A 57,671-nucleotide genomic window follows, 5' to 3' on the forward strand; every position below is an offset into this window, starting at 1 on the left:
GGAATAGTCCTTTTGGGTGCGCTTCTGGTAACCCGAATTTATAATAATTGTCATAACGATTTATTTTTGTATCGCTATTTCAGGACTAGACAAGGATATAAAAAAAGAAAGCTTCCAAGGTTGTACCAGGGAAGCTTCTTTTAGTTTAGGTTGTTTAGTTTATGTTGATTATGAATAAGTCTCTTAAATTTTGTAAAAAAAGCGCCGTTGCCAGCGCTTTTTTTAAACCAAATATATAATAATAATTAACGAGCATCACAAAAGTACTAAAAAAATCTATTTAAGCAACAAATATTTACAAAAAAGATATAAATATTTATAAAAATCTATAAAACACATCATTTAACTACAATTTCTATTGTATAAATATCAATAAAATCGGTTAGTTATAAATTTTAGAAATAAAAATCCATTTTTTTAAATACAAAACCATACTTTAAAGAAATATTTAAGTCAAATGATAGAAAATTTTATAAAAAATTACTTAAATCACCCAAAAACTTATGATGAAATGTTTCTTGATGGTGAAAGCTATAGAAACCACTATCAAAATTTCATCAAAAATTTCTCAAGAGAGTCTCTTGAAAACTTAAATAAAAAGGAAGAGTTGGCAAAAAAACTCTTTATGAGCCAGGGTATTACCTTTACTGTTTACGATAGCGGTGAGGGCATCGAAAAAATCTTTCCCTTTGATATTATTCCACGCATTATCACCTCAAGCGAATGGGCGTTTATAGAAAAAGGAATCAAGCAAAGACTTAAAGCTTTAAATCTCTTTTTGAAAGACATTTACAGCAATCAGTTTATCCTTAAAGATCAGATCGTACCCATCAACGTGATTTACTCTTGTCCTCATTTTTTACGAGAAATGCATCACGTAAACGTACTGCACGACATCTACATTCACATCGCCGGCATTGACCTGATTCGTGATCATGATGGTACTTTTTACGTACTGGAAGATAATCTCCGAACGCCATCCGGCGTAAGTTATATGCTGGAGAATCGGGAAATCACCAAGAGATTGTTTCCTGATTTAATTCCGCAATGCGGCGTAAGGAGCGTAACTGAATATCCTGCCATATTATATAAAAACCTGATGGCGCTATCGCCTAGAGCCGTTTCTAATCCTACTATAGTGCTCCTTAGTCCCGGCATGTACAATTCGGCTTATTATGAACATACCACTTTAGCCCGCCTAATGGGCGTTGAATTGGTTGAGGGACGGGATTTGGTGGTTCAAAATCATAAAGTTTTTATGAAGACCACTATTGGCTTACAACAAGTTGATGTAATTTATCGCCGTGTTGATGATGATTATATTGATCCACTGGTATTTAACCCTAATAGTGTTTTAGGCGTTGCAGGTTTAATGGGCGCCTACCGAAAAGGAAATGTGGCCATTGTAAATGCAGTAGGAAATGGTGTTGCCGATGATAAAGCAGTTTATACCTACGTTCCAGATATGATTAAGTATTACCTGAACGAAGAACCGATCTTAAAAAATGTTCCAACTTATCAATTAAGTAATCGTGATGAACTTGATTACGTTTTCTCAAACATCAATACCATGGTGGTTAAAAAAACCAATGGAAGTGGTGGCTATGGGATGTTAATGGGACATGCGGCATCAGAACAGGAGACTGAAGCATATAAAATGGAAATCTTAAAAGATCCAAGAAATTTTATTGCTCAGCCTACCATTAGCCTTTCTTCGGCACCATGTTTTATTAACGGAAAACTGGCACCCCGAAGAATCGACCTCAGGCCTTTTGCTTTAAACGGACCGGATGGTATCTCAATTGTACCTGGCGGATTAACCCGCGTGGCCTTAAAAGAGGGATCCCTTGTGGTGAACAGTTCGCAGGGCGGAGGCAGTAAAGATACCTGGGTTTTAACTTCTTAAAATAACCATATGTTAAGTAGAGTAGCATCTAGCCTGTATTGGCTAAGCAGATATGTAGAACGTAGTGATGGTATGCTTCGCATGTTAAAAATAAATTATGCCTCATCGCAAGATACCATCCAGGAATTTACCTGGAAACCGGTGATCAGAATTTTTTCTTCTGATGATGAAAATGAACTCTTAAATATTCAGCATGACAGCAGAGCGGTAATTGAATATTTGCTGTTAAATAAAGATAATCCCAATTCAATTTTAAATATCGTAACCCTGGCCAGGGAAAATGCCCGGAGTGTACAGGAACATATTCCAAAAGATTTGTGGCAATGCCTGAATGAGTATTATCACACCGTTAAAGATGAAAAACTATTGTGGTACGTGCAGGAAGATGACCCCATTACCGCTTTAGATATTTTAATCAAACAGGTAATGCTCTATCATGGAACGGCAGATAGCGCTATGGAACGTGGGGAAAGCAGAAGCTTTATGAAAATTGGTAAACATTTGGAACGGAGTATTCAATCGATAGATATTTTAGATATCAAATTTAGTTCCATAAGCACTAATCCTGATTTGCTTACCGATATCGCCTACTGGAAACACCTGTTGCTCTCTTTAGGTGGCTACGAACTTTACCTCAAAACTTACAGACAAGGTTTTGACGCCAAAAATATTATCGAACTGGTGATGTTAAATAACGATTTTCCAAGATCTGCACTATATTCTATGAATAATATAGAACGTTATTTTAGTCGGTTAAAAAGTGAAAGTAATATTGAAGATTACAACAATCTTTCCTTTAAAATTGGAAGGTTAAAAAGCATGATTACCTACAGTTCGGTAAATACAATGGAAGAAGATCAGCTTCATCATTATTTAACAGAGATAAAAACTGAGCTTTTTGGCATTGGTAACCTGCTTAATGAATATTATTTTGCAAATTCATAATACTTTAAAATTGACTAACAACCCACCTAATCAGCCATAAAATGCCAATTTTTAAAATAAAACACATTACCAATTACAAATATGAATCGCCGATCAGGGATAGTGCAAACCAGATTATTCTATTCCCGATAAAAGATGATTTCCAGAAAGTGGTACAACATGATTTAAATATTTCCGGAAGTCCGGATATTGAAATTTTTATAGATTATTATGGAAATGAGGTGGGTACATTTACCCAAAATGAACCGCATACGCAGTTAAAGATTTTCTCTAAAGTAAGTGTAGAAACCTTTCCAAAACCACTTCCACAGGATGATATGTTTAGCCGCGAGCAATGGAATAGTTTAGATGCGATAAAATATGAAGTAAACTATATTGATTACCTCAGGCAGGAATCTTTCGAAGGCATGATGCAATTAAAAGAAACTGCACTGGCCATAAAAACCATTGAGGATACCCCTTATCAAACATCAATAAAATATTGTGCGCACGTTTTCAATAATTATGAATACATTAAAGGAATAACGGCTGTTGATACCACCATTGATGAGATTTTAAAGCTGAAAGCAGGTGTTTGTCAGGATTTTGCACATGTACTTACAGCCATGTTACGCCTAACGGGGATTCCGGCCAGATACGTAAGCGGCTACATCTGCCCCAATCAAGATGGCATGCGTGGTGAAGGCGCAACCCATGCCTGGGCAGAAGCTTATTTACCTGAATATGGATGGCTGGGCCTGGATCCTACCAACAACTGTATTGCTAATGAAAAGCATGTGCGTTTAGCCGTAGGCAGAAACTTCGCCGATTGCTCTCCTGTTAAGGGCGTTTATAAAGGTGGTTTTGAACACCTGATGGAAGTAAACGTTTCCGTGGGCTACAATGATGAGGATTTTAATGATCATGAAAATTATTTCCAGCCAAAAGAGGTCAACTATACAAAACCTTCAGGTATCGCGACCGCAAATATTAGAAAGCAGAATAGTTATCAACAGTATATGGAAGCAATGCAACAGCAGCAACAGCAGTAGGCAGTTTACAGTTCACAGTTTTCAGTTTGCAGTTTTTTAGTTTGCCTCAACTCGTCGGATGAATATTGGCATATAGGCTATATTCATCCGATGACTTAGAAAATTTCTCTACTTTCTAAAATCTCGGTAATCTTTTCGTTTTCAATAATCCACATCCCTATTCTTTCGGCGGTAATTCCATCCATAAGTTTATAAGTAAACACAGGCCTATTATTAGTCATTTTCGTTGAGAGATATTTAAATATTATATTTTCATTTTGCTCTAAATTTTCGGCTACCTCTATAATATGAGTTGATATGACAAAGCAACAATCAGCGATTTTGGAGAACGACTTCGTAATAGATAATGAGCCATCGAAGGCATCTTTCACATTTGTTCCACGGAAAAGTTCGTCGAAAATAACGAAGATATTTTTTTTGTTTTTAATCACCTGTGCCACCTGTTTAACCCTCAATACCTCATTGTAAAAATGGCTGTAACCTGCGTTCAAATTGTCGGGTAGGTTGATAGTAGAAACCAGCCCCTGCCAGATTCCCGTCTTCATCGATTTCACCGGAACCGGAAGTCCCAGATGTGCTAAATAGATTGCAACACCTATTGATTTTAAAAAAGTAGATTTTCCGGCCATATTGCTGCCGGTAAGGAAACAAACGTTTCTCCCCTCGCCAAAGGATAAATCGTTAGCAACCGGAGCTTCCAGAAAAGGATGAAAGATACCCTCAATTGTAAAATCCCTATGTGCTGTTATCACTGGCATCTTTAGGTTATGTTTTCTTGCTGCAAGAACAACCGAATAAAATGCATCAATCTTATACGTAATACTTAACAGTTTTTTAATTGTGGAGAATGCTTTTCCACGAAAAATAATGTCAAATCTCTCCAGCTCAAATATGGTTAATTTCCTGTATGGTTGTTTCATCAACTCCCCAAACATCTTATACTTAGACAACTCGAGTATAACGTCATCAAACTCGATAATGAGTTCAGGCCGGGTAATACCTGGGCTGGCAAAAACACCAATTAATTCCCTGCATAAATTAACTATTGATCCTATTCCTTTCTGCTTAAGATAATAGACCTGATTAGGCGTAAAAAAATAACTTAGTGAAGATTTCAATGCCCTGATGGGAGAAAAATATTTCACTTTTGTGTTTAAACATAAATATCCTTCAACAAAATCAATATTCGTTCGATCGAAAGCTATATTTCCTTTGTAATCAGAAAGGTATTTGATTAGCTCCTGCCGATGATTAATAAGTGTAATATCTGTAGTGGGTGATTGAAAAAGCTGCATTAACTCTTCATTCCCCTTAAGTGTACCCGTAAAATTAAATAAAGAAAAAACACTTTTATTTGATCCATGAGAATCGAAAATATTAAGATCGTTTAAAGTTTGTTTATCGATATCAAATTTATACATGAGCAGTCAGATCAAAAGCGTTTACCATTATGGAATATAAAGCAATTTAAAACTGTATTTTGATATTATCTCTTATATCGAAGGAAATTTTAATCGTAGATTATTTGAATAGAAGAATTTCAAAAATATAAATCTAAATCCTTATTTTTGCGGCTTTTACAAATATCAATATGATTAAGAGACAGCAAATTAAAGATTTATTAAAATCGACTGCATTTGGCACAGAAGTAACGGTTATGGGATGGGTAAGAACTTTCCGCAATAATCAGTTTATCGCTTTAAATGATGGAAGTTGCATGAGCAATATCCAGGTAGTGATCGATTTTAATAATTTACCAGATGAGCTGTTAAAAAGAATCACCACGGGCGCTGCCATTTCTGCAACCGGAAGTCTAGTAGAATCGTTAGGAAAAGGCCAAACGGTAGAAATTAAAGCAACTTCAGTAGAAATTTTAGGTGATAGCGATCCCGAAAAATTCCCTTTACAACCTAAGAAACATAGCTTGGAATTTTTACGTGAAATTGCGCACCTGCGTTTCCGCACCAATACTTTTAATGCGGTTTTCAAGGTTCGCCATGCATTGGCTTTCGCCATCCACCAGTTTTATAACGAGCGTGGTTTCGTGTACATGCATACACCGGTTATTACGGCGAGTGATGCCGAAGGTGCCGGTGAGATGTTTAAAGTAACTACTTTAGATTTTGACAATACACCACGTACTGAAGATGGAAAAGTTGATTTTTCACAAGATTTCTTCGCACGTGCAACCAACTTAACCGTTTCCGGACAGTTAGAAGGCGAATTGGCCGCTATGGCTTTTGGTAAGATTTATACTTTTGGTCCGACATTCAGGGCTGAAAACTCCAATACTACCCGTCACCTTGCCGAATTCTGGATGGTTGAACCAGAATTTGCCTTTGCTGATTTAGAGGATAACATGCAGCTGGCAGAAGACATGATGAAGTATGTAATTAAATATGCTTTAGACAACTGTAAAGATGAGTTGGAATTCTTAAATACACGCTTAGCTGAAGAAGACAAACAGAAACCTCAGAATGAGCGCAGCGAGTTCACTTTATTAGAAAAATTAGATTTCTGCTTAGCCAATGATTTTGAACGCTTAACCTATACCGAGGCGATCAGAATTTTAAAATCATCCAAGCCAAACCAGAAAAAACAATTTAAATATTTGATTGATGAGTGGGGAGCAGATTTACAAAGCGAACACGAACGTTTCTTAGTAGAAAAGCATTTCAAAAAGCCTGTAATTTTAACTGATTATCCGGCAGATATTAAATCATTTTACATGCGCCAGAATGAACCAGATGCTGAAGGCAGACAAACTGTTGCCGCAATGGATATTTTGTTCCCGGGCATTGGCGAAATGATTGGTGGTTCTCAACGTGAAGAACGCCTGGATCGTTTAACTAAAAGAATGGAAGATTTAAATATTCCTCAGGATGAACTTTGGTGGTATTTAGATACCCGCCGTTTCGGAACAGCACCACATGCGGGCTTCGGTTTAGGCTTCGAACGTTTGGTATTGTTCGTTACCGGAATGACAAACATCCGCGATGTAATTGCTTTCCCTAGATTCCCTAAAAACGCAGAGTTTTAAGAAGGGTTTAGGGTTTAGGGTTTAGGGTTTAGGGTTTAGGGTTTAGGCAAAACAAACGGCTAAACTAAAGGGTCAGGTTTTTGAAACCTGATCCTTTTTTTTTTTTATAAGTAGCTTAACAATAATTTGTTATATCTCGGCATAATAGAATAGGATTGCTACGAATATTACAAATGAAGGATCGGAGCATATTCTCGTAAAGACGTTCATGGAGCAGAGAAATGAATGTACTAAACTAACACACTCTTCATTTCGAGGTATAAAAAAGCCCTGTAAATGTTTCACTTACAGGGCTTTCTTATTATTAAAATAGTTTAAATTCCGTCATCATGCATGGTATCACTATATGGATTGGCATGTTGATAATCAACTGCAGAAACCTTATAATCTGTTGGCGCAAAGGTTGTTGCCGTACTCAAAGCCATCCCTAATTCAAAACGGGTTGGATACGGTGTTTGCAATAAACTTCCGGCAGGGATATAAGGGAAACTCTCCAGGTAAGATTGCATTACGCTAGAGCTTACTCTCCTGTTAATATAGGCCCTGCTTAATTGATGGGGTTCACGTAAACCCGCAGCCCCCAACAGTTCCACAGCACTTGCAACAGTCAGGTTATGGAAATTTTTCACCCGGACCGTTTTATCCTCCACCACTAAACCTTTCATTAAACTTTGATCTTGGGTGGCTACACCTGTTGGGCAAGTATTGCTATTACATTCCAACGCCTGAATACAACCTAAGGCGAACATCATCCCGCGGGCTGCATTACATAAATCAGCTCCCAAAGCAATATTTTTCACTAAATCGAAGCCCGTTGCTACCTTACCAGAAGCAATGATTTTGATGTGCTTTTTTAAATCAAAACCGTTTAATACATCGTAAACAAAGGCAACACCTTCACGCAATGGCATACCCACAGAATTAGAAAACTCTTGTGGTGCTGCACCCGTTCCACCTTCTCCCCCATCTACCGTGATGAAATCAGGATATATACCCGTTTCAATCATCGCTTTGCAAATGGCATAAAATTCACTTTTTCTACCAATACATAATTTAAACCCGACTGGCTTTCCGCCGGATAAATCACGTAATTTTTTCACAAACTCCAACAAACCAATTGGCGTATTAAATGCCGAATGCGCTGGCGGAGACAATACATCTTTTCCTTCTGGCACTAAACGGATTCGCGCTACTTCTGCAGTAACTTTTTTGGCAGGCAACATTCCACCATGGCCAGGTTTAGCACCTTGAGATAATTTAATCTCGATCATTTTCACCTGATCTGAATGTGCACGTTCACTGTAAGCATCGTAATTAAATGTGCCATCATTATTCCGGCAACCGAAATATCCCGTTCCAATCTGCCAGATTAAATCGCCGCCTGGTTTCCGGTGGTAATCGCTAATACCACCTTCGCCGGTGTTATGTGCGAAGTTGCCCATTTTAGCGCCACCATTTAAAGCTAGAATTGCATTCTGACTCAAAGATCCAAAACTCATTGCAGAGATATTATAAATACTGGCAGAATAAGGTTTTGTACAATCCGGACCACCGATAATTACACGGGGGTCTAAATTTAGTTCGTGGTGAGAAATGGCCGCAATACTGTGGCTCAACCATTCATAACCATTTTCGTATACATTTAACTGGGTTCCAAACGGAATGGTATCGTTATCTGTTTTAGCTCTTTGATAAATTAAGGAACGATTTAGTCTGCTATATGGCGTACCATTGGTATCACTTTCTACAAAATACTGGTACACTTTTGGCCTCAATTCTTCCATAAAATAACGCAGTCGCCCGAAAACCGGGTAGTTTCGTACGATACTGTGTTTTGGCTGATATAAATCGTAAACGCCAAGGATTACAAAAGGGCCTGTAAAAAGGAATGTCCACCATAAAAAAGGATGGTATAGACCTAGCATAATGGTTAGGGCAATTAAAAATGCGGCGATTGCCACGAAAGCTTTTCTCATAATAATAGATTAGCGTATGTTTTGTGATGCAAAGATTAAGAATATTAAACAACCTACACCATTAAATTGTTATTTTTACGCTATGCTTATTAAAATCTATCCGGAGAACCCTAACGAAAAAGCCATTCAACAGGTGGTAGAAGTATTAAAGAAAGGTGGAATAATTATCTACCCTACTGATACCATTTATGGACTAGGTTGCGACATTACCAACCCAAAAGCTATTGAAAAAATTGCCCGCATTCGTGGCATCAAGCCAGAGAAAGCTAACTTTTCATTTATCTGTCATGATTTAAAGCATATTTCAGATTATATAAAGCCTATTGATAATACCACTTTCAGGGTATTAAAGAAAGCATTACCCGGGCCTTTCACCTTTATCTTCGATGCCAACAATAATGTTCCAAAATTATTAAGTTCGAATAAAAAAACGGTAGGTATTCGTGTACCTGATAATAATATCGCCAGGTGTATTGTAAAAGAATTGGGCAACCCTATCTTATCTACTTCTATTAAAGATGATGATGACGTAATTGAATATTCAACTGATCCGGAATTAATTCACGAAAAATATGAAAACCTAGTTGATTTAGTAATTGATGGCGGCTTTGGAGACAACGAAGCATCAACCGTTATTGATTGTACCAGCGGGGAATTCGAAGTGATTCGTGAAGGGAAAGGAAATATTGAAGATTTTCTTTAAGCAACCAATCAGTTAACCCAATCATCGATTCAATAACTCAATCATTCTCTAATTCAATTATTTATAAATTACTAAACTTACCAACATCCCTCTTTAATATTCTTATAATTAACTAAATTTAATTCATCAATGGCTAACTATCATTGATTGCCAAACACAACTAATTTTACATCCCCCAATATCAAATATCTGAACCCTATTTTCATATCCTAAACATCCCATATGCAACAAAATCTACTTCAATAAGCTGTTTTTCCAGCTAAATTGTTTCGCTATGCGATTCAATTCTTCACTTATTCAGGCAAAATGATCAACCTTTTAGTGGGATTTATCTTGCTGTGGATATTTGAATGATCCAACAATCACCCTTAACGCTATTAATCGGTAAGTTTTACACGCGTAAATAAAAATCACGACTTAAAGATTTTATTGCCCCGTCATTTCTTCTTGTCTGCAAGAGGAAGACCTTTTATCATCCCTATAAAACTGTATGAAAAAACTTCTACTTTTATCCCTGTTGTTCCTGATTGCGGGCAGATTATTCGCTCAGGTCACACTTACCACCTCTCCCTATCTCGAAAATTTTGACGGAATCGGTACTGCACTTCCATCTGGTTTCTCCGTAAGATTAAATGCAACAGCCACTGCATTAGGAACACCAGCAGCATTTACCACCGCAGCTACTGCATGGAACAATGTAACAGGCGCATTTAAAAATCTGGCTTCAGCAACAGCCGGGGCCACCGCAACTACGACAGCGCAAAGTTCAGCTACAGATCGTGCTTTGGGCTTAAGGCAAACCGGGAGTATAGGAGATCCTAACGGGGCTTTTGTGTTTCAACTGGCCAATACTACAGGCAAAACGGACATAAAACTAAGTTTCAACTTACAATCTTTAGATGCCGGATCGCCAAGACAAGCCACCTGGCGGGTAGATTATGGCTTCGGTGTTGTCCCAACTACCTTTACCGCAGCAACTACTACCGGGACAGTAACCACCGGGAATACTTCATTTTCCAATAATACGGTTAATGTAGATTTTGGAACTGCCTTAGATAACAATGCAAACACGGTTTGGATTAGAATCGTAACCATTACGAATACCACAGGCGCCGGGAATCGCCCTTCTACGGGTATAGATAATTTTAATTTATCCTTCACCTCGGGTGGAGGTACTGCAACTCCCACCTTAACCGCATCAACAGCAAGTTTATCCTTCGGGAACCAAACTATTGCCACCAGTTCTGCTTCGCAAAGTTTTACAGTAAAAGGCACCAATACTACCGCAAACACCAATATCAGTACTTCATTACCGTTCTCCGTATCAAAAGACAATAGCATTTTTACTAATGCTATAGCTTTTACCCCTGCAGAAATTTCGTTAACGCCAACAGTTTATCTTCGGTATAACCCTACAGTAGTCGGCGCATCATCAGGCAATGTAACCGTATCTAGCACAGGGGCAACTTCGGCTGTTATTGGGTTAACGGGAACAGGTGTAGCCGGAGATGTAACCCCGCCCGTTACTACCGCCAGTTATCCGAAAACCAGTAACGCCACACTCACTACCATAAATTTAGTAAATAACATCAGTGAGGCCGGAACAAGTTACTACGTTTTACTTGCTTCGGGTGCAACAACTCCAACAGCCGCTCAGGTAAAAGCTGGCTTGGATGCCACCGGAGTTGCAGCCTTCAAATCAGGTTCATTTGCAAATACCGCAAATGTAGATGCTTCAGCTACCATAACAGGTCTAACGGCCGGAACAACTTATACTTTCTATGCAGTGGCGCAAGATGTTGCCGGTAATTTACAAACCACCGTTGCAGCTATAGATGGAACAACAGCAAATCCACCTTTAGTAAGTGCGCCAATCATTATCAGTCAATATTATGAAGGCACGTCTGTGAATAAATGGATTGAGTTAACCAACTTGAGTAATACGCCCATTAATACCGCCTCACCACAATTAAAATTGGCTTTATATAATATTTCTGGCGATGCCGGAACAATAAACATTGCAGGAGCACCCTCTCAAATTGTCAATTTAAACTTTACAATTCCTGCACGTGGTTCGGTGTTGTTGGGCAACACCGGGAATAGCAATACAGAAATTCCTTATTTAACCCCTGCCAGCGCCATACTCAACAGTAATACGGTAATTAATTTTAATGGAAATGATGGTGTAGCCTTGCTAGATGCAAACAATAATATTATCGATGCTTTTGGTCAAGGCGTTAACGCGAAGGACGTATCTTATGTAAGAAGTTTAAATGTAACGGCACCCAGCCCTACTTATACTGATGAAGACTGGACCAGAACAACAATGGCTTTGGTTCAAAATGCGATAGATGATGATGATGCAAACCGTTTAGGCGTTCATTTCCCACCAAATTTACCTGTTTGTGCAGCGCCATCCACACCAGCAACTGCCTTAACATTTAACAGTGTAACCACCAACAGCATTTCTGCAGGTTTCACCAGATCTACAGATGCTAATGAATACCTGATTATCAGAAGCTTAAATAACACTTTATCGGCAACGCCAACAGATGGAACCGTTTACAACGTTGGTACGCCTTTTGGCGGAGGAATTGTGGCGAATAGAATTGTAACGAATGTATTTACCGATAATGGATTGGCAGATGCAACCAGCTATACTTATTTTATTATCCCGCTAAATAACATTTCCTGTACTGGAGGACCGAAATACCTAACAACAAGCATCCTGAGTGCCAGCCAGGCCACTAAAGCCTTATTACCCTGTGCCACTCCTGCTGCTCAGCCAACAAACTTTATCATCACCTCATCTAACTACAATTTTATTCAAGGTGCTTTTACCCCTGCAAATGGTGCAGATGAATACCTGGTGGTGATGAGTACCAGCAATGCCTTAACAGCTTCGCCAGTTAATCAAAACACCTATAACATTGGCGACCAATTGGGCGGCGGTATTGTAGTGAAGAGCGGAACCGGTGGTACTTTTATTAGAAATGGTTTATCACAAAATACCAATTATTACTTCTTTATTTATTCGGTAAACAGCGCTTGTAGCGGCGGTCCATTGTACCTCACTACGCAACCCCTTTTAGGCAATCTGAAAACCGGAGTATTAGACGTAAACAAACTTAATTTCTATTATGGAAATTTACATAGTCACAGTAGCTATTCAGACGGAAATAAAGATGATTTAACCAAAAAACCGGAAGATGATTATGCATTTGCAAAAAATTCGATGAATTTAGATTTCCTGGGTATATCAGAACACAACCATACACAGGCCGGAATGTCATTAGCCAGCTGGCAACCTGGAATAGATGCTGCAAAAAAAGCAACAACATCTACTTTCGTAGCCCTGCACGGCATGGAATGGGGTGTAATAAGTGGTGGTGGACACGTAATTGTTTACGGAATAGATTCATTAATAGGTTGGGAACCCGGCGAAAATCAAATTTATGTTCCGAAGAGTGTTTATACGGGTACTACCGGATTATTCAGAATCATCAACAGGCATGGCTTAAACGCAGTAGCCACGCTGGCACACCCCAATACAACCGATTACAATAACATTTTGGCTAATTATGATTTAAGTGCGGATAGTGCCATTGTGGGTACGGCTTTAGAAAGTGGCCCCGCATTTTCAACCAATACCACCTATTCAGATCCGGCCAGTTCCATGAGTTATCTCAGTTATTATAACAGGATGTTGGCCAGGGGTTATCACCTGGGTGCCAGTATAGATCATGATAACCACAATCTAACTTTCGGCCGGCATACCCGGGCCAGGTTGGTGGTGATGGCTCCTGCCCTTACCGAAAATGACTTGCTTGATGCGATTAAGAAAATGCGTTTTTACGCTTCTCAAGATTCAGCCGCTAAAATCGTTTTCACTATTAATAAACAACCTGTTGGCAGCGACTTTAAAACTGCAGGTGCACCACTAATTGAATTAAACTCGATTACAACAAGTCCGGTAACCAGTATTAAAATTCTTTACGGCACGCCAGGCAACGGCGTTAATCCGGTTGAATTAACCACAAGTACTACGGCCAGTTTAACCTATACAGATAATGCCTTGGCCAACTTAGCCACTGGTTATTATTATGCAGATCTTGTGGAAGCAGATGGAAGTAGAATTATAACTTCTCCAATCTGGTACAGCAGAGATGATGCAACCGTAAAAAGCAATCAAACCATCACCCTTGCGCCTACCAAAACCGTTACCTATGGCGATCCTGATTTTCCTATTGGCGCAACCAGCGATAACACCAATATCAACATCACTTATACCAGTAGCGATACCAACATTGCAACCATAAGCAATAATGATGTGCATATTGTAAAAGCAGGTACGGTAACCATCACCGCGAACCAGGCAGGAGATACATTTTTTAATCCTGCCGTTGCGAAACAACAAGTCTTAACCATTGCACCGAAAACGATTACAGTAACTGCCGATGCCAAAACAAAAGTAGAAGCTACGGTAGATCCAACCTTAACCTATACAGCTGTGCCCGCACTGTTCGGAGCTGACATTTTCACCGGTGCATTAACCAGAAATCCTGGAGAAACCGCTGGCGATTATTCCATTACTCAAGGAACATTAGCTTTAAACACCAATTACGCCATCAACTACAAACCAGCAAACCTGCGTATTTATGCCATGCCAGTAGCTGTTGCTAGTGCGAATGTTTCACTGCCTTTAAATGCAACTGCACCAGTGATTACTTTTTCCGCATCGGCAGGTACAGCACCTTTTACCTTTACCTATAACATTAATGGTGGCGCAACACTAACTGCAACATCAAATACCAATGCAGTAAATTTAACTGCGCCAACCAATACAGTTGGCACATTTGTATATACGGTAACCTCTATAACAGATGCCTATAGCACGCAAACACAAAACGTGGCAACAACTGTAAAAGTGAACCCAATTCCTGTGGCCACCATATCTGGCACTACCGCATTATGTTTAAATGGCACGGCACCCACAATAACATTTACAGGTGGAAACGGTACGGGGCCTTATATTTTCACTTACAATATTAACGGTGGAACAAGCCAAATCCTAACTACTACCGGTACAAATACTACTGCTACCCTCACTGCACCAGCAAACACCGCTGGAACATTTAACTACAATTTATTGCGGGTTTCTGATGCCAATGCTGCACAAAATCAAACTGGTACGGCAACTGTAACCATTAGAACCCTGGCCACAGCCACCATTGCAGGTACTTCGGCTGTGCCACAAAACGCTACCGCACCAATGGTTACTTTCACCGGTGTAAACGGAACAGCACCATACACTTTCACCTATAATATTAATGGAGGCACAAACAGAACCGTTACTTCTACCGAAAATACAGCAACTGTTACCGCGCCAACAGCTACTGTAGGTAACTTCGTGTATAATTTAGTCAATGTAGCTGATGTAAATTGCGGTCAGGCGCAAGCAGGCGCTGCAACGGTAACTGTTCGTCCATTACCAATAGCTACCATTGCAGGTACTACTGCTGTTTGTAATTTCAGTAACTCACCACAAATTACTTTTACAGGTTCAGCAGGAACAGCCCCTTATACCTTTACTTATCGTATTAATGGTGGAAGCAACAGAACAATAATAACCAATGCTACAACAGCAACGGTAACGGCTCCAAGCAATACAACAGGAACCTTTGTTTATACTTTGGTGAGCGTAACAGATGCTTTCGCAACACAAGCACAAACTGGAAATGCTACTGTTACCATCAATCCACTACCAGTTATTAACATCAGCAGCAATAAAGGTTTATCCATTTCGAAAGGTGATGCAGTAATTTTAATTGCAACGGGTGGATCACAATACAGCTGGACAGGCGCCGAAATAAGCAGTGGACAGTTAACATCATCTGCCACCATCAGGCCAAAACAAAGTGGAACTTACCAGGTTACCGTAACCAATGCCAGCGGATGTTCAAGTAATCAAACGATTTTCATCACAGTGGTTGATGATTATAAACTAGAAGCGAGCACAGTAGTAACGCCAAATGGCGATGGTTATAACGATAAGTTTATTGTTAAAAACATCGATTACTATCCAAATAACACCTTGAGAATTTTCGATAAGGCCGGACGGATTTTATACACCACAAAAGGTTATACCAACGATTGGGATGGAACTGTTAACGGAAGTCCGCTTGCTGAAGGGACCTATTACTACATCATTGATTTAGGAACAGGAATTAAAACATTTAAAGGATACATTAATATCATCAGAGACTAATTACAAACATGAAAGTAATTACAAAAAACATAAAGCAAATAAGTTGCGTAACGTTTCTATTTGCCACAAGCATTTTATTATCGACTACTATCAAGGCGCAAATTTTGCCTTTAAATGCCCAGTATTTCCAAAACAAATACCTGGTTAATCCATCAATGGCAGGTATTAACGAAGGTTTAAATATTAACGGTAGCTTCCGTAAACAATGGTCTAACATTCCCGGCGCCCCCATTACGCAAAGTGTAACGCTAGATCAGCAGGTAAATAAAGTAGGTTGGGGCGTAAATGTTTACAACGAAAAAGCGGGTGGCCTGCAGCGCACTAAAGCTGTCGGAACCTTTGCCTATCATTTACCGTTAAACAGCAACAAACAGCAGTTAAATTTCGGGGTATCTTTTGGTGCAAGTCAGGATAAATTAGATTTAAGTAGTGTGTACAATAGCGATATTAATGATCCATCTATTGCACGGTTTAACGATCGGGGTTATTATCTGGATGGCGATTTTGGTGTTTCCTACACCTCTAATGCATTAACTGTGGAAGGTGCTATTCCAAACATGCGTTCGGTATTCCGAAATGAAGATCTGAATTTTGCTAATAAACCCACTTTCTATTCGGCAGTAAGCTATAAGTTTAATTTTGGATCTGGCATTAATGCTGTAAGCCTAGAACCCAAAGGTGTTTTCCGGGGCATTAAAAATTATGATAATCTTTGGGATGCTGGCGTAAATGCCAATTTTATTGGTGATAAATTATTTGCGATGGCTATGTATCACAACACGCAAAATATTACGGTTGGTTTCGGCATGAACTATAAATCATCGCTATATTTCATGGCGTATTACAACACGGCTACCTCTGCAATAAGTGGTTATACCGATGGCGATTTTGAAGTTAATATCCGGGTGAATATTGGCAAGAAACCTTAACCCCGTATCCGCCTGGCAGCACCTTTCCTCGCGAGAGGAAAGGGCGTATAATAAGAACTTTTTCATGGTAAGCAATCAAACAGTTCAAAAACCACCCCGCCCTGCGGGCACCCCTCCAATGGAGGGGAATTGCAAACGCTGCCTAGCGACCGCAACCCTGCTATAGCCACATGCTATTGCCACCTCGCTATCCGGCCTAGGAGATGATGGAAGGAGAAGCCGTTGAAATTTTTGCTCTGATGTTCAAATACCTCCAACCCAAGGTAGCGCGAACGGCTCCTAAAACGAATCATTATTATAAAACGAATCGAGCCCTTGCGCTACCGCCATCAAAATTTCGACGCGCTAATCCGACATCAGATCCAAGCCTTGGACTTTTGTTACTTTTGGGCCAAGCCAAAAGTAAAAGCCCTTCGGCGGCTAGCCGAGGCAAGGCTGCGCAGCAGGAAACAGCAAAGTTTAAAAACCACCCCGCCCTGTGGGCACCCCTCCAATGGAGGGGAATTGCAAACGCCCCCAGCGATCGCCACCCTGCTACCCGGCCTAGGAGCTGATGGAAGGAGAAGCCGTTGAAATTTTTGCACGAACGTTCAAATACCTCCAACCCAAGGTTGCGCGAACGGCTCCTAAAACGAATCATTATTACAAAACGAATCGAGCCCTTGCGCTACCGCCATCAAAATTTCGACGCGCTAATCCGACATCAGATCCAAGCCTTGATTTTTTTGTTACTTTTTTGATCAAGCAAAAAAGTAAGAGCCCTTCGGCGGCCAGCCGAGGCAAGCAAAGCGCAGCGGAAAAACAGCCAGTTCAAAAACCACCCCGCCCTGCGGGCACCACTCCAATGGAAAAAATAAATAATATATATCAAATTCAGTACGCCAGCTTCGACCTACCAAAACCATTCGAATGGCACCTTATAAAAACCTAACTTCCTTCAGAGATTCTTTTCAATGCATTTGGCACCTGCAATAAGTGATAGTGATGATTGTAGACCAGGTATTTCTTTTTCCATGAAGGGAAGAACTTCTCTTTATATTTCCGTAGGCCTTTAAATTGAGCAAATGCTTTTAAATTATCATATGCATATTTAATGGTTCTCTGCGTAAAATCATGTCCATCTATCCCAGATAGCGGTGCTAAACCCATATTTACGCTATTAAACCCTTCCTCTTTTAAGTAGATAAACGTCTTGGCCAGCAACATATCCAATACTCCATTTGGCGCATCAGTTTCTTTTCGGATTAAATCATAGGTTGCTTCGCCTGGTGCATAATCCGGCACGATATTTAAAAAGGCATAGATCTTCTCCTCATGGTCTTCTATGGTGAGAATGGTTTGATTTTTTAAGATTGATTTATCAAAAACCCCCTGTGTAAAGGCAACTTCCTTCTGATTTAAATCACGCAACCAATTGTCTGATACGGTTTGGAGTTTCTGTAATAATCCTTCCTTTTGGGGGCCGTGATACACTTTAAAAAGGAAGCCCTCACCTGTTAATCTATTAATCGCACTCCTAGTGGTTTTCATCTTTCCCCCATCAAGCGTAAAAGTGCGAAGATCTAAAACTGCTTCTTCCCCTATCGGAATAAACTTTTTACCAATAGATTTATAGAAACTTAAAGACTCTTCCGGCACACGGTAGTAGGCGGCGATAAAACCACTTTCTTCGCACCTATCTTCAAATTTTTTAATCATTGCCAATTTTTCTTCCACACTATCTGCAACAGGATCTTCTAATACCAATGCAAAATGTCGGGTGATTTTAAAACTGATAAATGCTGTTCTATCCTCATTAAAAAAGATAAATTTATCAGGATAAGTCTTAAAATAATCTAAGGCCGAAGTACCCTTTGCACTTAACAGTACATTGGCAACATCAAAATCTTCTTTAGTATTATACGGTTTAGAAAAGTAGGGTTTAAGTAAACTGAAGATGATAAATAAAATGACCAGACCACTCACCGCATAGATAGATTCTTCGAACCGGGTTCCAAACGGGGTGAGTGGATGCAGTGCGTTGTCATCGATAAAGAAGATTACTTTTAATACCGCTTGTATTGAATCCGCCAAGGTGAAATCTATTCCAAAATGCCTTTTATCCATAAAATAAAAGCCAAGTACGCCATAGGCAAAAACAGCAATTAAAGCATAAACAAAAGCGAGGTAACTGATTTTTATAAATTTAGAATGGGGCTTTAACCTGTAATTAGCACGGGTATAAAACAGAACCGACCCAGCTATAAAAGCCAGCAATGCTTCTTCATAATCTGCAGCTTTAACCAAATGGCCAATGATAGAAAATAAAGTCAGGGATATGGCGACCTGCCAGGCTCGTTTCGAACCTTGAAGTAAGAAAACACTTACCATGATTAATATTAAACCGAAAATAAGTACCAATGCATTACTGGTAACAATGAGGTTTTCAGGTAAAAGATCTCTCACCAAACTTAACCTTGTTGGTATAGATGGCGTAATTGCCGAAACAATATTTACAACACCTAATATAAGAATGATAAAGGCTGGAAGTACCCGCAACACAATGCTGTCTTTTTTAAGAATGAAACTGATAATTCCGCCAATTAGCGGCAACCAGAATTCGAAAAACCGAAACATAAGGGTAATGGTAGCTGCGGCAATTAATGGAAATCCAAATTGACCGAGTATAAAAGTTAGTGAGACTTCAATGGTACCTAATCCCCTCAAAAAGGGGGAGGCGATTAGCAAAATAACCATTACAATATATCCTACAATTGCAGCGGGAATACTTGCATTAAACCCAAGTGCGAGCATGCAAACGTAAAGGTGCAAAATGCCAATAAACTCAATCCCGATAGAAACTATCAATGTAAGCCAAAACTGCTTTCTATTGATATGCTCGTCAATCATATCATCAAAAACAGTGGATAACGATGGCCTGATTCTCGAAAGGTATTGATACGCCCATCCTTTTTTAGAAATGGAGTAAATGGCTAGAAAAAGAAAGGCGGTAAGAATCAGTAAAAACCCGAAACTAAGCAATTCTTCCTCACCAAACCTGGTAGAAAGTAATGCGATGCCTAATACAGGAATGGCAACTAAAACAACAGATAGGATGCCACAAAAGGCAAACAAAGTAGAGGAAAGGTGAATTTTGGATTTAGAAATCCCCTCCTCTTCAATTTCTTTGGTGAAAAATATAAGAGAAGAAAATCCACCTGCCGGAAGAAAGATGCTGATTAAGTTACGTTTTAGAAAAAGCTTAATGGCGTTACCCAAAGTGATATTAACATTCAAAGCTTTAAAACTATGCACATACATTTGTCCCTGTGCAATAATGTAAAGCCCGGTGAGCAAAACCCCGATTCCAATATATAAGGGCACTGACGTATTTAGTTGTGCCTTAATCTGAATCACTTCTACATGTTGTGCGCGGATGAAATAAACAGCCATTCCGAGCATAAAGGCGGCAAGGAAAAATTGCCAGAAAAACTTATTATATACCAGACTGGATAAAAATGATTTTGCTTGATGCATATAAATATATTGCAGCCAGATAACAAATATGTGCCGGGCCTGAAACGGTTTTCAAAGATTAATTCGCTGGTGCTAAAGTAGAAACATTTTAATGATTAGGCTTGGTTTTATTAAAAAAACCTTTGCCCGAACAACATCAAATTCACCTCATCTACATCCAACTAACACAGAATTTAAACAAGGTGAATTTAATTTTTAGAATAATTTTTCTTGTGGCGGAGTTGCCCCTGCAAGGCGAAGATAAACAGTTGTTTGTCCGCGGTGGTGAGTTTGGTGTTCAAACCCTTTGCCAAGTGCTAACTCACGACTCAGGTCAAAACGATCAAAAAGCTTTACCTTTTCATTTAATTGTGCTGCACTCATTTTTTTGATAGTCGCAATTACATAGTCATAACTTGCTAGTACATTTTTAATTACCTCAGCTTTCGTTTTTTCACTTGTTTTCTCTAACTGATCCATTCCCGCAGGGCTTTTCTCGCCTATGGCAGCTGCAGCAAACACATAGTTATCTGCGCCTAAATGCAACATTTGTTCTGCAAAAGAACGCATTACTGGTGTTGGCTTTAAGGCATAACCCGTTTCGGGCATGGCCTCTAAATAATCTTTTGTATAAGCTTTAGCCCGTTCCCATTCTTTTAAAACATCAGCTGGGGTAGTTTGTGCATGAGCAATGGTTTGCAAAGCGAAAAGCATAAATACACAGGTTAATAATTTTGCTATTTTCATATGATTTGGTTTTATCTTGTCAAAATTAAGATTTAGAATGTATTTAAGATCATAAACTTTTAAGATCAGGCTTGTAAACTAAACTCCGTTGAATTCATTCAGCGATACAAATTAGCATCTCATAAATAAATGCTCAAACCAATTAAATAAAAAAGCACTACCAAAATAATATCCTTGTTATTTTATTTCTTTAAATTGATTTAAATCAGCTGATTGAGATTGAATACCAGAATAATTAATTTAAGTAAATTTTAATTCTCTGCTGGTTCTTTCTCGTCATTTCCATACCCTTTAGGATTATTACCGTATTCGTTTGGGCCATAATCTCCAGGAAAAAATGATAGTACTAAGCCATAAAACGGAATAAGCATAAACCAGCCTGAACTACCACGATCATGGCAACGCTTTGCGGTTTGTGCAATAAGAATGTACATCGGAATTAGCAGAAGCAGGGCTAGAAACTCCCTGCCTTCAGGTTTTGAAATGGCTTCAATCGAATACAAAAAGATACCATAAAAAATTTGTGTCAAAACATATTCGGTGCGACGAATACGACCTTTGAAAGAAAAAATAGCGTTGAACATGAGCAGCGTTAAACTTTGTTTGGAGTTGCTAAGGTAAAAACTTTTGCTGAGTTCAGATGGTTCAAAAACGAACGGAACAATATTCAATTTTGTCGATTAAAGATATTACCGTAGTCCTACATCAAACTGTTGCAATAATTTTAGCTTTGCAGACTCCCTTTAAAAAATGGCAAAAAACAGAAACACCTTTCCTACAGAAAATATATCCTTTAAAGACCGACTTTCCTCGCTTAAAAACCTTCCTAATTTTTTTAAGCTCGTTTGGCAGAGTAGTCCTCGCAAAACCGCACTTAGTTTTACGTTGCGTATTTTAAGATCCGCCATGCCAGTAGCCTTACTCTATATTGGTAAGCTCATTATCGACGAGGTGGTGATGTTAAACAGCCAGGCCGGTAATGGCGATCTACAAAAACTCTGGGAACTTGTAGCATTAGAATTTGCACTAGCGATTCTTACTGATGGATTGAACCGCATGATCAACTTAACCGATAGTTTGCTAGGTGATTTGTTTTCAAATTTCACCTCTATGCGCATTATGAAACACGCCGCAACGCTGGATTTGGATCAGTTTGAAGATTCTGTTTTTTATGATAAACTGGAACGGGCGCGCCAGCAAACAGTTGGCAGAACGATGTTATTGTCGCAAGTAATGAGCCAGGTACAGGATTTTATTTCGATAGCCTTTTTACTTACCGGGTTAATTGCCTTTAATCCCTGGCTAATCATCTTATTATTACTGGCCATCATCCCCTCTTTTTTAGGGGAATCATACTTTAATAGTAAAAACTATGCCTTGTCCAGAAGTCAGACGCCAGAACGAAGGGAGCTGGATTACCTGCGTTATCTTGGTGCCAGTGATGAAACGGCCAAGGAAGTTAAAATTTTTGGCTTATCAGATTTTGTAATTGGAAGGTTCAAAATGTTATCAGATAAATTTTATGCAGACAATAGTACACTCGCCATCCGCCGTGCTGGCTGGGGAACCTTCTTTTCTGTGCTGGGCACACTTGGTTACTATGCCGCTTACGGTTTCATCATCTATAATACTGTTTCCGGGAAATCTACTGTAGGAAGTTTAACCTTTTTAGCAGGTTCATTCCGTCAGTTAAGTGGCTTGATGGAAACTATGTTATCCAGATTTACGATTGTATCTCAAGGGGCCATTTACCTGAATGATTTTATCGACTTTTTTGAAATCAAACCAAAAATTACAAAGCCAGAAAATGCCATTCCATTTCCAAACCCAATTAAAACAGGCTTCATTTTTGAAAATGTTGGTTTTCAGTATCATAATTCAGAGAGATGGGCAAATAGAAACCTGAGTTTCGAGCTTCGCCCGGGAGAAAAATTGGCACTAGTAGGTGAAAACGGAGCAGGAAAAACGACTTTAGTGAAACTGCTGGCAAGATTATATGACCCAACAGAAGGAAGAATTTTATTAGATGGAGAAGACTTAAAATCTTATGATTTAGATGATTTACGCCATAACCTCGGGATCATTTTCCAGGATTATATCCGCTATCAAATGACTTTCTATCAGAACATTGCCGTAGGAAACATCAAAGAGATTGACAACAGAGAACTGGTAAAAAAAGCAGCCGAGGAGAGTCTTGCAAACCAATTAGCAGATAAATTGCCCGGTTCATATGAGCAGTGGTTAGGCCGAAAATTTAATGATGGCATAGAACTTTCTGGTGGCGAATGGCAAAAGGTAGCCCTGGCCAGAGCTTATATGAAAGATGCCCAGGTTCTTATCCTCGATGAACCAACGGCTGCTTTAGATGCAAGAGCAGAATATGAAGTTTTTCAGCGATTTGCAGAATTGACCAAAGGAAAATCAGCAGTATTGATTTCGCACCGGTTTTCTACCGCAAGGCTGGCCGACCGGATTTTGGTTTTAGACCAGGGAACACTATTAGAATCCGGTACACATGCAGAACTGCTGGAGAAAGACGGAAGATATGCAGAATTATTTAACCTGCAGGCCAAAGGTTACCTATAAAAACAGGGAAGTTCGCAATCAGCAAACTTCCCTGTTTAAATTAGTTTAATTTCCAATCCGGTCTTTCGAAATGACAGGTATATCCATAAGGCACCTTTTGAAGGTAATTTTGGTGATCTTCTTCAGCATTCCAGAAATCAACTACTGGTACTACTTCTGTTACCACTTTACCCGGCCAGATTCCTGAGTTATCCATTTCTGTAATAAGTTCAACTGCGGTTTCCCTTTGCTGCTCATTTTCGAAAAAAATTGCAGAACGATAAGATGTTCCAATATCGTTGCCTTGTCTGTTTTTAGTTGTAGGATCGTGAATTTGGAAAAAGTACGCTAATAATTTCCTGTACGATAAGATCTCCGGATCAAATACAATTTCTATCGCCTCGGCATGTGTACCATGGTTTCTGTAAGTAGCATTCGGAACATCGCCACCGGTGTAGCCTACCACTGTAGAGATTACACCAGGCTGATTGCGAATTAATTCTTCTACTCCCCAAAAGCAACCGCCAGCAAGAATGGCTTTTTCTGTATTCATATTGATATTAATTTATTAATTAAAGTTAAGGCACTACGCTGTAAAATAGAAATTATGATAGTGGAAATGACGCCCTTATTGCCAAATGCAAATAATTTTTGTCTGTTGATGGCTTAAAGTTCAAACACACAAACCTTATAACCTTTCTAACCAACCGCTAACCTATCTAACCCACTACCCCTTCTAACCCTATAACCTTCCTAACCAACTGCTAACCTTCCTAACCAACCGCTAAACTTTCTAACCCACTACCCTTTCTAACCCACTTCCCTAACACAGATAAGGCCATAGAAACTGCGCAAATTAGTTCGAAAAGCAAACAAGGGATAACCAATTAGTCATCCCTTGTGTATTGTGATTGCACTTTTCCATCAGCTATCAGGCTTCCCTGAATACCTAATGAATCCACTATCAGATTTATAAGGTAGCCATATCGATTACGAAACGATACCTAACATCACCTTTTTCCATCCTTTCGTAGGCTTGTTGAATATCTTTCATATCAATCATTTCAATATCGGATACAATATTGTTTTCCGCACAGAAATCAAGCATTTCCTGAGTTTCAGCAATACCACCAATTCCCGAACCTGCTAAGCTTTTACGTCCACCTAATAGACTGAAAGCTGCAATTTCTGCTGGTTTTGGTGGAACACCCACACAAATGTGCGTACCGTTCGTTCTTAAAAGCGACAGGTACATGTTAAAGTCATGCTCTGCAGAAACGGTATCCAGAATAAAGTCAAATGTACCTTTTGCAGCAGCAATCTGATCTGGATCTGTTGTTACCACAAAGTGATGTGCACCTAATTCTTTTGCATTTTCCTCTTTTTTAGGAGAAGTACTTAAAACAGTTACTTCAGCGCCAAAAGCTACGCCAAATTTAACAGCCATGTGTCCTAAACCACCTAAACCTAAAACAGCGAGTTTATGTCCTTTACCTACTTTCCAGTGTCTTAATGGTGAGTAAGTGGTAATACCTGCACACAATAATGGTGCAACAGCTGCCAGATTTAATTTATCAGAAACATGCAGTACAAATTCCTCTCTTACTACAATGTTATTGGAATAACCACCGTAGGTTGGCATTGAACCATCACGTTCCATTCCATTATAGGTTTGCGTATTTCCTTCCAGGCAATATTGCTCTAAATCTTGTTTACAATTTTCGCAAACCTGGCAAGAATCTACCATACAACCTGTACCAGCAAGATCCCCTACCTTAAACTTTTTTACATGATCGCCAACCTTAATTACGCGTCCAACGATTTCATGACCAGGTACCATTGGGAAAATCCCTGGAAACCAGTCGTTTCTAATTTGATGTAAATCAGAATGGCATACGCCACAGAAAAGTATTTCAAATTGTACATCATGTGGCCCAACCTCACGGCGTTCAAATTCCCATGGAGCCAGGTCTGTTTCGGCATTTTTTGCCGCATATCCTTTTGTTGCTATCATAAATATCTATATTATTTAATGCTATTAACAAATATAAATCAATCTGGTGTTGGTATTTGAAAAGAAATGTCGTTGTTAATTCATTATTCAAATCAATTTTGCTAAAACAATCAGCCTTAATAAGTTAAATTTTCATTGACACGTAGTAACAAAACCGAGAAGCTACACGCAACCGACTAACCAACCAACCATTCAGAAATGGTAGGTATCTGAAAATAAAATTAAGAAAGATAAAGGCAAATTAACCTATAATGCCGCAACGGCGGGAAGGCTAAAATGAAAAATGGATCCTTTTTTAACTTCACTTTCCACCCAGATTTTTCCGTTATGCCTTTTAATAATTTCTGCGCAGAGGTAAAGGCCTATTCCAAAACCAGCGATTGATTTTGTATCATGTTTTTCTACGCGATAATAACGTTCGAACAAATGTGCAATATCAGATTCTTCAATTCCCATTCCCTCATCTCTAACACTCACTACTGAGCCATGCTGATCTGAAATGCATGATACCCTTACTTCAGTACCCATCGGCGAATATTTAAGGGCATTGCTGATAAAATTATTAATCACCTGCCCAATTTTATCTTTATCTGCATTTACCCATGCTGTTTCTACCGGATCAAATATAATGGTATGCCCCTCAATATTAGAAATCGTATCGTCTTCAATCTCTTCTATTAAATCCTTTATATCAAAGTGTTCTTTTTCAATATGGATCTTCCCGGATTCAAGCCGTGATACATTAAGAAAGCCATTTATCATCCGCGTCATTTTAGTAATCTGCCTATCGGCTTTATCTAAAAGATTTTTATTGAGTGGATCTTCTGTTTTTTTCGCTTTGAGTTGTAGTAACTGCACAAATCCCTTCAATGAGGTTAGTGGCGTTTTCAATTCATGGCTAACCATTCCAATAAAATCATCCTTCCTGATATCATCTTCCTTTTCCTCGGTGATATCCAGGAAGGTACCAGAAAAGTGCCCATGAGGATCTGCTTCTGTTTTATAATGTTTACAGGTAGACTTTACCCAACGTAACATGCCATCATTGTGTTTGGTGATGGTGTATTCCATATCAAAAACAAGTCCTTCTTTAATTACATTCCATCCCCCCTGAATAACCTGCGCCCTATAATCAGCGCTTACCTGGTTGATTACAGACTCGTAAGTCATTTCTTCCTCACTCTTATATCCGAAAATCTCCTTCAACCTGGCTGAGGCATTCATTTTACCTGTAAGTCCATCAATGGTATAAGTACCAAGTTTTGCCTGTTCTATTGCACTACTTTGTTTCTGTTCACTTTGCTCTAATTTGATATAGGATGCGCGCAAATCATGGCTCACTTCTTCTACTTTTTTTCTAGCCTTAACTTGTTCAGTTACATCAATAGCCATATTAATTACCCCGGCTATTTTTCCATTTTCAATAAGGGGGCAATAGGTAAAATTAAAATAAGCAGCCGTTTCTACATCATCATGAATAAGGTTAACCTGCTGCTCGCTGCCATATATGGTTTCGCCCGTTTGGAAAACTTTAAGCAATAGCGCATAAGCTTCCCGGCCATCAAGTTCGGGAATTACCGAAAGCAATGGCTGATGAAGAATATCTTCTTTTTGACCTAAAAGCTTCAGCATTGCTGGATTAACTGCTTCAATATTGAAATCTTCTCCTTTAAATAAAATAATTGCTATGGGTGCTTGCTGAATAAGCATATGACTCCTGAACTCTCCTAAAACAGAGCGTTCTAGTAATTCTGCATTGAGTTTTTCCGAATGTTCGAGTGATGAGATTTTCCTGCGTAACTCCATTTTATCCATCACCTGTTTTGCCAGGATCTTCAAAGCAGATCGTTGGGTTTCGGTAAGTTTTCTTGTAACTGAATCAATTACGCAAAGTGATCCGATAGCAAAGCCATCTTCATTAACCAAGGGTACACCGGCATAAAAAGCAATATTTGGTTGTCCTGTTACCAGTGGATTGTTCATGAACCGGACGTCTTTTTTCGCATCTTCAATTTCCATTATTTCAGATGGATTTTCTATCGCATGCGCACAAAAAGAATGATCTCTATGCGTTTCAGAAACATCCAGTCCTTTTTTGGATTTGAACCACTGCCGGTTTCGATCAACCAAACTTACCAGCGCTATTGGTGTACCGCAGATTACAGAAGAAAGTTCTGTAAGATCATCGAACTCGCGTTCAGACAGTGTATCCAGGATATTGTAGGATTCTAATGCCTTCAGGCGTGCAATTTCATCAGGAAGTTGGGGTATAGACGACATTTAATTCACGAATCATGTTCGTTCAAATATAGCATTCGAATTCGGCTCCATAAATTTCGAGGGCAGTTTTATTCGATGAATTGTATTTTTATTCCTTAAAGATGTACATTCCAGAGTATATGCCTTTAGAGGAGAAAGATAGCAAAACCCTTATCTGTTTAACGGCACCTCTGCCCGGAATAGGTAAGGCTGCATAGTAAACATGCTGCGCAACCTGCTATCAGCATTCTTCCCTCGCGATACATAAAAAAAAATCAATCCGGCGGAAATAGATTACAAAACGAAAATCAGTTTAAACTGTTAATCAGTTAATAGACAATCGGAAACCTTCAAATCACTACCATGAAAAACAAGCTTAACCAGATTATTATTGCCAGCTGCGTGCTGATGGCAACTGCCTGTTCAAAAGGCGAAATCGTAGATACAGACCCCGAAATCGAACCAATCAGCGGACCCGGAGTTGAAACAAATCCACCCAATACGACTTATGCACCCGCCTTCGCTGGTCAAACCAGAATTTCAGCAGCACGTACCAATACCGCTTTTCAAGGCACCGCTATTGCTACCACATTAACGGCCCCATGGGGAATCACCGCATTACCTGATGGCAGACTGCTGATTACTCAAAAGGCTGGCACCATGCGCATTGCAACTACAACAGGAACATTAAGCAGTCCCATTACTGGCCTGCCAGCAGTAAATGCTAATGGTCAAGGCGGCTTGCTGGGGCTTTGCATTGATCCCCAATTTAGCAGCAACAGAATGGTTTACTGGGTATTTTCAGAGAATGTAGCTGGCGGTACCCAAACCTCGGTTGCTAAAGGAAGGTTGGCACAAAACGAACTGACCATCGAAAACGCAACAGTTATTTATCGCGCTGGTCCGGCGTATAACGGTACGCTACATTATGGCGGACGGATCCTGTTTGACCGTACGGGAAATCTGATTGTGAGTACGGGGGAGCGCTCAGACCTGGCCACCAGGCCATTGGCTCAATCCGTTACCGCGGGCCTTGGCAAAGTTATCCGCATTAATACCAACGGACAGCCTGCTACAGGAAACCCGGTTTTTACCACTGGTGGCGCACTGCCAGAACTTTATAGCATCGGCCATCGGAACCCGCAAGGACTTGCCCTGCATCCTGTAACCGGAGAAATCTGGCAAAGTGAACACGGACCTCGTGGCGGTGATGAACTTAACCGCTTACAAGGTGGCCGAAACTACGGATGGCCAACAATTACCTACGGAATCGAATATAGCGGTGCCGCAATTGGTTCTTCCATTCAGCAACAAAACGGACTCGAACAACCAACTTATTATTGGGATCCGGTAATCTCACCCAGTGGCATGACTTTTTATAGAGGAAACCGTATCTCCGAATGGCAGAATAACCTTTTTATTGCCTCACTTAGTGCCACCCACATTGCCAGGCTTATTATCGTTAACAATATCGTAATTGGAGAAGAAAGGCTTCTTGCAAGTGAAGGGCAACGTTTTAGAGACATTACACAAGGCACAGATAACGCACTTTATGCCGTTACCGATGCTGGCCGGTTATATCGGATTGACAGGCCTTAGCTAAGAACACCTTATCAAATAAGTTAAAAGCGTGCAGGGATGGTTAGCATCCCTGCGCGCTTTTTCATTAAAAAAAACTACAGTCCTGCTCCTTCTATGGGAAGAAATTATAAAACTGCTTCCCACAAATTTTATCAATTACCTTTTGCAATAAATAAATAATTCCACAAGTATCATTTGCAAATGCCCAGTCTGCAAGGCAAATAGTGAAGATTTAAGCCGTAAAAAAATCATTTCGATAAGCATATGGTGATCTTGGTCTGAATGATTAAATTTGCCGCCGAATGATGCATCGCCTATCAGAATGCACACCAATTAGATCAAACCGCAAAAAGCAAATAAAATGGAGGAAAACGACTTTGTTTCCATCTGGCTGGAGGAAACTGGAAATCCCGCTATCGAAGAATTAACACAACGTAACCTGAATCTCGCCAATAAAACGGCAACTACTTTATTAGAAAAAAAGATCGACTTAAATTCTCTTGCCATCCCCCTGGATATTAATCCTGATGAGCTAAACAGATGGCTTCAAGGCCGACATTCATTTAGTCCTAAAGTGTTAACAGAAATAGCAACGCTGATTAATGAGTGAGTTTAACTTCTTTAGATGCAAGTTAAATAACGCTGGAATTTCTCCTTTTGAACATCATTGAGATATAATTCTTGGCTATTTAAGCATAGCCACAACCTTTTTGTTAACCAGCAGATAATTTTAATATTCAATGCACATAAAATATCCGAATGTTTCAATATATTCGGCTGATTTATAGCAGATATGGTTACAGCAGAAAAAGTTTATTATTATTTCAGACAGAAATTCATCAGGAAATTTTTATACAGGTTTGGAATTGGTAGTCCGGTGGGCAGAAATGTCTGGGAAGAACAATTCAAAAACGGGGCCTGGGACTATCTTTATTCAGACACTGAAGCCTTGCACTATCAAAGCATAGTGAAGTTTTACAACCAATTCGGTGCCGGTAGTGTTCTTGATGCTGGTTGCGGACAAGGGGTTTTGTTCCACTATCTTAAACCTTACATAAACGGGCCAGAGAACTATCTCGGCTTTGATATTGCAGAAAATGCAGTTGCTGAGGCTAGAAACAGATTTCCGCCATATCGGTTTGTACAGGCTGATTTTAACATCTCTACTCCCGATGAAAAGTTCGATGTAATCATCTTCAATGAGTGCATTTACTATTTTAACAGGTTAATTGAGCAGTTGGATGCTTGTTTTGCCAAAAATTTAAATCCTGGTGGCCATGTGATCATATCTATGTTTTACTATGCGGAACATGCACAGCTCTGGAAAAGATTAACAGACCATTACACTTTCCTGGCATGGGAAGAAGTACAGAATGAAAGTGGTCAGAAATGGCGGATTTGTATTTTTAAACCCTAATAAAATTACTTAAGCTAAGCCAGTACGATGAGCTTGGTTTAAACTCAAACATAACCTTTTCTTGCAATACCGTAATTTAAACTTTAGATAAATTTAAGTTTTGCAAGAAAAGTACTGCTTGTATATGAGGAATATGATCACTTGTATCGGCAATATCAATATACATTACTTCATTATCTCAAATGCGTTGAGATTTATTTCCAACCAGAACAATTAAAGGGGCCAATTATTAAGCTTCGTCAGCCTGCCGGTTAACTGATCATGCGGATTTTGCATACATGTTAATATCTTGCGGCAATCGGCTAAAAAAGATTCATAGAAACATTTGGGTTCTTGCTAACTTTATCGGAAATCATTAAATAATAATTCACCAAGAATCCAGCGTTATTAAACCGGAAAAATAGCAAATCAGCTTTAAAGCGATGGAATGCAAAACTTTACGTGTACATCTCCATTACTGCTGTTTTATGATTATTTTTTTAAAGCGCTTAACAAGCAAAAGACATTGACAAAAGATAGTTAACTATGAAAATATATAACAAATCCTTAAATATAATCCTTCTTTTTATTTCTTTGGTTAGCGGCATAAATTCTGTTTGTGCGCAAAATGGTGATCAAATCTTAGATGGAATAGGCGAAACAGGGTTAAGTGCACGTTATCTATTTAATGGAGATGCTAAGGATTGGTCTAGAAATAATTTTCATGCCAAGCTCCAAGGTACCGGTGCCCTATTCATCAATGATAGTCGGTTTGGAAAGGTATTATCCTTAACAAGGGGAGATGATTCTTTTATCACACTTCCATCTGGCGTATTAACAGACTTAGAATCCATCAGCATCAGCGGATGGATTTACGTGCGTTCGAAACAAACTGATCAATATTTATTCGATTTTGGAAGAGATGCCACAAGCCATTTCTTTGCGGTGCCCTTTGGCACAAAAGATAAGCAAGGCTATCAAGCTTCAGTTACCACAAATGGAGCCACTAATAGCGCAGTCTCCTCATCGCTGGAACTCAACAAATGGACGTTAGTAACCGTTGTGATAGATGTTCCTTCTAAATCTATCATTACCTACCTGGATGGTAAACCTGTGGCTGAAACCAAGAATACCCCGTTGGTTTTAACCGAAATATTTAATCCACTTGCAGGAAAAAACAGCACGCTATATATTGGAAAATCACTATCGGCAGGAAAAAACAGCTTGAATGCGCTAATACATGATTTCCGGATTTACCGGGTTCCACTTAATAGAAATCAGGTGGCTGGAATCTACCGCAATGCCCAAGGCGGATCTCAGGTAGCGGCCGTAAATACCACAGAGAAGAAAGACGATGATCTGCCGCAGTTTTCACCTACCAAAGCGCAACTTTATAATGCCTACCTCACCCATGTATCGGATGTAGAAGTGACAACAACCGTTGGTGACTTACCAAGACTTCCAAGTCATTTACCCGGAACCTATCGTAACCAATTAAAAGGCCCAAAAGTACGCGTAATATGGCCTGCTGCGATAGACAATTCAACTGTTTTAAAACCAGGAAGATTTACCATTACCGGGCGTGTTTCAGGTACAGATTTCCATCCAAAAGCATTTATCACCGTTCAAACAGATCAAAAATCGATTACGCCCAAATTAAAGCTGGAAACCTTCCATTTAGATCAGGTAACATTAAAAACAAATGTGCAGGGCCACGATACTAAATTTATAGAAAATCGTGATAAGTTTATCAAAACTTTAGCCAAAACAGATCCAAATTCCTTTCTTTATATGTTCCGCCAGGCCTTTGGTCAAAAACAACCTGCAGGCGCTAAAGCTCTGGGTGTATGGGACAGTGAAGATACTAAATTACGCGGCCATGCTACCGGTCATTACCTTTCTGCAATTGCACAGGCCTATGCTGGTACGGGCTATGACCAGGAACTCCACGAAAATTTCTCAAAGAAAATGGAGTATATGATTAATTCACTTTACGAGTTATCACAGTTATCCGGAAAGCCTAAGCAAGCAGGCGAAAAATATGTAGCTGATCCTACTGCGGTACCATTTGGCCCGGGGAAGTCGGCTTTCGATTCAGATCTTAGTGAAGGTGGTATCCGCAATGATTATTGGAACTGGGGAGTGGGTTTTATCAGTGCTTATCCTCCTGATCAGTTTATTATGCTGGAGAATGGCGCCAAGTATGGGGGGCAGAAAAATCAGGTTTGGGCACCATATTATACTTTACATAAAATTTTAGCGGGTCTATTGGATGTTTATGAAGTAAGCGGAAATAAAAAAGCGCTTGAAATAGCCAGCAACATGAGCGACTGGGTTTATGCACGATTAAACAAATTGCCGCAGGAAACACTGATTAAAATGTGGAATACCTATATTGCTGGTGAATTCGGAGGGATGAATGAATCGATGGCCCGTTTGTATCGCATTACCGGAAATCCGAATCACCTGAAAACAGCCCAATTGTTTGATAATATCAAGGTTTTTTACGGCGATACTGCCCATTCGCATGGCTTGGCTAAAAATGTAGACCTTTTTAGGGGATTGCATGCTAACCAACACATTCCTCAGATTGTTGGAAGCATCGAAATGTATCGTGTTTCAAATGATCCGGCTTACTATAAAGTGGCCGATAATTTCTGGTACAAGATGGTAAATGACTACATGTACAGCATTGGAGGAGTTGCCGGAGCGCGAAACCCTGCAAATGCAGAATGTTTTATTGCTCAGCCTTCTACACTCTATGAAAACGGCTTCTCTGAAGGTGGACAAAATGAAACCTGTGCCACCTATAACATGCTAAAATTAACCGGCGATCTGTTTCTCTTTGATCAAAGGGCAGAATTAATGGATTATTATGAGCGTGGTTTATACAATGATATCCTTGCCTCAGTTGCAGAAGATAGTCCTGCAAATACTTATCATATACCGCTCAGACCCGGCTCAAGTAAACAATTTAGCAATGCAGACATGACGGGGTTTACCTGCTGCAATGGTACTGCAATTGAAAGTAGCACCAAACTGCAAAATTCTATCTACTTTAAAAGCAAAGATAATCAGGCACTTTATGTAAATTTATTCATCCCTTCTACCCTGCAATGGACAGAACGCCAGATCTCAATCGTGCAAACCACTAATTTCCCTAATGAAGACCAAACACAGTTAACGATTAAAGGCAATGGAAAGTTTGACCTGAATATACGCGTACCAGGTTGGGCGACTAAAGGATTTTTTGTAAAAATTAATGGTAAAGTGCAAAAGATCCTGGCAAAACCCGGCACCTACCTTAAAATAAACCGCATGTGGAAAGATGGAGATGTTATCGCTTTACAGATGCCTTTTCAGTTTCACCTTGATCCCGTTATGGATCAGCAGAATATTGCCAGCCTTTTTTACGGTCCGATATTACTGGCCGCCCAGGAGCCTGAAGCCAGGAAAGATTGGCGTAAGGTGGTTTTAGATGCCAGCGATTTAAGCAAATCAATTAAGGGCGATCCGAAGCTATTGGAATTTACGATAGGCGATACTCTTTTTAAGCCGTTTTATGACACATATGGCCGCCATTCTGTTTACCTGGACGTTACCCTGAAGTAGGATTAAAAATTGCACTTAACACTTAGATCTGCGGAATCCCTGAAATCTGCAGGAAACAATTATGATAATTATTCATCTATCGGTTGGTGTCTCACCAACAGAAAACTCATACTTGTAAATTCAATAGAATAGACAGATTGACGAAATAACTTAGGTGGTTGGTTGAGACACCATCCAAATAGGTTAAAAAATATATTACATTCAGATCTGCAGAATCCCTGAAATCTGCGGGAAACAATTATGATTTATTCATCTATCCGTTGGTGTCTCACCAACAGAAAAATCCATACTTGCAAATTCAATAGAATCGACAGATTGACGAAATAACTTAGGTGGTTGGTTGAGATACCATTCAAATAGCTTAAAAAGATGTTTACATTCAGATCTGCGGAATCCCTGAAATCTGCGGGAAACAATTATGATTTATTTTCGCCGATATCCAATAATGTCTTTCTATGAAGTTTTAGCTTTTTCTTTCTAAGCTTTCCAATAAGTGGCTTAAATCTTATAAATCAGATTGAGTTAAACCAAACTATCCCACAGGGCAGATTGTTAAATTAGCTCATGACAAAACAACGCAAACCTTCTTATCTGGATTTCGATAACAGCCAGTATCCATGGAAGCCTGATTTAAATTACCGGGAACACCCTGAAAGTTACCGCGTTGGAAAAGGTGAACAAGGAGTTCTGATTTGTGAACCATATAAATCAGAAATAGGAAAGCACTGGCGCTTTAAAACCCCAAACATTGCCACACACAGCAGCGAAGAAATTTTTAAATGCTTCCAGCAATATATCAGCGAAAATGATTTTGTAGGTGCAGATATGGCCCGAAAATTTCTGCAAATGGGTTATACCCGTGCAAGAAGATACGCAAACTATAAAGGCGGCAAAAAATACTACAAGGAAAATGGTTATGCAGAACTAGCCCGTGGAACCGGCGATGCAGAAAAAGCTGCATCAGCCGCTATTTTCTATGATAAATGGAAATTGGCCGAAGCTGATCAACAGTACAGCCAAATGAAAGCCGACTGGAAAAAACAATATGGTTAGGTCTGTCAATAGCTTTGGATTTCCCCGATTTTTACAAATATGATTCTTCACAAAAGGGATTTCTCAGAGGATGCAATAAAAGGATTCGTCATGCTGAATTTAGTTCAGCAACTATCAGGTTAAGATCCTGAATCAAGTTCAGGAAGACGATTCTTCGTTAGGTAATCGGCGAGACACCAACCATTAGTTTGAAAGGTGATTCTTCATAAAAATTCTTCACAAGAGGGATTTCTCAGGATGCAATAAAAGGATTGATCATGCTGAATTTAGTTCGGCAACTATCAGGTTAAGATCCTGAATCAAGTTCAGGAAGACGATTCTTCGTTAGGTGGTTGGCGAGACACTAACCACTAGTTTAAAAAGTGATTCTTCATAAAAATTCTTCACGAAAGGGATTTCCAGAGGATGTAATAAAAGGATTCGTCATGCTGAATTTAGTTCAGCAACTATCAGGTTAAGATCCTGAATCAAGTTCAGGAAGACGGTTCTTCGTTAGGTAATTGGCGAGACACCAACCATTAGTTTAAAAGGTAGTTCTTCATAAAAATTCTTCACAAAAGGGATTTCCAGAGGATGCAATAAAAGGATTCGTCATGCTGATTTAGTTCAGCAACTATCAGGTTAAGATCCTGAATCAGGTTCAGGAAGACGACTCTACGTTAGGTAGTTGGCGAGACACCAACCATTCGTTTAAAAGGTGAATCTTCATAAAAATTCTTCACAAAAGGAATTGCCAGAGGATATAATAAAGGATTCGTCATGCTGAATGTAGTTCAGCAACTATCAGGTTAAGATCCTGAATCAAGTTCAGGAAGACGATTCTTCGTTAGGTGGTTATCGAGATACCAACCATTAGTTTAAAAGGTGATTCTTCATAAAAATTCTTCATAAAAGGGATTTCCAAAGGATGTAATAAAAGGATTCGTCATGCTGAATTTAGTTCAACAACTATCAGGTTAAGATCCTGAATCAAGTTCAGGAAGACGATTCTTGGTTAGTGTTATTCTTTGTAAACAGCTTCACTCAATAAGACTTTATTATTCATTCCTGACAGACTGAATGGCAAGTACCCATTCGTCTTTTCCACAACGTGGACAGGAAGATGGTTTGGTAAGGTGTTTCACCATAGCGCAGTGGGTACAAGCATAATCTCCACTTTGTGAAATTTCCCGAGACCTTTTACCAAATTCTTTAGGATAAATTGGCATGCCCTTTACAGGTTTATCATTAGGATAAAACAAAAAACTAACCTGCCCGTTTGACTCTAAAATTGCTGTACGAACCTGCCCCACATGCTCTACATTTTGTCCACGCATCTCTGCAAAAAACTCATCCTGAGCAAAGTTCGCATCTCCCTCCTCTTTTATGGTAAATACGCCATCTTCAATAATGTAAATGGGTTTCCCCTCGAGAATATTTTCGATCCGTTGGTTTTTAGATGCGAGGTAGGTAATGAATCTATAGGTTCCTAAAATTACGATGAATACCAACAATGATGGTAAAATAGCAAATTCGCCACTAAGCATCGGATCTCCGGCAGCAGAGCCGAGCGCAATAATAACAGCCACTTCAAAAATACTGAGTTGCCTTACGCCTTTCTTGCCTGATGAACGTAGAAAAACCAGCACAAGAGTGAACATGATCACGGTCCTAAGACCAATTTCCAAGGCCAGTGAGAAATCCAGGTCACTCAGGAAGATCTCTTTAAAATCAATTTCTAATAAACGCACAGTGTATTTTTTACCTATCCAACAGGGCGCCAAGCTTTTTTGTTGAAAAAAAATGGCGAATATTCCTTATATGTTTATCTAATGCGCAATTAGAGAAGATCTAATTTCCAAAATAGCTTACCGTATATTCGTCTGCTTCTACCAATTTAACACAGTGTAATCCAAAACCTTCAATAGCATCTACTAAAGGTTGAAGCAGGTTAAAAATAGCGATGCAAAGCTGGTCACTGGCGGCAGTTTTCCCACTCATAAAATCTACGTTAAGGCTTAGATTTTTATGGTCAAGTTTATTAATAACTTCATCTTTAAGGATTTCAGTGAGGGCTTGCGGAAAAGGCAGGCATTCATTTTCGGGTGTGAGTTTTTTGCTAAACGTAATCCAAAGGGTATAATTATTTCCGTGATAATGGGCACTGGCGGCTTTGCCAAATACCTTTAAGTTTTGATCTGGTGTCCAATCTTCGCGATAAAGGCGCCGAGCTGCATTGAAACGTTCTTTCGTAGTAATATAAATTTGCATGAATTATTTTTCTCCTGCTATGATGGGCAAGTTTAAGTAACAAAAAAATGCCGCAACCAGGCGGCATTTCTCACTTTATCAATGCTGTTTATGCGGTAGCTAAAACTTCCTGACGCATTTCCTGCGCAGCAGCAACCATCTCAATTAATGCTTTTTTGGTTTCATCCCAATGGCGCGTTTTTAATCCGCAATCCGGATTTACCCAAAGCTGATCTGCAGGTACCACAGCTTTAGCCTTTTCTAAAAGCTGCACCATCTCTGCTTTTGAAGGTACTCTTGGAGAATGGATATCATAAACACCAGGTCCGATTTCATTAGGATATTTAAAGTCTGCAAAGGCATCCAATAATTCCATCTGCGAACGGGAACATTCGATGGTAATCACATCAGCATCCATATCAGCGATGTTCTGAATGATATCATTAAACTCAGAATAACACATATGTGTATGAATCTGCGTTTCATCCTTTACACCGCTTGCCGAAATTTTAAAGGCATCTACTGCCCATTTTAAATATTGTTGCCAATCTTTTTTTCTTAAAGGCAAACCTTCACGAATGGCAGGTTCATCGATTTGAATTACTTTGATGCCTGCTTTTTCTAAGTCAACCACTTCATCACGAATGGCAAAAGCAATCTGATTACAAGTTACCGAGCGCGGTTGATCATTCCGAACAAACGACCATTGCAAAATCGTAACTGGCCCCGTTAACATGCCTTTTACCAGTCTTTTAGTAAGCGATTGCGCATAGGCGGTCCAATAAACCGTCATTGGTTTAGGGCGATCTACATCCCCATAAATAATTGGCGGTTTAACACAACGGCTACCATAACTTTGCACCCATCCGTTTTTGGTAAAGGTGAAACCATTCAATTGCTCGCCAAAATATTCCACCATATCATTTCGTTCAAACTCGCCATGCACCAGCACATCAATCCCGATTTCTTCCTGCCAGGAAATGGCTTCTTCTGTCTCCTTTTTCAACAGTAAATCATACTCCTCTGGTGTAATTTCACCTTTTTTAAATTTTGATCTCCAGCTTCTAACTTCCGCAGTCTGTGGAAATGAACCAATGGTGGTTGTGGGGAAAAGCGGCAGGTTTAAAATGTCTTGTTGTGCTTTTTTTCTGGAAGAGAAAACACTTAACCGCTGTGAATCTGCCTGAGTAATTGCGCTCACCCTTTGCTTAATTTTCTCATTATGAATCAGTTTTGATGTTTTTCTACTTTCTATTGCGCTTTTATTTTCTGATAATTTCGCCAATACATCAACGCCAGGATTTTCTGCTGCCAATGCCTTTAAGGTTACAATTTCATTAACTTTTTGCTTTGCAAAGGCCAACCATTGCTTAATTTCCGGTGTTAGGGTTTTTTCGTTCGTTTCCAGGTCTAAGTCGCAAGGCGAGTGTAACAACGAGCAAGATGGTGCAATTAAAATACGGTCTCTACCCAACTTTTTAACCGCCTGATCAATTATTGCCAGAGATTGCTCAAAATCATTTTTCCAGATATTTCTGCCATCCACAACGCCAAGCGACAACGTTAGCTCGGCAGGTATTGCATTTAGAACTTCATCCAGTTGCTCCGGGCAACGTACCAAATCGATGTGTAAAGCTTTTACGGGTAGTGAAGTGGCCAATAATAAATTATCTTTTAACCCTTCAAAATAAGTGGCAACCAATACCTTTAATTGAGGAAACTGTTTTTTAATTTCTGCATAAACATATTGATAGGCTTTTTTCGCTTTTTCATCCAGATCCAATGCTAAGAAAGGTTCATCAAATTGTACCCATTCTGCACCTTGTTCTTTCAACTCGGCAAGGATCTGCAGGTAAACCGGCAATAGTTTTTTAATCAAATCTAATTTATCAAAACCGGCTTCTTTTTCCTTTCCCAGTAACAAATAAGAAACCGGACCAATAATTACTGGTTTAGTGATAATCCCAATTTGCTTTGCACTAATAAATTCGTTTACAATTTTACCCGAAAACAAGCTAAATTCCTGGTCTTTATAAAATTCTGGCACAATGTAATGGTAGTTGGTATCTAACCACTTGGTCATTTCCATGGCCGTAATATCAAGTCCGTCTTTTTGATAACCTCTGGCCATCGCAAAATAAAGATCAAGCTCATTATTACTTTTAGTAAGCACCACCTTATTGTAACGTTTTGGAATCGCGCCTACTGTGAGCGACATGTCCAGAATTTGATCGTAATAGGAGAAATCATTTGATGGAATCAAATCTATACCTGCTTCCTGCTGAAGTTTCCAATTATGCTCGGAGATACTTCTTCCTTTACTTAGCAGTTCTGCTAAAGTGATTTTCCCAGCCCAGTACTGTTCGCTGGCTTTTTTAAGTTCTCGGTTGCTACCAATTCTTGGATAGCCCAGGTTGTGCGTTTGCATTTTTCAACTTTTTAAATGGTTAATAATCATTGTAAAAAGCCAATTTATTTTCTGGTGTGTTTTGCGAGGATGGATCTAAACAGAAAGATGCAGACAAAGACAATCAGACACCATCAACAATAAGCGGGTGCTATGTCTAAAAAATGTACTCATCAGACTTTTAGCTTCAAATCGCGAAAGCAACGTCAATTGAACAGGCAGGTATCCTGACTTGTAACCGTTTCATCATCCTTCCCGCGGTAAAGCAGTGGATATATTTTGATAAAACATTAACGTTACTTACAGTTGCGCGACAGCTCGTGATTTACACACGATTCCCTATTAATTTACCTTAAGTAAAACCTTTTCAATGTAGAAATAAATAGAACTTTTGTTTTTTACAATCAGTTTTTAATTCTGATCAAAGATATACTTCAAGATTTTAAGATCTAAATAAATAAATTAATAGGGATAATATCCTTGTAAGAGCTAAAAATATGGAACAATATGCTTTTAAGTTCTTAATTTCGCATTGATAAAAGATAAATATTCTATGGATGGTCTTGACGAAACTGACTTATTGCTTTTAAAAATTCTGAGTAACAACTCCAGTTATACCACAAAAGAACTGGCTAGCCAGGTAAACTTATCTGCTTCACCTGTATTTGAACGTGTAAAAAGGTTGGAAAATAGTGGTTATATTAAAAAATATATAGCCATACTGGATGCAGAAAAGTTTAACCAGGGCTTTATTGTTTTCTGTAATATTAAATTAAAGCAACATGATCGGAAAATAGGAAATGACTTTGTGAAGGATATTATGGAGATTGATGAGGTGGCTGAATGTTATAATGTTTCAGGAGATTATGATTTCATCCTAAAAGTATACGCCAGGGATATGAAACATTATCAGGATTTCGTATTCAACAAACTGGGCTCTGTTGAAAGTATCGGAAGTACGCATAGCACCTTTGTGATGGCCGAAATCAAAAATTCACACAACATCAATTTTTAGGCGTTAAAAGATTGAAGTAAATCATGTCTTCCAGAAATTCTTCCGAATGACATGATTTAGAAGTTTAATAATCTGATTTTTTTATAAGCCCTCGATTTTTCTCTGTGAGTAACTACTTTTTGGCAAGTTTTTTAAGGTTTCATCAAGATAAGTTACTTTACCATTTTGCAAATCGTAAACCGCACCAACGATCAGTATTTTCCCATCGTTGTAGTTTTTCTTAAGAACCGGATCTAAATTCCGTAATTCTTCTACCTGGTTAATCACGTTTAAGCGGATTGCATTATCCAGTACATTACCTTTCATTACGGAAGCAGTGTCAGCAGCACGCTTGATAGAATGAATAAGCTGAGAAATGTGTCCTGGCAAATTTTCAGGATGTTCAACAGCAGCTTTTACAGCGCCACAATTGGTATGACCTAAAACAACAATCAGTTTCGTTTTAAGCATCAGATCGGCATATTCGATTGTACCGTAAGAGGCATCAGTCATTACCTGCCCTGCGGTTCTGGTTACAAATAAATCGCCGAAACCCTGGTCAAAAAGTATTTCTGCCGAAACCCTTGAATCAGAACAACCAACAATAAGTGCAAATGGCGATTGGCCATCAGCCAATTTTTTAATTAGCGCAGCATCCTGGCGGGGATAAATACTCCTGCCTTCTACAAACCTTCGGTTACCGCCCCGTAGTTTCTGGATCGCATAGTATGGATTCGCGAATGCAGAATCACGGTTAACAATATAGTTGTCTTTCCGCCATTGAGGCGAACTATATTTTAAATCGTTTTTTGATCTGACAACGTCCTGTTTTTGCGGAATGGAAATTTTCTGACTAAACGCCACATTTACGCATGCAAAAAATGCAATACCGAAGATTGTGTTAAATTTTGATTTCATTATTTGGTTTTTAAATTATATAAATTCTGCAGTGGTAGGCCATCATCCTAATTTAGGATAAATACCTGATAAAGAAAATAATAGAATTAGTGAGCTTATTTTTTGTTTAAAACTCCGCTAAGCAAGAATCTTCAACGTCACAATAACGTGATTGGAGTTTACTTATTGTTTCATGCTTCTTTTACCAGGATTGCATCTAAAATAATTTACATCTTCGGCAATTGATCTGGTAGCCATGACGATACGCATTTGACAACAAACTACTCCTATCTAATGACTGCTTGCTCTCATTTGTCTGTCGAGAAAGTCTCGTTTAGAATGCCTTTGTTCAATTAATATCGGTGTATAATTATTTTCAAACATTATCAAATTGAATAGATATTTTTTATAATTTAACTGCACTAAAAACCAATACCTCTATGTCTGATAAAAATAACACCTCAAAAACAAGAATTAGTCTTAAACTTGCTAAAACCAGGGTTAAAGCCTGGCTTGATTTTATGTCGAGCCTGCCTTATTATAAAGATAACAAAAGCAAAATTCCCCGTGCAGTTTATATTCCATTCGCTGATATCGACCAGCTAAAAAAAGATTGCGAGAAGCATTATGGCAAAGATAAAATTAAAGGTATCAGGATGTATTTCGGCCTTGCCGGAGAAGATGAACCTATTGAAAAATCTTTTGATGAATTCCGCGGACTGATTGTTCCTGTTCTTGAAGTGCCTTCAGTAGGCCACAAAGATGCCATCCATGAGTCTTTTGAATCTCCAGATCCTGAGAAAACGAATATCTATGATTTCACAGCCCCTTGTCCGCGTTATTGTGATGAAGAAAGTGAACTATACTTAAAAATGGAATGAGGTGAAACATTTTTATGTTACCCTCCTTGTTCCCTTATGCGTTGTTATCCCAATTATAGCAGGTTTTACAAAAAGAGTATTCTTAGATAAATCACTCAGAATCATCTTTATGTACCTGCTATTTGTGGCTACGATCGCTATTCCTATGCGGATATTGGGCTCCAGAAATATTAATAACCTGCCGCTGTTACACATTTATACCCTGGCAGAATTTTTATTCCTTTCTGGCTTTTTCATTTACGTATTAAATAAGCACATGGTGCCTGTGGTGGTTGCAATTGGTGTATTATTTTCCGTTTGCTGCATATTTAACATGGCCTATCTTCAGAATGTCTATATTTATAATTCGTATTCCAGGCCATTAGCTGCTGGTATTATTATCTTCTATGCCATGCTTTATTTACTTCGGCAAACCACCAGCGAAAATGATGATGATATACTCCGTCAGCCGAAAAGCTGGATTGTGATAGGTCTGCTGATTTATTTCTGCAGTTCAATCTTCTATTTCGCTTTTCTCAAGTTATTAAGTGATAGCGCAGATCCGAGCATCTATTTCCTGATGGGAAATATTCACGCATCACTGGTTTTATTAATGTATCTGCTATTTTGCAGGGCTTTTCTTTTCTACCAGCATGAAAGATAATATCGGGCTTTTGTTACTGATCAGTACCTGTAGTGTCTTTCTGGTGCTGGTTATTTTTATCCTGATCTTTATCCGGCACCAGAAAAAACTAAGTCAGAACAAAGCAGATTTCCAGGAGGCTAAAATTATCCACCAGCAGGCCCTTTTAAAAAACATCGTACTCGCACAGGAGAATGAACGCAAGCGTATTGGCGAAGACCTGCATGATGAAGTGGGCAGCTCACTCGCCCGGCTCCGATTCATCATTGAGATCTTTATCCATAATAAACAGCCATCTATGGATGAATTTACCCATAATTGCAAAACACTAATTGATAAGATAATTGATGAAGTTCGGGGGATTTCTCATAACCTATCCCCCATTGGTCTGCTTACTAATGGACTGGTAAATACATTGAGAGAAAGCTGTCTACCGATTGTGAAAACTGGATTATTGAACATCGAAATCTATGACGACTCTGAAGGGCTTACCGAAAAGTTAAATCTACTGGAATCTATTTCAATTTATCGTATTGTAACAGAGCTGATTCAAAATACCATTAAACATGCCCATGCAAAAATGGCTCAACTCAACATCACCATTGACCTTAATTATCTAACTTTCGATTACCAGGATGATGGTATCGGATTAGTGGAGCATCATGGAAATGGTATGGGTACAAAAAATATCAAAAACAGGTTAACCGTTATTGGTGCAACAGAAGAAAACATGGCTAACACGGGCAAGGGATATGGCTTTCGCTTTAAATTAAAAATATCATGAAAATTCGAATTGCCATCGTTGATGACCAAAACCTGTTCAGACAAACACTGGCTATGCTCCTGGCTGGCATTCCAGACTTCGAACTGGTGGCTGAATCTGCAAATGGACCCGATTTACTAAAAGCCATTGCCTTACTGGAAGATTTACCGGATATTTTGCTGATGGATATGAATATGCCAGGAATGGATGGCTTGGAACTCAATAAAATCATAAGGGAAAAGTATCCCGAAATTAAAGTAATTGTACTTTCTGTGCACGCGCAGGGTACTTTAATTGCTAAATTGGTTCAATCAGGCGCATCAGCTTATCTGGTAAAAAACTGCGATCGGGAAGAACTCATGCTGGCCATAAAAAGTACCTTCACCACAGGGTATTACATGAATAAGCAGACTTTAATTGCACTGCAGGAAAACAATAAAATTTCATCAAAGTCACATCATTTTTCTACCCTTCCCATCAACCTTACTGAAAGAGAATTGGAGGTTTTGAAATTAATCTGTGATCAGTACGCGAGTGCAGAAATCGCCGAGAAACTGTTCCTCAGTACCCGAACAGTAGAAGGACACCGAAATCACCTGCTAACTAAGACTGAAAGCAGGAATACTGCTGGTTTGGTGTTATTTGCCATCAGACATCAGCTGATCACGCTTATTTAAGCCAGGTAGTTTTACCTTTTTACGTAAAGCAGTATTTTTGCGGTAGGCAAACGTTATAAAATTTATCAGATTTGAATTGTAGTATTTAACACAAGTACTATACAAATTATTGGATATTTCACAACCAACCAAACTGATATGAATTACGTAAACAAAAGAGACATCCCATGTCCGCATTGCAACAAAAACATTGATACCCATGCCATCCCGATAATTAGCTCTGACACTGCTACAGAGCAATTGGCCAAGAAACTTCAGGAAAAACTCGATGGAGTTTATGTAACGGCGCTAAGCAAAGGCTATGTTTTGCCTGTTGGTGCTACCATGGTTGGTGCCGCCATTGCAACCATCGGCTCAAAGGTTGTAAAAGTCGCCGCCCTTTCCGGAGCAAATGCGAACTTGATATTGAGCTTTATACAAGGCGGCCTGGGGAACGATGTTAAATTGGTAGGAGATAATGTTGCTCCGGCGAATTTCAAAACGCTTTTACTGGATTCGTTAAGCACACCAATTGCCGCCATAACCACAGGTATGGCAGCCATACCAGATCCAAAATATCCGGTAGGTTCATGTGCAGGACAAAAAATCATACAATATCTGGTATCGCAATCCAACCCTACCACAGCAAGAATCAAAAAAATTAATATGGCAGAAATTTTCTGGAAATCTGGTGGAAAATCTGCCTGGTCTACAGGCCAGTTAGTAGAATCTTGCAATACCTGCAACCGTGTGCTTCCTATGCTACTTTGCAATTACAATAACGACGGAGAAAAAGTACCATACAACCTTTCTTAAATCCTGGCGCAAAGCAGGGATTAATTAAACATAAATTAAATATCATGAATAATCTTCAACTTGGTTCGCAAGGGGCCGAAGTAAAAACGCTGCAAGAGCAACTTATTTCAGCAGGCTATGCTATTACAGCTGATGGCGTATTTGGGCCCGCAACCCAAAACGCCGTAAAACAGTTCCAGCAAAAAAAGCAGTTAACCGTTGATGGCATTGTTGGTCCATCCACTCAAGCTGCACTAAATGGCAGCAACACCCCTACTTTAAGCGGCATAGATATTTCGCACTTTACCGGGAGCATCAACTGGAATACGTTAGGTAGCGAAGTAAGCTTTGTTTATGCTAAAGCCAGCCAGGGTGGCCAGTATAAAGACCCTACTTTCAGCAGTAATTTTGTTAACCTGGCAAAGGCCGGAATTATAAGGGGTGGCTACCATTTTTTAACTTTTCAGAATACAGCTCAGGATCAGGCAAATAATTTTCTGAGTTGTGGTGTGGATTATAGTCAACATAATATTCTTCCACCAGTATTGGATATCGAGTGGCAAGTTCCATCAACGTTAAATCCCTATATTTTAAATAACCGCCAACAATGTATTGCACTGATTGCAGACTGGCTTCAAACTGTTGAGACAAAAACCGGCAGACTTCCTATGATTTATACCAATGCCTCCTTCTGGCAGCAATACTTGAATAATCCGCCAGGGTTTGAAAAATATCTGGTCTGGCAAGCGGCGTACAGTTCATCCAGACCAGCGAATATTCCTAACCTTGCACCCTATACTTTTTGGCAAAATGGCGACAATGGCCGCCTGTCGAGTATTTCCACAGGGGTAGATACAAACATTTTTTACGGAAGTCTGGATGACTTAAAAAAACTGGCATCTGCGTAAACATCTTCTATTTATATCACCTAAGCAAAACCAACCTTAAAATTCACTAATTTTTTCACACCTAATCAATTAAAACTATGGAATCAGATTTATTATCTATTTCGCAGCAATTCTCGGGATTACCGATGGATGCGCTGATTGGCGGCCCTTTAAATGCTGCCGCAAAAGCTAATGCGGCCATGGCCCTTACGCAAACCAAGTTTATGCTCGACACCTGTTTTGCAAAAACACCTGTAGCAAAAGTTGCTGCGTCAGCTGGAACTCCGGCAGTAGTAGACCCCACAACTGGCAGAATTACCACACCAGAAGTGGTTGCTTCACCAGAAGTCCCTGCACACGACAATTACATACCGGTTATGGTGGTGATGTCGCTTACCAGGGGTGTAATTACCCCGGCACAACCAGCTGTACCTGCTGATGCAACGGCAACCCCACCTGTGGTTGGTAGTCCGGGAGTTCCAACAACGATCCAAAGCATGACCACGCAGTTTAACCTGCCTTTGCTTACCATTGTACCGCTAAATTCATTGGCTGTAGATACCGTTGACATCAATTTCGAAATGGAAGTGAAATCCAGCTTCTCCGAAGATCAGTCTGAAGAAAAATCCAGCGAAAGTAAAGGCGAGGGCAGTTTTGAGGCTAAAATTGGATGGGGACCCGTTTCCGTTACCATTAAGGGTAGTGCCAGCTATGATTCTAAAGATTCTTCCACACATAGTACCCATTATCAAAAAAGTAACTCGGCAAAATACACGGTTAATGTTCATGCTGCGCAGTTACCGTTACCAAAAGGGGTGAATACAATTATAGAAGCATTCTCCCAATCGATCTCACCAATCACCTTAGATAGAGCATCATAAACTTCACGCATAAGTTCAACAGGCAGTTTATGCTGCCTGTTGAATTTAATTAATCTGCTAAACATGCCAAACATAGATAATGGGTCCTTTAAACCAGATTTTAGTAAAGAGCTGGATATTGAATCGCTAATCAGCGCACCGCTGGTTGCGGTTTCTAAAGCAAATGTGGTGATGGCGCAAGGTCAAACCAGGTTCTTTTTAGAATATTGTTTCAACAAAGTTGGAGACAATTACGAGCCAATAATGATCAGGATGGCACTTAAAAAGGCTGTAATTGTTCCTCCCCAACCCGAGCAACCCGGTCAGCCACCAGTAAATGCTTCTGCGCCCGGCGTATTGCCAATAGTTTTGGCAAGTGAGGGCAAAGCTGCAGTGCCAGCCAAACCCGAAGCCATTGTAGGTCAAACCACTTATTTTGAACTCCCGCTTCTTACCATTATTCCATTTAATTCGTTAGCGGTAGACAAGATGAACATTGATTTCGATCTGGAAATTACCGCCACAAAATCTAAACCAAGCACCTTAAATAACGAATCAAATAACAATATTACTGATGAAAAACCACAGCTATATGGGAAAATCAGTTATGACCCCAATAACGGTAATGCCAATGAGAGCAAGAGCCCTTCTAAAAAACAGCTTTCCAGTAAATTAAAAGTTAATATTAATGCGGCAACCCTCCCCCTACCGCAAGGCATACTCACCATTATCGACTTGTATAGCAAATCAATAAATCCAACCACCAATACTTAAATAATTTCACATGAGAAACTTAGATCAAAAAATACCTTGCCCTGTTTGTAATACCAGCATCCTGTTTGATGTAAATCAACTAATAATGGGTGTTCAGTTTGTTTGCACTAATTGCCACGCTTCCATTGGTTTAGCGAGTGAAAGTAAACCAATGGTAGAACAAACCATGCAAAAAATTGAAGATTTGAGAACTGGTTCTAAAATAAAAAATTAACTCACGCTAATAAATAACCGAATATGATCAGTTTTAAAAATTTTGTACAGGCCATTCAGAATGCGATCACCAGCGCCAGCGACACCATAATGGATAAAAATTTATCTATTTTAGACAAATATTTTATAGAATCTACCGAACCCGCTACTGATGGTGATGCCGCAAAAAGCACCATGATACCGAAATCAGTAACGCTGCAATACCCACACCTGAACAGTGAAGGAAATATTGAAAATTTAGAAATTGCAGTTCCATTAATCACCCTGGTGCCACTTTCTACCACCCAGGTAGATAAAGCTGTGTTGTCGGCCAGCTTTGAAATGGAAGTAATAGACGGCGAACTGCAACTTCACTTTTCCGACAGAAATGCTAAGGGTGGGATGTTTAATAAAAAACCTAAGACTGCCTGGGGTAGAATGGAGTTTACGTTTTCGCCACAGGAAACTGCCGAAGGTTTCAAAATTCTGGTTGCCGGATATGAAGATATCCTCAAACGACAAATTGTTTAAAAATCGATCTCAAACGCATCTATTGATGGGATTGTAAACACTTGTGCCCTGATCAAAAAGATTGGCTGTATTTATAACAGGTAAATTCCAGGCTTTACGAGACAAACACTTCCTCAACGGTACACATCAATCCCACTGCTCTAAATGCGTTTGATACGGGTTCATCAATTTTTTGTTGTGAGGAGATTCTCAATACCTTATCACAATCTGCAAAATCAATTGTCCATTCACTGATTTCTGCAAAGGCACTCAAACATTTTGAAGCAATATTTAATTCTGCTTCTTCTGTTATATTGGTATACATGATGGTAATGTAATTGTTCATGTTTTTTAGATATTTATTCGGTTTAAAAGAGGAATAATTAGTTACGCTTTTCTAAAAGCAAAAGTAATCAATTATTACTAATTAGTAATCAAAGATTATTAAATATTTATTTTATTTTTGTTTGATGGAAAAGCACATAGATGAAAAGTTACGGGAACTCGAGCAGATGCAGGATAGGAATTGGCAACGACTGACTTTTAACCTCCGTAAACATTTAGATCATTGGTCGCACTCCAATGTCGATCCCAACTGGAAGGATATGAAACTATCCTACTGGCCTGTAATCTGCAACATCGGTATAGATGGCTGTACACCCTCTGAAATTTCGAAAAAATCAATGATTCCGAAGCAGAACATCAGCCGAACCATTAAAGAACTTGAGGCGCTGGGCATGATTACCACTAAAGTTAACGAAGTTGATAAGCGAAGTGATGTGATTGTGCTCACGAATGAAGGAAAGCAACTGATTTATCAAACGAATAGTCATGTATTGGAAATGAATGATATTTATCGTGAAGTTGTAGGTGCTAAAGAACTAGAAATTACGCTAACTGCCTTGAATAAAATTTTGGCTTACCATGAAAATTTCCAGAAAAAATAATCAAATATACCCTCACAAATCAAAAATTCTATTTGCATCTCAAAAAAACTGCACCAGGCAAATAATGCTTAAATTTTAAAGGAATAGACCTTTTTTTAAACAAAAACCCTACAAAAAGCAGTTTTTCCTTTAGCGGTTTCCAGCAGAAAGCCATCTTATAAAAAAATAATTTGGCTATTCTTAAAAGTTTTCTATAAGTTTACCGCAACTTTAGGGGTGTCCTTCGCGGACTGAGATAATACCCTTTGAACCTGATGCAGTTAGTACTGCCGAAGGGAAAAGTGATGACAACTCCTGCATGATGAAGTTGTTTTTTCTTTCCTCCATACGGGGCCATTCCTAAAAGTTAAATTTTTAGAAACAGAATGGAAATCACCGTAAATCAACAAAATTACCACGTTACCGATGTTTGCACCATGCAGCATTTAATTACTGATGTGTTAAATACGCCATCCAAGGGCATTGCTGTGGCTGTTAATCAGTCTATCATTTCTAGAAATACCTGGGAGAACCACCTTCTTCATCCCGGCGATCAGGTCATCATTATTAAAGCCACACAAGGCGGCTAACCATAAATCTCAATAAAATGAAGCAAGAAAAAATTCCGACAGACCAGGTATTAACCACCACTCCTTTTGCAGCCTCGAAAAAAGTTTTTGTACAGGGCCAGTTGCACAACATCCAGGTAGCCATGAGGGAAATTACTTTAAGCGATACCAAAATCCACGGACGTTTTGGCGAAACAGAACCTAATGCTCCGGTAACAGTTTACGATACGAGTGGCCCATATACGGATGTAAATGCAGAAATCGACGTTAAAAAAGGCCTACCCCGCCTTCGCGAAACATGGATCACCAATCGAGGTGATGTGGAGCAACTGGATTACATTTCATCAAATTACGGACAACAACGGTTACACGATCAAAGCCTTGACCACCTCCGCTTTAATCATACCACGAAGCCGTTTCGGGCCAAAGCCGGGATGAATGTATCGCAAATGCATTATGCTAAAAAAGGGATCATCACCCCAGAGATGGAGTACATTGCCATCCGCGAAAACCAACAGATTGATCTGCTAAAGGAACAACTTAAAGATCAACACGATATTATGAATCACCAGCATCAGGGCCACAGCTTTGGTGCCAATACCCCAAAAGGTGCTATAACGCCAGAGTTTGTTCGACAGGAAGTGGCTGCCGGACGAGCGGTAATTCCATGCAACATCAATCACCCGGAAATAGAACCGATGATTATTGGCCGCAATTTTCTGGTAAAAATTAATGCCAATATTGGTAATTCTGCCGTAACCTCCAGCATTGAAGAAGAAGTAGAAAAAGCAGTTTGGGCATGCCGTTGGGGTGCAGATACCATTATGGATCTTTCAACTGGAAAAAACATTCATGAAACCCGCGAATGGATTATCCGTAATTCACCTGTTCCAATCGGAACGGTACCGATTTACCAAGCTTTAGAAAAAGTGAATGGCAAGGCCGAAGACCTTACCTGGGAATTATTCCGCGACACGTTGATTGAGCAGGCCGAACAAGGAGTAGATTATTTTACCATTCATGCAGGGGTATTATTACGCTATGTGCCGTTAACAGCCAAACGCATCACCGGAATAGTTTCGCGTGGTGGATCAATCATGGCAAAATGGTGCCTGGCGCATCACAAAGAAAATTTCTTATATACTCATTTTGAGGAAATCTGCGAAATTATGAAAGCGTATGATGTTTCCTTTTCCTTAGGCGATGGATTGCGCCCGGGTTGTATTGCAGATGCAAATGATGCGGCACAGTTTGGTGAGTTGGAAACGCTTGGCGAATTAACTAAAATTGCCTGGAAACATGATGTGCAAACCATTATTGAAGGGCCAGGCCATGTGCCGATGCACCTGATTAAAGAGAACATGGAGAAACAATTGCAACATTGTTCTGAGGCGCCTTTTTACACCTTAGGTCCGCTAACCACAGATATTGCTCCTGGTTATGATCACATCACCTCCGCAATTGGTGCGGCGATGATTGGTTGGTTCGGAACGGCGATGCTGTGTTATGTCACTCCGAAAGAGCACTTAGGCTTACCAAATAAAAAAGATGTGAAGGATGGCGTAATTACCTATAAAATTGCTGCTCACGCCGCAGATTTAGCCAAGGGGCATCCGGGTGCGCAATACCGCGACAACGCATTAAGTAAAGCACGATTTGAATTTAGATGGGAAGATCAGTTTAACCTTTCACTCGATCCGGATACCGCGAAAGAATTTCATGATGAAACACTCCCTGCAGAGGGTGCCAAGATTGCCCATTTCTGTTCCATGTGCGGACCAAATTTCTGTTCGATGAAAATTACCCAGGATGTTAGGGAATATGCAAAAGAAAATGGCATGGGTGAAGAAGATGTAATGGCAAAGGGCATGGCTGAAAAATCAAAGGAATTTACAGAAAAAGGAAGCGAAATTTATTTATAATGGAATTGATTGTCCTCTCCAACCCTGAAACAATCGCAAATGAAGCGAAAATGATCAACCAGCTTTTTGAGGCCGGAATGACCCGTTTTCATTTACGCAAACCGGGTTGGAGTGGCATTCAGTGCATGGATTTATTGAAAGATCTTGATCCGGCATTCCACCCAGCTATTGCGCTGCATCAACACCACTACCTTACAAATGATTTGAATACCAAACGCCTGCATTTCACAGAAAATCACCGTTTTAACACCAGCAAAGAAACGCTCATTAACCAAAATTTAAGTGGCTTTTTATGTAGCACTTCGGTACACGAGTTAGCTGAAATCAACTCCTTAAATGCATTTGATTATGTTTTTTTTAGTCCGGTGTTTCACAGTATTTCTAAGCCAGGTTACCAAAGCAAACTGGAAAAAAGCTTCGTTTTGAAAAAAGTAAATAGCCTACAAAAAGTGATTGCGCTTGGCGGAATCGACGAGCATAACCTGAATCAAATCAGGCAAATGAAATTTGATGGTGCAGCAGTGTTGGGTGCAATTTGGAAGAATCCTGAACAAGCGGTTACCATTTTTAAGCAATTAAATGATTTAACGAAGAGTTATAAAGAATGATAAACAGACTTCACTACATTTCCCAGCAGCCAGAGCAAGGAACCCATTTAACGGCCATCAAAGCTGCGCTGGATGCAGGTGCCAAATGGATACAGCTAAGGGTTAAATTTGAGCCAAAAGAAACTATTTTTAAATATGCCTTGAGTGCGTTGGCCGTATGTAATGAATATGGCGCTAAACTAATTGTCAATGATCACCCCGAAATTGCCTTGGAAGCAGGTGCACACGGCCTTCACTTGGGTTTAGAAGACATGCCTGTAGAAAAAGCGCGTAGCTTAGTTGGCACAAAGATGATTATCGGTGGCACCGCAAATACTTTCACCCACATTGAGCAAAGAGTGGCAGAAGGTGCAGATTATATCGGCCTGGGGCCTTATCGTTTTACAAAAACCAAGCAAAAGTTGAGTCCGATTCTGGGTTTGGAAGGCTATGCAGAAATCATTAGTAAAGTAAATCAGAAAGGAATTAAAACGCCAATTATTGCCATTGGCGGCATAGAACCTCAAGATATTATGGGAATTATGAAACTTGGATTATATGGCGTTGCGGTGTCGGGAGCAATCACCCATGCTGCAAATCCAGCGGCTACCATAGCCCAGATGTATGAATACGTAAACCATACCGCCTTAAAAGAAGCTTAACATGTTACAAATAGCCGATAAAACATTTAATTCCCGCCTTTTTACGGGGACAGGAAAATTCAGTTCTTCTGCATTGATGGGAGAAGCCTTGCTGGCATCTGGTTCAGAGCTCATTACAGTAGCCTTGAAAAGAGTGGACATTAAGAACAATGAAGATGACGATTTATTAATTCGTTTGAAATATCCGCACATTAATTTACTGCCCAATACTTCTGGGGTAAGAAATGCGAAGGAAGCGGTTTTCGCAGCTCAACTGGCACGTGAAGCACTGGAAACCAACTGGATTAAATTAGAAATCCATCCAGATCCAAAATACCTGATGCCAGACCCTATTGAAACCTTAAAAGCAACAGAAGAGTTAGCCAAAAAAGGTTTTATCGTTTTGCCATACATCCATGCCGATCCTGTTTTATGCAAGCGTTTAGAAGATGCAGGTACAAGCGCAGTGATGCCACTGGGTTCTCCAATTGGCAGCAATAAAGGTTTGAAAACGATTGATTTTTTAGAGATCATTATCAGTCAAAGTAACGTTCCGGTGGTAATTGATGCAGGAATTGGTTCTCCATCTGATGCCGCCTGGGCCATGGAAATCGGTGCCGATGCAGTATTGGTGAACACTGCCATTGCAATTTCCAGCAACCCGGTACAAATGGCCGCAGCCTTCAAAATGGCCGTTGAAGCCGGAAGAATGGCCTTCGAAGCGAAGTTAGCCTCGCCAGTTTCACATGCCATTGCCAGTAGTCCCCTAACCTCCTTTTTAGATGAATAGCTTTAACGACCTTTTCGAAACCTACAGTTGGGATGATACTAAAGCCAGCATTTATGGTAAAACTACAGCCGATGTAGAACACGCCTTGGCTTCTTCAAAACGAACTTTAGAAGATTTCAAGGCCTTGATTTCCCCTGCCGCAGCGCCATACCTGGAACAAATGGCAGTGATTAGTCAGCAGTTAACACAAAAACGTTTTGGCAAAGTACTACAAATGTATGTACCGCTTTATTTATCGAACGAGTGCAACAACATTTGCACTTATTGTGGTTTCAGTTATGATAATAAAGTGAAACGCAAAACGCTCAGTTCAATGGAAATTATGCAGGAAGTTGCCGCGTTGAAAGAAATGGGTTATGACCATGTTTTGTTGGTTACCGGAGAAGATAATTTGAACGTTCACGTAGATTATTTCAAAAAAGTACTCGAACTGATCAGGCCTCATTTTGCCCATATTTCTATGGAAATTCAACCCATGGATGTGGAGGATTATAATCAGTTAACGCCTTATGGCTTAAATACGGTTTTAGTTTACCAGGAAACCTACCACCAGGAAGATTATAAAAAGCACCACCCAAAGGGCAAAAAGTCAAATTTCAGATACCGGGTAGAAACACCAGATCGGCTCGGTAAAGCAGGAATCCACAAAATGGGACTCGGTGTCTTAATTGGTTTGGAAGATTGGCGCACCGATTGTTTTTTCACCGCACTGCACCTAAATTATCTGGAGAAAAGATACTGGCAGAGTAAATACAGTCTATCATTTCCGAGGCTTCGTCCTTTTAGCGGCGGCCTGGAACCCAAAGTTGAAATGAGCGATCGGGAACTGGTTCAATTGATTTGTGCTTATCGTTTATTTAATGAAGAAGTAGAATTGTCGATCTCGACCCGAGAATCGCCAACTTTCCGAAATAACATCATTAAATTAGGCATCACCTCGATTAGCGCGGGTTCAAAAACCAATCCGGGCGGCTATGTGGTGGCGCCAGAATCGCTGGAACAATTTGAAATCAGCGATGAACGTAGTCCTTCCGAAATTGCTCATTTAATTGCGGCACAAGGTTATGAAGCCGTATGGAAAGATTGGGACAATTGCTTAGCTTAAATAACAAAGATGCTTACCAAAGAAGAATTAAAACAATATAACCGCCAACTCATTCTTCCGGAGCTGGGAATTATCGGGCAGGAAAAGTTGAAAGTGGCTAAAGTGCTGATGATTGGTGCAGGAGGTTTAGGCTGCCCTGTTTTACAATACCTGGTAGCCGCCGGCGCAGGAACGATTGGAATTGTTGATGATGATGTGGTCGATGTGAGTAACCTGCATCGCCAGATTTTATATTCCCTGGCAGATGTTGGTGAACCAAAGGTAGCCATAGCTAAGCAAAAGCTCCAACAGCTTAATCCGTTCGTAAACATCATCTCCCATCAGGAAAGGATTACCACGGACAATGCGGCAAGACTAATAGCTCCATATGATTTGGTTATAGATGGATCGGATAATTTCCCGACCAGATACCTGGTGAATGATACCTGTGTATTGCTTGGCAAAACACTCATTTTTGGTTCTATCTTTAAGTTTGAAGGACAGGTTTCGGTTTTTAATCATCAGCAAGGGCCAAACTATCGCGATATTTTTCCAGAAGCGCCTGCAGAAAATGAAGTTCCAAATTGCGCTGAAATTGGTGTGATTGGTATCTTACCTGGAATGATTGGCACTTACATGGCCAATGAAGCAATAAAGATAATTTGTGAGATTGGCGAAACGCTTTCTGGTAAACTACTCACCCTAAACGCATTAGACAATAGCCTAAGCATATTTAAAGTTACCCACCAAAACCAGTACACGCAGCAACCAAAAGTAACTGAACAAAAATTCACAGAAAACGCTGGCACTGAAATTTCGGTTGAGGTTTTAAAAACCTGGATGGCAGAAACACCCGAAAAAATACATTTGGTAGATGTAAGGGAAAATTATGAATTTGAAGAATACAATATTGGTGGCGAAAATATCCCGCTTTACGATCTTGGTGAATATATTTCATCATTCCAGCTGGATAAAAAACTGGTATTCATTTGCCAAACAGGACAACGAAGTAAAATGGCTGTAAATATAGCCAAGCCACTTTTCAATGGTGAAATCTTCAGTGTAAAAGGTCTGATCTCATGAATTTAAGTCACCAATATATTTCCGTACTAACCATTGCTGGTTCAGACAGCGGCGGAGGTGCCGGCATACAGGCCGACCTTAAAACATTCAGTGCGCTGGGCTGCTACGGAACTTCGGCTATTACAGCCATCACCGTGCAAAATACTTTAGGGATAAAAGCCATTCATCAGATTCCACCGGAAATAGTAAAAGCTCAAATTAAGGCTGTAATGGATGATATTAAACCAACTGCCATAAAAATAGGCATGATTTACTCTCCCGAATTAGCCAGAACAATTGCCCTAACCTTAAAGGATTACCCAGAGGTTCCGATTATCTTTGATCCTGTAATGGTATCAACCAGTGGTTACCGCCTGATTGAAAGTGATACCATCGCCATCTTTCAACAGGAATTATTTCCGCTGGCAAGCCTGATTACCCCTAATCTGGATGAAGCTGAGATACTGGCAGAAATGAAAATCCAGACCGTAGATGATATGAAACAAGCAGCCAGCAGGATCAGCAATTCGAAGTGTAAGGCTGTTTTGGTAAAAGGTGGTCATATGAAAGGGCCCAATCTTGTTGATGTATACCTGGACATAAAAGGGCATTACCAGACATTTAAATCGGTAGCCATCCAAACACCAAACACACATGGAACAGGCTGCACACTTTCCGCTGCTATTGCTGCTTTTGTGGCTTTGGGCAATGATTTACCGAAGGCGATAGAAAAAGCAAAACAGTACGTGACGCTAGCAATTGTTACCGGACAGGATGTGAAAACTGGCGAAGGCAAAGGTCCGTTAAACCATTTCTTTGATGCGAAAAATCTGATTAAAAAGGCATTGATTTAGATTGCCAAAAAAAATAAAACCTAAGAAGTTCGATAATAATTTATTGTCTTTACTCCTCTACCTGTGGCATGCTTAATAAAGAATTTCGCAAGCTTTGATGACAATACATTTAATTCTCTTAGTATTCCCCATCACAAAGGCTACCCGAACTTCTCGGCTGATTTTCATTCCTCAAAATTTATACAGGTACCAAGCCATTTATATCAAAGTGGTAAAATTCACATAGACATAACATAAATTGGCTGCCTT

47 protein-coding genes and 2 riboswitches are annotated in these 57,671 nt (G+C 39.6%); of the genes, 34 read left to right on the forward strand and 13 right to left on the reverse strand.

The features are described 5' to 3' along the window. The first annotated feature begins 457 nt into the window (after positions 1 to 457). From SOM16_RS21225 to SOM16_RS21235, 3 genes are read left to right on the forward strand one after another with little or no spacing between them, the layout of a single operon-like run. On the forward strand, positions 458 to 1,906 hold the full coding sequence (locus SOM16_RS21225) for a circularly permuted type 2 ATP-grasp protein (protein ID WP_320466002.1): 1,449 nt from the start codon (positions 458 to 460) through the stop codon (positions 1,904 to 1,906). 9 nt (positions 1,907 to 1,915) lie between these two features. Next, positions 1,916 to 2,851 (forward strand): alpha-E domain-containing protein, encoded by a 936-nt coding sequence (locus SOM16_RS21230; protein ID WP_320466003.1) that lies wholly within the window; start codon positions 1,916 to 1,918, stop codon positions 2,849 to 2,851. 41 nt (positions 2,852 to 2,892) lie between these two features. Further along, positions 2,893 to 3,882 carry a transglutaminase family protein gene (locus SOM16_RS21235; RefSeq protein WP_320466004.1) on the forward strand — a complete coding sequence of 330 codons (990 nt, stop codon included), beginning with the start codon at positions 2,893 to 2,895 and terminating at the stop codon, positions 3,880 to 3,882. Positions 3,883 to 3,977: 95 nt separating this feature from the next. On the opposite strand, the gene SOM16_RS21240 is transcribed toward SOM16_RS21235, so the two are convergent. Further along, entirely contained in the window at positions 3,978 to 5,303 is a 1,326-nt protein-coding gene (locus SOM16_RS21240; RefSeq protein WP_320466005.1) for a MutS-related protein, read from the reverse strand. Positions 5,304 to 5,473: 170 nt separating this feature from the next. Here SOM16_RS21240 and asnS point away from each other — a divergent pair, with 170 nt between their 5' ends. Continuing rightward, a complete protein-coding gene (asnS, locus tag SOM16_RS21245; protein WP_320466006.1) occupies positions 5,474 to 6,922 on the forward strand; it encodes an asparagine--tRNA ligase in 1,449 nt (482 codons plus the stop codon). A 314-nt stretch (positions 6,923 to 7,236) separates the two neighbouring features. Here the strand turns inward: asnS and SOM16_RS21250 are convergent, their stop codons facing one another. Then, complete coding sequence (locus SOM16_RS21250; RefSeq protein WP_320466007.1) at positions 7,237 to 8,898, reverse strand: FMN-binding glutamate synthase family protein; 1,662 nt, start codon at positions 8,896 to 8,898, stop codon at positions 7,237 to 7,239. An 82-nt stretch (positions 8,899 to 8,980) separates the two neighbouring features. Here SOM16_RS21250 and SOM16_RS21255 point away from each other — a divergent pair, with 82 nt between their 5' ends. The 4 genes from SOM16_RS21255 to SOM16_RS21270 all read left to right on the forward strand — a co-directional run bounded on the left by SOM16_RS21255 (position 8,981) and on the right by SOM16_RS21270 (position 17,729). Continuing rightward, on the forward strand, positions 8,981 to 9,601 hold the full coding sequence (locus SOM16_RS21255; RefSeq protein ID WP_320466008.1) for an L-threonylcarbamoyladenylate synthase: 621 nt from the start codon (positions 8,981 to 8,983) through the stop codon (positions 9,599 to 9,601). A gap of 490 nt (positions 9,602 to 10,091) precedes the next feature. Continuing rightward, a complete protein-coding gene (locus SOM16_RS21260; RefSeq protein WP_320466009.1) occupies positions 10,092 to 15,869 on the forward strand; it encodes a gliding motility-associated C-terminal domain-containing protein in 5,778 nt (1,925 codons plus the stop codon). A gap of 8 nt (positions 15,870 to 15,877) precedes the next feature. Continuing rightward, on the forward strand, positions 15,878 to 16,798 hold the full coding sequence (locus SOM16_RS21265) for a PorP/SprF family type IX secretion system membrane protein (protein ID WP_320466010.1): 921 nt from the start codon (positions 15,878 to 15,880) through the stop codon (positions 16,796 to 16,798). Positions 16,799 to 17,351: 553 nt separating this feature from the next. After that, positions 17,352 to 17,729, forward strand: a complete 378-nt coding sequence (locus tag SOM16_RS21270; RefSeq protein ID WP_320466011.1) for a hypothetical protein — start codon at positions 17,352 to 17,354, stop codon at positions 17,727 to 17,729. Here the strand turns inward: SOM16_RS21270 and SOM16_RS21275 are convergent. From SOM16_RS21275 to SOM16_RS21285, 3 genes are all read right to left on the reverse strand, one after another. After that, positions 17,726 to 20,314 carry a phosphatidylglycerol lysyltransferase domain-containing protein gene (locus SOM16_RS21275; RefSeq protein WP_320466012.1) on the reverse strand — a complete coding sequence of 863 codons (2,589 nt, stop codon included), beginning with the start codon at positions 20,312 to 20,314 and terminating at the stop codon, positions 17,726 to 17,728. The two genes, SOM16_RS21270 and SOM16_RS21275, sit on opposite strands and share 4 nt — an antisense overlap. A 195-nt stretch (positions 20,315 to 20,509) precedes the next feature. Then, positions 20,510 to 21,040, reverse strand: coding sequence for a DinB family protein (locus SOM16_RS21280; protein WP_320466013.1), 531 nt, complete (start codon positions 21,038 to 21,040; stop codon positions 20,510 to 20,512). 251 nt (positions 21,041 to 21,291) lie between these two features. Continuing rightward, positions 21,292 to 21,624: a DUF805 domain-containing protein gene (locus SOM16_RS21285; RefSeq protein WP_320466014.1), complete on the reverse strand. Its 333-nt coding sequence runs from the start codon at positions 21,622 to 21,624 to the stop codon at positions 21,292 to 21,294. Positions 21,625 to 21,790: 166 nt separating this feature from the next. Between SOM16_RS21285 and SOM16_RS21290 the strand changes: the two genes are divergently transcribed. Then, positions 21,791 to 23,626 carry an ABC transporter ATP-binding protein gene (locus SOM16_RS21290; protein WP_320466015.1) on the forward strand — a complete coding sequence of 612 codons (1,836 nt, stop codon included), beginning with the start codon at positions 21,791 to 21,793 and terminating at the stop codon, positions 23,624 to 23,626. A 40-nt stretch (positions 23,627 to 23,666) separates the two neighbouring features. Here SOM16_RS21290 and msrA read toward each other — a convergent pair whose 3' ends face one another. The 3 genes from msrA to SOM16_RS21305 all read right to left on the reverse strand — a co-directional run bounded on the left by msrA (position 23,667) and on the right by SOM16_RS21305 (position 27,899). After that, positions 23,667 to 24,158 (reverse strand): peptide-methionine (S)-S-oxide reductase MsrA, encoded by a 492-nt coding sequence (gene msrA / locus SOM16_RS21295; RefSeq protein WP_320466016.1) that lies wholly within the window; start codon positions 24,156 to 24,158, stop codon positions 23,667 to 23,669. Between the two features lie 417 nt (positions 24,159 to 24,575). Beyond that, on the reverse strand, positions 24,576 to 25,619 hold the full coding sequence (locus SOM16_RS21300; protein ID WP_320466017.1) for an NAD(P)-dependent alcohol dehydrogenase: 1,044 nt from the start codon (positions 25,617 to 25,619) through the stop codon (positions 24,576 to 24,578). A 246-nt stretch (positions 25,620 to 25,865) separates the two neighbouring features. Next, on the reverse strand, positions 25,866 to 27,899 hold the full coding sequence (locus SOM16_RS21305; protein WP_320466018.1) for an ATP-binding protein: 2,034 nt from the start codon (positions 27,897 to 27,899) through the stop codon (positions 25,866 to 25,868). 342 nt (positions 27,900 to 28,241) lie between these two features. On the opposite strand from SOM16_RS21305, the gene SOM16_RS21310 reads away from it, so the two are divergent. The 5 genes from SOM16_RS21310 to SOM16_RS21330 all read left to right on the forward strand — a co-directional run bounded on the left by SOM16_RS21310 (position 28,242) and on the right by SOM16_RS21330 (position 35,520). Continuing rightward, complete coding sequence (locus SOM16_RS21310; protein ID WP_320466019.1) at positions 28,242 to 29,477, forward strand: PQQ-dependent sugar dehydrogenase; 1,236 nt, start codon at positions 28,242 to 28,244, stop codon at positions 29,475 to 29,477. Between the two features lie 343 nt (positions 29,478 to 29,820). Next, entirely contained in the window at positions 29,821 to 30,069 is a 249-nt protein-coding gene (locus SOM16_RS21315) for a hypothetical protein (RefSeq protein ID WP_320466020.1), read from the forward strand. 183 nt (positions 30,070 to 30,252) lie between these two features. Next, a complete protein-coding gene (locus tag SOM16_RS21320) occupies positions 30,253 to 30,876 on the forward strand; it encodes a class I SAM-dependent methyltransferase (RefSeq protein WP_320466021.1) in 624 nt (207 codons plus the stop codon). A 525-nt stretch (positions 30,877 to 31,401) separates the two neighbouring features. Continuing rightward, a complete protein-coding gene (locus SOM16_RS21325) occupies positions 31,402 to 34,467 on the forward strand; it encodes a beta-L-arabinofuranosidase domain-containing protein (RefSeq protein WP_320466022.1) in 3,066 nt (1,021 codons plus the stop codon). Between the two features lie 564 nt (positions 34,468 to 35,031). Beyond that, positions 35,032 to 35,520 (forward strand): DUF4385 domain-containing protein, encoded by a 489-nt coding sequence (locus SOM16_RS21330; RefSeq protein WP_320466023.1) that lies wholly within the window; start codon positions 35,032 to 35,034, stop codon positions 35,518 to 35,520. A gap of 1,037 nt (positions 35,521 to 36,557) precedes the next feature. On the opposite strand, the gene SOM16_RS21335 is transcribed toward SOM16_RS21330, so the two are convergent. From SOM16_RS21335 to metE, 3 genes are all read right to left on the reverse strand, one after another. After that, positions 36,558 to 37,250 (reverse strand): DUF421 domain-containing protein, encoded by a 693-nt coding sequence (locus SOM16_RS21335; RefSeq protein ID WP_320466024.1) that lies wholly within the window; start codon positions 37,248 to 37,250, stop codon positions 36,558 to 36,560. A gap of 100 nt (positions 37,251 to 37,350) precedes the next feature. Next, entirely contained in the window at positions 37,351 to 37,770 is a 420-nt protein-coding gene (locus SOM16_RS21340; RefSeq protein WP_320466025.1) for a 6-carboxytetrahydropterin synthase, read from the reverse strand. Positions 37,771 to 37,858: 88 nt separating this feature from the next. Then, a complete protein-coding gene (gene metE, locus SOM16_RS21345; protein WP_320466026.1) occupies positions 37,859 to 40,177 on the reverse strand; it encodes a 5-methyltetrahydropteroyltriglutamate--homocysteine S-methyltransferase in 2,319 nt (772 codons plus the stop codon). 179 nt (positions 40,178 to 40,356) lie between these two features. Then, positions 40,357 to 40,538, reverse strand: a riboswitch (cobalamin riboswitch). Between the two features lie 150 nt (positions 40,539 to 40,688). Between metE and SOM16_RS21350 the strand changes: the two genes are divergently transcribed. After that, on the forward strand, positions 40,689 to 41,171 hold the full coding sequence (locus tag SOM16_RS21350) for an Lrp/AsnC family transcriptional regulator (RefSeq protein ID WP_320466027.1): 483 nt from the start codon (positions 40,689 to 40,691) through the stop codon (positions 41,169 to 41,171). A gap of 81 nt (positions 41,172 to 41,252) precedes the next feature. Here SOM16_RS21350 and SOM16_RS21355 read toward each other — a convergent pair whose 3' ends face one another. Then, positions 41,253 to 42,068, reverse strand: a complete 816-nt coding sequence (locus tag SOM16_RS21355; RefSeq protein ID WP_320466028.1) for a carbonic anhydrase — start codon at positions 42,066 to 42,068, stop codon at positions 41,253 to 41,255. 419 nt (positions 42,069 to 42,487) lie between these two features. Between SOM16_RS21355 and SOM16_RS21360 the strand changes: the two genes are divergently transcribed. The 10 genes from SOM16_RS21360 to SOM16_RS21405 all read left to right on the forward strand — a co-directional run bounded on the left by SOM16_RS21360 (position 42,488) and on the right by SOM16_RS21405 (position 49,008). Next, on the forward strand, positions 42,488 to 42,928 hold the full coding sequence (locus SOM16_RS21360; protein WP_320466029.1) for a hypothetical protein: 441 nt from the start codon (positions 42,488 to 42,490) through the stop codon (positions 42,926 to 42,928). 1 nt (position 42,929) lies between these two features. Further along, complete coding sequence (locus tag SOM16_RS21365) at positions 42,930 to 43,571, forward strand: hypothetical protein (protein ID WP_320466030.1); 642 nt, start codon at positions 42,930 to 42,932, stop codon at positions 43,569 to 43,571. Then, the gene (locus tag SOM16_RS21370) at positions 43,561 to 44,334 is read left to right on the forward strand and encodes a sensor histidine kinase (RefSeq protein WP_320466031.1); all 774 of its coding nucleotides are present in this window, start codon (positions 43,561 to 43,563) and stop codon (positions 44,332 to 44,334) included. Before SOM16_RS21365 ends, SOM16_RS21370 begins: the two co-directional genes overlap by 11 nt. Further along, on the forward strand, positions 44,331 to 44,990 hold the full coding sequence (locus SOM16_RS21375; protein WP_320466032.1) for a response regulator transcription factor: 660 nt from the start codon (positions 44,331 to 44,333) through the stop codon (positions 44,988 to 44,990). Before SOM16_RS21370 ends, SOM16_RS21375 begins: the two co-directional genes overlap by 4 nt. Positions 44,991 to 45,128: 138 nt before the next feature. Then, positions 45,129 to 45,785: a hypothetical protein gene (locus SOM16_RS21380; RefSeq protein ID WP_320466033.1), complete on the forward strand. Its 657-nt coding sequence runs from the start codon at positions 45,129 to 45,131 to the stop codon at positions 45,783 to 45,785. A gap of 44 nt (positions 45,786 to 45,829) precedes the next feature. After that, positions 45,830 to 46,672, forward strand: coding sequence for a GH25 family lysozyme (locus tag SOM16_RS21385; protein WP_320466034.1), 843 nt, complete (start codon positions 45,830 to 45,832; stop codon positions 46,670 to 46,672). A gap of 77 nt (positions 46,673 to 46,749) precedes the next feature. Next, the gene (locus SOM16_RS21390) at positions 46,750 to 47,532 is read left to right on the forward strand and encodes a DUF2589 domain-containing protein (RefSeq protein WP_320466035.1); all 783 of its coding nucleotides are present in this window, start codon (positions 46,750 to 46,752) and stop codon (positions 47,530 to 47,532) included. A gap of 63 nt (positions 47,533 to 47,595) precedes the next feature. Continuing rightward, positions 47,596 to 48,285, forward strand: a complete 690-nt coding sequence (locus tag SOM16_RS21395; RefSeq protein WP_320466036.1) for a DUF2589 domain-containing protein — start codon at positions 47,596 to 47,598, stop codon at positions 48,283 to 48,285. 10 nt (positions 48,286 to 48,295) lie between these two features. Next, complete coding sequence (locus SOM16_RS21400; RefSeq protein WP_320466037.1) at positions 48,296 to 48,499, forward strand: hypothetical protein; 204 nt, start codon at positions 48,296 to 48,298, stop codon at positions 48,497 to 48,499. A 23-nt stretch (positions 48,500 to 48,522) separates the two neighbouring features. Further along, entirely contained in the window at positions 48,523 to 49,008 is a 486-nt protein-coding gene (locus SOM16_RS21405) for a DUF2589 domain-containing protein (protein WP_320466038.1), read from the forward strand. 94 nt (positions 49,009 to 49,102) lie between these two features. On the opposite strand, the gene SOM16_RS21410 is transcribed toward SOM16_RS21405, so the two are convergent. Then, the gene (locus SOM16_RS21410; RefSeq protein ID WP_320466039.1) at positions 49,103 to 49,333 is read right to left on the reverse strand and encodes a hypothetical protein; all 231 of its coding nucleotides are present in this window, start codon (positions 49,331 to 49,333) and stop codon (positions 49,103 to 49,105) included. A gap of 124 nt (positions 49,334 to 49,457) precedes the next feature. Here SOM16_RS21410 and SOM16_RS21415 point away from each other — a divergent pair, with 124 nt between their 5' ends. The 9 genes from SOM16_RS21415 to thiD all read left to right on the forward strand — a co-directional run bounded on the left by SOM16_RS21415 (position 49,458) and on the right by thiD (position 57,422). Then, on the forward strand, positions 49,458 to 49,934 hold the full coding sequence (locus SOM16_RS21415) for a MarR family winged helix-turn-helix transcriptional regulator (RefSeq protein ID WP_320466040.1): 477 nt from the start codon (positions 49,458 to 49,460) through the stop codon (positions 49,932 to 49,934). Between the two features lie 202 nt (positions 49,935 to 50,136). Beyond that, a riboswitch (TPP riboswitch) is annotated at positions 50,137 to 50,229 on the forward strand. A 70-nt stretch (positions 50,230 to 50,299) separates the two neighbouring features. Continuing rightward, positions 50,300 to 50,503 carry a sulfur carrier protein ThiS gene (thiS, locus tag SOM16_RS21420; protein WP_320466041.1) on the forward strand — a complete coding sequence of 68 codons (204 nt, stop codon included), beginning with the start codon at positions 50,300 to 50,302 and terminating at the stop codon, positions 50,501 to 50,503. Positions 50,504 to 50,520: 17 nt separating this feature from the next. Next, positions 50,521 to 52,404 carry a phosphomethylpyrimidine synthase ThiC gene (gene thiC, locus SOM16_RS21425; protein WP_320466042.1) on the forward strand — a complete coding sequence of 628 codons (1,884 nt, stop codon included), beginning with the start codon at positions 50,521 to 50,523 and terminating at the stop codon, positions 52,402 to 52,404. Continuing rightward, on the forward strand, positions 52,404 to 53,012 hold the full coding sequence (locus tag SOM16_RS21430; protein ID WP_320466043.1) for a thiamine phosphate synthase: 609 nt from the start codon (positions 52,404 to 52,406) through the stop codon (positions 53,010 to 53,012). Before thiC ends, SOM16_RS21430 begins: the two co-directional genes overlap by 1 nt. Further along, on the forward strand, positions 53,009 to 53,653 hold the full coding sequence (locus SOM16_RS21435; protein WP_320466044.1) for a thiamine phosphate synthase: 645 nt from the start codon (positions 53,009 to 53,011) through the stop codon (positions 53,651 to 53,653). The genes SOM16_RS21430 and SOM16_RS21435 overlap by 4 nt, the downstream gene beginning before the upstream one ends. A 1-nt stretch (position 53,654) precedes the next feature. After that, positions 53,655 to 54,422 carry a thiazole synthase gene (locus tag SOM16_RS21440; RefSeq protein ID WP_320466045.1) on the forward strand — a complete coding sequence of 256 codons (768 nt, stop codon included), beginning with the start codon at positions 53,655 to 53,657 and terminating at the stop codon, positions 54,420 to 54,422. After that, positions 54,415 to 55,527, forward strand: a complete 1,113-nt coding sequence (thiH, locus tag SOM16_RS21445; RefSeq protein ID WP_320466046.1) for a 2-iminoacetate synthase ThiH — start codon at positions 54,415 to 54,417, stop codon at positions 55,525 to 55,527. The genes SOM16_RS21440 and thiH overlap by 8 nt, the downstream gene beginning before the upstream one ends. A 9-nt stretch (positions 55,528 to 55,536) precedes the next feature. Beyond that, positions 55,537 to 56,589 (forward strand): HesA/MoeB/ThiF family protein, encoded by a 1,053-nt coding sequence (locus SOM16_RS21450; protein ID WP_320466047.1) that lies wholly within the window; start codon positions 55,537 to 55,539, stop codon positions 56,587 to 56,589. Next, positions 56,586 to 57,422 carry a bifunctional hydroxymethylpyrimidine kinase/phosphomethylpyrimidine kinase gene (gene thiD / locus SOM16_RS21455; RefSeq protein WP_320466048.1) on the forward strand — a complete coding sequence of 279 codons (837 nt, stop codon included), beginning with the start codon at positions 56,586 to 56,588 and terminating at the stop codon, positions 57,420 to 57,422. The genes SOM16_RS21450 and thiD overlap by 4 nt, the downstream gene beginning before the upstream one ends. Positions 57,423 to 57,671: the final 249 nt, after the last annotated feature.

This window comes from Pedobacter sp. CFBP9032 (assembly GCF_034045265.1).
Taxonomy (GTDB): domain Bacteria; phylum Bacteroidota; class Bacteroidia; order Sphingobacteriales; family Sphingobacteriaceae; genus Pedobacter.

Bases quoted from the DNA above. Each gene is read 5' to 3' on its own strand.
- SOM16_RS21280 (WP_320466013.1), bottom strand. From the start codon at position 21,040: ATGAAAATAGCAAAATTATTAACCTGTGTATTTATGCTTTTCGCTTTG.
- SOM16_RS21285 (WP_320466014.1), bottom strand. From the start codon at position 21,624: ATGTTCAACGCTATTTTTTCTTTCAAAGGTCGTATTCGTCGCACCGAA.
- msrA (WP_320466016.1), bottom strand. From the start codon at position 24,158: ATGAATACAGAAAAAGCCATTCTTGCTGGCGGTTGCTTTTGGGGAGTA.
- SOM16_RS21430 (WP_320466043.1), top strand. From the start codon at position 52,404: ATGGAATTGATTGTCCTCTCCAACCCTGAAACAATCGCAAATGAAGCG.
- SOM16_RS21375 (WP_320466032.1), top strand. From the start codon at position 44,331: ATGAAAATTCGAATTGCCATCGTTGATGACCAAAACCTGTTCAGACAA.
- SOM16_RS21355 (WP_320466028.1), bottom strand. From the start codon at position 42,068: ATGAAATCAAAATTTAACACAATCTTCGGTATTGCATTTTTTGCATGC.
- SOM16_RS21395 (WP_320466036.1), top strand. From the start codon at position 47,596: ATGCCAAACATAGATAATGGGTCCTTTAAACCAGATTTTAGTAAAGAG.
- SOM16_RS21275 (WP_320466012.1), bottom strand. From the start codon at position 20,314: ATGCATCAAGCAAAATCATTTTTATCCAGTCTGGTATATAATAAGTTT.
- SOM16_RS21405 (WP_320466038.1), top strand. From the start codon at position 48,523: ATGATCAGTTTTAAAAATTTTGTACAGGCCATTCAGAATGCGATCACC.
- SOM16_RS21360 (WP_320466029.1), top strand. From the start codon at position 42,488: ATGTCTGATAAAAATAACACCTCAAAAACAAGAATTAGTCTTAAACTT.
- SOM16_RS21340 (WP_320466025.1), bottom strand. From the start codon at position 37,770: ATGCAAATTTATATTACTACGAAAGAACGTTTCAATGCAGCTCGGCGC.
- thiC (WP_320466042.1), top strand. From the start codon at position 50,521: ATGAAGCAAGAAAAAATTCCGACAGACCAGGTATTAACCACCACTCCT.
- thiS (WP_320466041.1), top strand. From the start codon at position 50,300: ATGGAAATCACCGTAAATCAACAAAATTACCACGTTACCGATGTTTGC.
- SOM16_RS21320 (WP_320466021.1), top strand. From the start codon at position 30,253: ATGGTTACAGCAGAAAAAGTTTATTATTATTTCAGACAGAAATTCATC.
- SOM16_RS21435 (WP_320466044.1), top strand. From the start codon at position 53,009: ATGATAAACAGACTTCACTACATTTCCCAGCAGCCAGAGCAAGGAACC.
- SOM16_RS21400 (WP_320466037.1), top strand. From the start codon at position 48,296: ATGAGAAACTTAGATCAAAAAATACCTTGCCCTGTTTGTAATACCAGC.
- metE (WP_320466026.1), bottom strand. From the start codon at position 40,177: ATGCAAACGCACAACCTGGGCTATCCAAGAATTGGTAGCAACCGAGAA.
- SOM16_RS21290 (WP_320466015.1), top strand. From the start codon at position 21,791: ATGGCAAAAAACAGAAACACCTTTCCTACAGAAAATATATCCTTTAAA.
- SOM16_RS21225 (WP_320466002.1), top strand. From the start codon at position 458: ATGATAGAAAATTTTATAAAAAATTACTTAAATCACCCAAAAACTTAT.
- SOM16_RS21270 (WP_320466011.1), top strand. From the start codon at position 17,352: ATGGAAGGAGAAGCCGTTGAAATTTTTGCACGAACGTTCAAATACCTC.
- SOM16_RS21255 (WP_320466008.1), top strand. From the start codon at position 8,981: ATGCTTATTAAAATCTATCCGGAGAACCCTAACGAAAAAGCCATTCAA.
- SOM16_RS21440 (WP_320466045.1), top strand. From the start codon at position 53,655: ATGTTACAAATAGCCGATAAAACATTTAATTCCCGCCTTTTTACGGGG.
- SOM16_RS21330 (WP_320466023.1), top strand. From the start codon at position 35,032: ATGACAAAACAACGCAAACCTTCTTATCTGGATTTCGATAACAGCCAG.
- SOM16_RS21310 (WP_320466019.1), top strand. From the start codon at position 28,242: ATGAAAAACAAGCTTAACCAGATTATTATTGCCAGCTGCGTGCTGATG.
- SOM16_RS21385 (WP_320466034.1), top strand. From the start codon at position 45,830: ATGAATAATCTTCAACTTGGTTCGCAAGGGGCCGAAGTAAAAACGCTG.
- SOM16_RS21305 (WP_320466018.1), bottom strand. From the start codon at position 27,899: ATGTCGTCTATACCCCAACTTCCTGATGAAATTGCACGCCTGAAGGCA.
- thiD (WP_320466048.1), top strand. From the start codon at position 56,586: ATGAATTTAAGTCACCAATATATTTCCGTACTAACCATTGCTGGTTCA.
- SOM16_RS21410 (WP_320466039.1), bottom strand. From the start codon at position 49,333: ATGAACAATTACATTACCATCATGTATACCAATATAACAGAAGAAGCA.
- SOM16_RS21240 (WP_320466005.1), bottom strand. From the start codon at position 5,303: ATGTATAAATTTGATATCGATAAACAAACTTTAAACGATCTTAATATT.
- SOM16_RS21315 (WP_320466020.1), top strand. From the start codon at position 29,821: ATGGAGGAAAACGACTTTGTTTCCATCTGGCTGGAGGAAACTGGAAAT.
- thiH (WP_320466046.1), top strand. From the start codon at position 54,415: ATGAATAGCTTTAACGACCTTTTCGAAACCTACAGTTGGGATGATACT.
- SOM16_RS21265 (WP_320466010.1), top strand. From the start codon at position 15,878: ATGAAAGTAATTACAAAAAACATAAAGCAAATAAGTTGCGTAACGTTT.
- asnS (WP_320466006.1), top strand. From the start codon at position 5,474: ATGATTAAGAGACAGCAAATTAAAGATTTATTAAAATCGACTGCATTT.
- SOM16_RS21390 (WP_320466035.1), top strand. From the start codon at position 46,750: ATGGAATCAGATTTATTATCTATTTCGCAGCAATTCTCGGGATTACCG.
- SOM16_RS21300 (WP_320466017.1), bottom strand. From the start codon at position 25,619: ATGATAGCAACAAAAGGATATGCGGCAAAAAATGCCGAAACAGACCTG.
- SOM16_RS21370 (WP_320466031.1), top strand. From the start codon at position 43,561: ATGAAAGATAATATCGGGCTTTTGTTACTGATCAGTACCTGTAGTGTC.
- SOM16_RS21235 (WP_320466004.1), top strand. From the start codon at position 2,893: ATGCCAATTTTTAAAATAAAACACATTACCAATTACAAATATGAATCG.
- SOM16_RS21380 (WP_320466033.1), top strand. From the start codon at position 45,129: ATGAATTACGTAAACAAAAGAGACATCCCATGTCCGCATTGCAACAAA.
- SOM16_RS21230 (WP_320466003.1), top strand. From the start codon at position 1,916: ATGTTAAGTAGAGTAGCATCTAGCCTGTATTGGCTAAGCAGATATGTA.
- SOM16_RS21450 (WP_320466047.1), top strand. From the start codon at position 55,537: ATGCTTACCAAAGAAGAATTAAAACAATATAACCGCCAACTCATTCTT.
- SOM16_RS21415 (WP_320466040.1), top strand. From the start codon at position 49,458: ATGGAAAAGCACATAGATGAAAAGTTACGGGAACTCGAGCAGATGCAG.
- SOM16_RS21260 (WP_320466009.1), top strand. From the start codon at position 10,092: ATGAAAAAACTTCTACTTTTATCCCTGTTGTTCCTGATTGCGGGCAGA.
- SOM16_RS21250 (WP_320466007.1), bottom strand. From the start codon at position 8,898: ATGAGAAAAGCTTTCGTGGCAATCGCCGCATTTTTAATTGCCCTAACC.
- SOM16_RS21325 (WP_320466022.1), top strand. From the start codon at position 31,402: ATGAAAATATATAACAAATCCTTAAATATAATCCTTCTTTTTATTTCT.